This window comes from Micromonospora sp. NPDC049274 (assembly GCF_040678875.1).
GTDB lineage: Bacteria > Actinomycetota > Actinomycetes > Mycobacteriales > Micromonosporaceae > Micromonospora.
The window spans coordinates 1-55,425 of sequence record NZ_JBFAQS010000014.1 but is presented as its reverse complement, the minus strand read 5'-3'; the positions used below and the strand labels follow the sequence as shown (position 1 = coordinate 55,425).

Here is a 55,425-nt window from a genome sequence, read left to right as displayed (position 1 = left end):
GTCGCCTACGCCATCGGCAAGGCGCACCCGGTGAGCCTGTTCATCGAGACGTTCGGCACCGAGACCGTGCCGGTGGCCTCGATCGAGAAGGCCGTCGGCGAGGTGTTCGACCTGCGTCCGGCCGCGATCATCCGGGACCTCAACCTGCTCCGACCGATCTACCAGCAGACCGCCGCGTACGGCCACTTCGGCCGGGAGCTGCCGGACCTGAGCTGGGAGAGCACCGACCGGGCCGCCGACCTCAAGTCGGCCGCGGGAGCCTGACCGCCACCAGGCGTAGCGACCGGCGACCCGCGGACGGGTCGCCGGTCGCGCGCGTCTGCGTCGATGTCCCGCTGGCGCACCTGGACCGCCCGTTCGACTACCTGGTGCCGGCCGAGCTGGACGACGTGGCGGTGCCCGGCACCCGGGTGAAGGTGCGCTTCGCGGGGCAGCTCGTCGACGGGTGGTTGCTGTCGCGGGCCGACGACTCCGGACACACCGGCCGGCTCGCCTATCTGGAGAAGGTCGTCTCGCCCGAGCCGGTGCTGGCGCCCGAGATCGCCCGGCTGGCCCGGGCGGTCGCGGACCGGTACGCGGGCAACCTCGCCGACGTGCTCCGGCTCGCCGTGCCACCCCGGCACGCCCGGGTCGAGAAGGAACCCCGCACCACCGGCGAGTCCGTCCCACCGGACGCCGCCGACCTCGACGGGTCCACCGCCGACCCGTCGGCCGCCGGCGAGCCGGTCGACCCGCGCGGCTGGCGGGACTACCCGACCGGGCCGGCGCTGCTGCGGGCGCTCACCGACGGTCGGGCGCCCCGCGCGGTGTGGTCCGCGCTGCCGGGCGAGGACTGGGCCGCCCGCTACGCCGACGCGGTGGCCGCCACCGTCGCCGGTGGGCGCGGCGCCGTGGTCGTGGTGGCCGACGCCCGCGACCTCGACCGTCTCGACGTCGCGCTGACCGGCGTGCTGGGGCCTGGGCGGCACGTCACCCTCTCCGCCGCCCTGGGCCCGGCCCGGCGCTACCGGGCGTTCCTCGCCGCCCGGCGCGGGCAGGTGCCGGTGGTCATCGGTACCCGCGCCGCGATGTTCGCCCCGGTGGACCGGCTCGGCCTCGTCGCCGTCTGGGATGACGGAGACGACCTGCACTCCGAACCACGGGCGCCCTACCCGCACGCCCGTGACGTGCTGCTCACCCGGGCGCAGCTCGCCGAGGCCGGTGCGCTGATCGGCGGGTACGCCCGGACGGCCGAGGCGCAGCTGCTGCTGGAGACCGGCTGGGCCCGGGAGGTGGTCGCCGACCGGGCGACGGTACGGGCCCGGATACCGGCCATCGCGCCGACCGGTGACGATCCGCAGCTCGCCCGTGATCCCGGTGCGGCCACCGCCCGGCTGCCCAGCCTGGCCTGGACGGCCGCCCGCGACGCCCTGCGGGCGGACCTGCCGGTGCTCGTGCAGGTGCCCCGACGCGGCTACCTGCCCTCGGTCTCCTGCGCCGACTGCCGTACCCCGGCCCGCTGCGCGCACTGCGCCGGCCCGCTCGCGCTGCCGTCGGCCGGGGGCACCCCCGCCTGCCGGTGGTGCGCCCGGGTCGCCGCCGCGTACGCCTGCCCCGAATGCGGCGGACGGCGGCTGCGGGCCGCGGTCACCGGTGCCCGGCGTACCGCCGAGGAGCTGGGCCGGGCCTTTCCCGACGTGCCGGTGCGGACCTCGGGACGGGAGGAGGTGCTGACCGACGTGCCCGGCGGGGCCGCTCTGGTCGTCGCCACCCCCGGCGCCGAGCCGGCCGCCGAGGGCGGCTACGGCGCGGTGCTGCTGCTCGACTCCTGGGCCCTGCTGACCCGGGCCGACCTGCGGGCCGGCGAGGAGGCGCTGCGCCGGTGGCTGGCCGCCGCGGCGCTGGCCCGCCCGGCGCCAGCCGGCCGGGTGGTGGTGGTCGCCGACGGCGCGCTCGCGCCGGTGCAGGCGCTGCTGCGGTGGGATGCCGCCTGGTTCGCGGGCCGGGAGCTGGCCGAGCGCCGCGAGCTGGGCTTCCCGCCTGCGGTACGGATGGCAAGCGTCACCGGCCCGGCCGAGGCGGTGGCCGACCTGCTCGCCGCGGCCCGGCTGCCCGGCGACGCCGAGGTGCTCGGACCGGTGCCGGCCGACGAGGGGCGGGAGCGGATGCTGGTCCGGGTGCCCCGGGCACGGGCCGCCGCGCTCGCCGAGGCCCTGCACTCGGCCGCCGGGGTGCGCGCCGCCCGCAAGGCCGCCGACCCGGTTCGTCTCCAGGTCGATCCGCTGAGCCTGTTCTGACCGTTTTTCCGGTTGCGCAACCCGGCCTCGCGCCCCTGCCCGCACACCGCGTCCGGCAAAGCGGTCGCGCCGAGGTGGTAGCATCGCCCGTCATGCTCGGGCGTACGACGGCCCCAGGTCACGGCACCGCCGCGGAAGGGCGGGCCGGGAACGCGTCGGTCGGACGCGATGTCGATGATGTCAGGAAGCCGGTTATCAGGGGTGGACCAGTCGTGACCGTTCGACAATCGATCGTCTTCAACGGCGACCTCGGCAGCGGCAAGAGCACCGTGTCGGTGGAGATCGCCAAGCGGCTCGGGATGCGCCGGGTCAGCGTGGGTGACCTCTACCGGGAGATGGCGCAGCAGCGGCAGATGACAGCCCTGCAGCTCAATCTGCACGCCGAGCTGGACCAGGCCGTCGACGGTTACGTCGACCAGCTCCAGCGCGACATCGCCGCCTCCGGCGAGCACCTGATCATGGATTCGCGACTGGCCTGGCACTTCTTCACCGACGCGCTCAAGGTGCACATGATCACCGAGCCGGGTGAGGCGGCGCGCCGGGTGCTGGCCCGACCGTCCGGCCCGGCGGAGAGCTACGCGTCCCTCCAGGAGGCCAAGGCCAAGCTCCGCGAGCGCAGCGAGAGCGAGCGCAGCCGGTTCATCGTCCGCTACGGGGTGGACAAGGCGCGGTTGCGCAACTATGACCTGATCTGCGACACCACCCGGGCCTCCGCCGCCGAGGTGGTCGAGCACATCATCGCCGCGTACGAGGGCACGCTCGGCGCGGACGTGCTGCGCGACGGCCGGCCGTTGCTTCTGCTCGACCCGGCGCGCGTCTACCCGACCGAGGACATCGCGACCCTGCGCGGGCTGTGGGACAGCGAGTTCGTCGGTGACGTGGCCGAGGCCGGCGACGAGTCCCTGGAACCGCTCAAGATCGGCTTCACCGGCGAGTACTTCTTCGTCGTCGACGGTCACCGTCGGCTCAGCGCCGCCGTGCAGAACGGTTTCTCCCTGGTCCCCGCCGAGTTGGTCGCGGAGGTCGACGAGCCGGTGGTGGGCGGGATGAGCGCCGTGGACTACTTCGCCGCGCAGGTGCGCCCCGGTCTGGTCTACGACTGGGAGGCCGCCCACAAGATCCAGCTGCCGCTGCCCGAGCCGGCGCTGCTCGGCGGCGACGCCGTGCTCGCCGCGGACCGGGGCGTCGGCGCCTGAGCCCAACGCGGAGCCGGACCGGCACGCGGGATGCGCGCCGGCCCGGCCCCCGGGCCGTACGGTTGATCGCCGGTAGGCGTCAGCCCAGGACCACGCCGGAGGCGCCGACGCCGGCCATGCCGGAGAAGATGTCCTCGTAGTAGATCCGCCAGGCGCACACCCGGCCGGTGGGGACGTAGCCGGTACACGTCGTCGCGGTGTTGGTGTCGTCGATGGCGGTGTTGGTCCCGGTCGCCCAGACCTGGAGGGTGTTCGCCGCGTTCACGATCTCCACCGGGCCGCCGCTGTCACCCTGGCCGATGGCGTTGGTGTGGGTGGTGTTCTCGGCCTGGACCTGACCGCAGACCGTGCCGAAGTCGCGCACGTTGATGCACAGGTTGCGGGCCTTCACCTGGATCGAGCACCGGGTGCCGGAGTACGCGCCGGAGGTGCACACCCAGTTGCCGACCTGGCTGGCCTGTGCGCCGATCACCTGGTTGCTGAACTCGCTGACCACCGCGCCGGCCGCGTCGGTGCTGTTGTTGAAGACCCGGCCGCCTCCGCTGCCCGCGAGCAGCAGGGTGTCGGTGCCGGTGTTGCGGGTGCCGACGATGCCGATCGTCTGCCCGGTCGGGTCGGTGGCGAGGACGTTGAGGTTGGCGCAGTGCGCGGCGGAGAGCACCCGCGACACCCCGCCCTGGTAGACCCCGAAGCCTGTCGAGCAGCCACCGCCGTTGGCGGTGTTACGCCACGCGGCGCCACCCCACCACGGCGGCGAGTCGTCCCACCGGGTCGCGGGCGCGGCGGCGACACCGGTCTGCACCGTCACCGGTACGCCGGCGAGAGCCGTCGCGCCGAGCAAACCGCTCTGCGTACCGACGAGCAGGCCGGCGCCGTCGGCGCGCGGCCCCACCGTGGTGATCTTGTCGCCGGCCGTGGCGCGCAACCGGTTCGCCGCGACCATCAGCTCCCGCTGCGAGTACGCGGCGGGCAGCACCGTCGTCGCGACGGTGGCCCGGGCGTTGGCCACCAGGCGTGCCGGCGGCTCGCCCTTCCAGTAGACCTGGAGGTGGCGGGTGGTGGGATCGGCGACGATACCGGCGAAGCCGGAGTTCGCGCTGCTCTGCGCCGCGTTCGTGATCTGCGCGGCGGCGGTGTTCATCCTCTGCTGCAACCGGAGCAGCTCGGACCAGGAGGCGAAGCCGCCGGGCACCGGCGCGCTGTCGACGAACGATCCGGTGGTGGTGGCCTTGCCCCCCGGCGCGGCGGTGGCCGGTGCGGCACTCACGCCCGCGACGAGCAGCGTGAGGCCGCACGCGGTGACGGCGATGCGACGCAGCATCGCCGCGGACCGTCGGGCGGTCGGGTGTGGACGGATCATCTGGTACCCCTTCCCCAGGGTTTCGTGGTGCGGGCCGAACCCGCACCGAGACGGTGGCACGGGACGTCGGTTCAGCACGGCGATCCTGGACGGGACTGGACACCGTCGGACACCGCCGGACGCGGGAAAGGTCCGATGTGGAACTGTCAGACATCGGCCGCCTCCTATCTAGCCGTGTGTGACCGCAACTAACCTGCCCGTGTCGGCACCCGGGGCGGCCGGGTGACCGGTAGGGGGTGGGGGCCGCATGTCCGACCAACGGGTACCGTCCGATGTTCGTCGCGCACCGCAGGGGCCACCCGCGGAGTGCGACGTGGCCCGCGGTGGCGTCGAGGCGCAGACCCTGCCGGAGCTGGCCGGCCTGCTGCGCCAGCTGCGCCGCCGCGAGGCCCGGCAGCAGGGCGAGACCCGGCTGACGTACCGGCAGCTGGCGGCGAAGACCGGCTGGTCACGCGGCATCATCGGGGAGTACTTCGCCGGCAACATCCTGCCCCCGCCGGAGCGGTTCGACGCGCTCATCCGGCTGCTCGGGGCGACCCCCACCGAGCAGGGACTGCTGGCCACCGCGCGGGACCGGATCGAGGAGCGACGTCGACGCCCGACCCGCGACCACGCGGCCACCGGTCGGGCGGTCGCCGGAGCCGTACGGGCCAGGAGTGGCGGCGCCCGGGCCGCCACGGCCCCGACCCGCTTCCCCGTACCCCGCCAACTACCCCCGGCGTTGCCCGGATTCGTCGGACGTGCCGCCCAGCTCGCCCAGCTCGATGCCGCCTCCGCCGGCCCGGACGTCTCAGGCGCAGGCGGCCGGGCGCCGGCCACTGTGGTGACGCTGTCCGGCACGGCCGGGGTGGGCAAGACGACGCTCGCGGTGCACTGGGCGCACCGCGTCGCCGACCGGTTCCCGGACGGTCAGCTCTACGTCGACCTGCGCGGATTCGACGCCACCGGAACGGTGGTGACGGCCGTCGAGGCGGTCCGCGGCTTCCTGGAAGCCCTGGAGGTGCCGCCCGAACGGATCCCCACCCACCTGCCCGCGCAGGTGGGTCTCTATCGCAGCCTCCTCGCCGGTCGCCGGATGCTGGTGCTGCTGGACAACGCGCGCGATGCCGACCAGGTCCGGCCGCTGCTGGCCGGCAGTCCGACCTGCCTGGTCCTGGTCACCAGCCGTAACCGGCTGGCCGGTCTGGTCGCCACCGAGGGCGCCCGGCCGGTCGGCGTGGACCTGCTCAGCGCCGCCGAGGCCTGGCAGTTGTTGGCCCGGAGGCTCGGCGCGGACCGGCTGGCGGTCGAGCCGCAGGCCGTGGACGAGATGATCGAGCGGTGCGCGCGGCTGCCGCTGGCCCTGGCGGTTCTCGCCGCGCGGAGTGCGGCGAATCCGGCGTTCCCCCTGGCCACCCTCGCCGCCGAGCTGCGCGGGGCGCCGCGCCCACTGGACTCGTTCGACGCCGGCGACGCCGGCACCGACGTGCAGGCAGTCTTCTCCTGGTCGTACCGGAGCCTCACGCCCGCGGCGGCACGGCTGTTCCGGCTGGTCGGCTGCCATCCCGGTCCGGACATCGGGGTCGCCGCGGCGGCCAGCCTGGCCGGGCTGCCCCGGGAGCAGGTGCCCCGACTGTTGGCGGAGCTGGCCCACGCGCACCTCGTCACCGAGCACGTCCCCGGCCGGTTCGGCGCGCACGACCTGCTCCGGGCGTACGCCGCCGAGCAGGCCGAACGACTCGATCCGGCCGAGGTACGGCGGGCCGCGATCCGGCGTGGGCTGGACCACTACCTGCACACCGCGCACGCGGCCGCGCTGCTGCTGCAGCCGGGTCGGGATCCGGTGACCCTGGCGGCGGCCCCGCCGGGTGTGACGCCCGAGGAGATCACCGATCACGCGCAGGCGCTCGGCTGGTTCACCGTCGAGTACCCGGTGCTGCTGGCCGCGGTCGCGCACGCGAAACGTGCCGGGTTCGACAGCCATGCCTGGCAGCTCGCGTGGACGCTTGTGGACTTCCTGCAACGCCGGGGACGGTGGCCGGACCTGGCCGTCGCCCAGCGGACCGCCCTGGCCGGGGCGCGGCGGGCGGGGGACCGGCTCGGGCAGGCGAACGCCCACCGTGACCTCGCCCGGGTGCTGTCCCGACTGGGGCGGGTGGACGAGGCGGCGAGCAACTACCGGCAGGCCCTGGCGCTCTTCGGGGCGCTGGGTGACCACACCGGGCAGGCGCGTACCCACCGGGCGTTCGGCGCGATGCTCGACGGTCTCGGCCGGTACGCCGAGGCGCTGGACCATGTGCGGCGGGCTCTCGCCCTGTACCGGGACGCCGGCCATCTGGCCGGGGAGGCCAGCGCCCGTAACGCCGTGGGTTGGGCGCACGCGCAGCTCGGCCAGTACCGTCCGGCGCTCGCGCACTGCGAGCAGGCGTTGACGCTGCTGCGCCGGACCGGTGACCGGCACGGTGAGGCCAACACCTGGGACAGCCTCGGCTTCATCCACGCCCGGCTGGGCGACCACCGGGAGGCGATCCGCTGCTACGGGCGGGCGCTGCGCCTGTACCGGCGGATCAGCGACCGCTACGACGAGGCGGACACCCTCTCCCGTCTCGGCGAGAGCCGGCACGCGGCGGGGGACCCGGCCGGCGCGGCACGGACCTGGCGGCGAGCCCTGGGCATCCTCGATGACCTCGGTCACCCCGACGGCGAGCGGGTCCGCGCCCTGCTGGCCGGCGCGGCGGCCACCCGGAGCCGAGCCGAGTGACGCCGGGCACACCGGCGGTGGCCGATCGAGGTACGCCGGCCGGTGCGCCTCGAGGCACTCCGTAGACTGGTACGGCACCGCTCGCCCGCCCGATGAAGGAGCCGTCCCGCGTGACCGTCCAGCCCATCCGTCTGTTTGGGGATCCGGTGCTGCGCACGCCGGCCGATCCGGTGGTCGACTTCGACGCCGAGCTGCGTCGGCTCGTCGCCGACCTCACCGACACGATGCGTGAGCAGAACGGCGCCGGCCTGGCCGCGCCGCAGCTCGGTGTGAGCCTGCGGGTGTTCGCCTTCGACGTCGACGACGTGCTCGGGCACCTGGTCAACCCGGTGCTGGAGTTCCCCGACGAGGAGGAGCAGGACGGCCCCGAGGGCTGCCTGTCCATCCCCGGGCTCTATTTCGACACCAAGCGGCGGCAGAACGTCATCGCCAAGGGCTTCAGCTCGTTCGGCGACCCGATGCAGATCGTCGGCACCGGGCTGATGGCCCGCTGCGTGCAGCACGAGACCGACCACCTCGACGGTGTGCTCTTCCTCGACCGGCTCGACGCCGCCGGTCGCAAGGAGGCCATGAAGGCCATCCGCCAGGCCGACTGGTACGACGCGGCGGCCCCGCCCACGGTCAAGCTCAGCCCGCACATCAGCGACCCGTTCGGCCTGGGTCGGTGACCCGGATGCGTGTGATCTTCGCCGGTACGCCGGCGGTGGCCGTGCCCGCCCTGGCCGCCGTCGCGGCCTCCCGGCACGAGCTGGTCGCCGTGGTCACCCGACCCGACGCGCCCGCCGGGCGGGGGCGTGGCCTGTCCCGCTCCCCGGTCGGCGCGTGGGCCGACGAGCACGGCGTGGAGGTGCTCACGCCGGCCCGCCCCCGCGACCCGGAGTTCCTCGACCGGCTGCGCGAGCTCTCCCCGGACTGCGTGCCGGTGGTCGCCTACGGCGCGCTGGTGCCGCCGGCGGCGCTGGAGATCCCCCGGTACGGCTGGATCAACCTGCACTTCTCGCTGCTGCCCGCCTGGCGGGGCGCCGCGCCCGTGCAGCACGCGGTGCTGCACGGCGACGAGCTGACCGGGGCCAGCGTCTTCCACCTGGAGCAGGGCCTGGACACCGGGCCGGTGTTCGGCACCCTGACCGACGAGATCCGCCCCGGCGACACCTCCGGCGACCTGCTGGAGCGGCTCGCCGACTCCGGCGCCGGTCTGCTGGTGGCGGTGCTCGACGCGATCGCCGACGGCACCGCGCGGGCCGAGCCGCAGCCCGCCGACGGGGTGTCGCTGGCGCCGAAGCTGACAGTGGAGGACGCCCGGGTGCGCTGGGGTGACCCGGCCTTCGCCGTGGACCGGCGGATCCGCGCCTGCACCCCGGCCCCCGGCGCGTGGACGACCTTCCGGGACGAGCGGGTGAAGCTCGGCGCGGTCGCACCGGTGCCCGACGGCCCGGACCTGAAACCGGGGGAGCTGCTGGTGGAGAAGACGCGGGTGCTGGCGGGCACGGCCACCGTGCCGGTGCGTCTCGGCGAGGTCCGCGCCGCGGGCAAGCGCGCCATGGCGGCCACCGACTGGGCGCGCGGCGTCCGTGTCAGCGCCGGCGAGGCCCTCGCGTGACGGCCCCGGAGGGCACGCGTCCGTTCCGCGGCGGTTCGTCCGCCGGCCGTGGCGGCGACCGTCGGCCGGCCCGGCCGCCACTGGACCGGCCACGCCGCGCGGCGTACGAGGCGGTGGCCGCCGTGCACCGCGACGACGCCTTCGCCAACCTGGTGCTGCCCATCATCCTGCGCGAGGAGGGGCTGTACGGCCGCGACGCCGCCTTCGCCACCGAGCTGACCTACGGCACCCTGCGCCACCTCGGCACGCTGGATGCGATCCTCAGCGACGCGGCCGGGCGGGATGTGGCCCGCATCGACCCACCGGCGCGCGACGCGCTGCGGATCGGGGCCTACCAGCTGCTGCACACCCGGGTGCCCCCGCACGCGGCCGTGTCGTCGACCGTGGACCTGGTCCGCTCGGTCGCGCCGGGCGCCGCCGGGTTCGCCAACGCGGTGCTGCGCGAGGTGTCCACCCGCGACATCGACGGTTGGGTGGCCAAGCTCGCCCCGCCGATCGAGACCGACCCGGTCGGGCACCTGGCGCTGGCGTACAGCCACCCGCAGTGGATCGTTCGGGCCTTCTCCGAGGCGCTCGACGGCGACCTGGGCGAGACCGCCCGGCTCCTGATCGAGGACAATGAGCGGCCCCCGGTGCACCTGTGCGCCCGTCCCGGCCTCATCGATCCGATCGAGCTGGCCGACCAGGTCGGCGGCGCGCCCGGCGCCTTCTCGCCGTACGCCGTCTATCTGCCCGGCGGCGCGCCCGGTGACGTGCCGGCGGTGGTCGACGGTCGTGCCCACGTCCAGGACGAGGGCTCCCAACTCGTGGCCGCCGCGCTCGCCGACGCGCCGCTTGACGGCCCGGACGGGCGCTGGCTGGACCTGTGCGCCGGTCCGGGCGGCAAGGCCGGTCTGCTCGGCGCGCTGGCCGCGCAGCGCGGGGCCCGACTGACCGCCGTGGAAGTGGCCGAGCACCGGGCCCGGCTGGTGTCCCAGGCGACCCGGGGCCTGCCGGTGGCCGTGCTGGCCATGGATGGTCGTGAGGTCGGCGCGGACCCGAAGCTGCCGGAGGGCCACTTCGACCGGGTGCTGGTGGACGCCCCGTGCACCGGTCTGGGCTCGCTGCGTCGCCGGCCCGAGTCGCGCTGGCGTCGCCAGCCCTCCGACCTGCCGCCGTTGACCCGGCTACAGCGGGAGCTGCTGGGCGCGGCGCTGCGGGCGGTCCGGCCGGGCGGGCTGGTCGCCTACGTCACCTGCTCGCCGCACACGGTGGAGACGCACGTGACGGTCACCGAGGCGGCCCGCCGCAGCGGCGTGTCGGTGGACTTCGTCGACGCCCGACCGCTGCTGCCGGCCGGCATGCCCGGCCTGGGCGACGGCCCCACCGTGCAGCTCTGGCCGCACCGCCACGGCACCGACGCGATGTTCCTCGCCGTCCTGCGCAAGGGCTGACAGCAGTCCTCCGCAGGGGGTTGACGCGACACCGCACCCGGCCGAGGCGGCCGGGTGCGGTCGTGTCGGCCGGGATCAGGTGACGGGGAGGCCCTTGGTGCCGGCGTTGCGCATCGAACGGGTCAGGTTCCGGTCGCTGATCCACAGGAAGCACTGCACGCCACGGTTGCCGTTGCGCCACTCCTGCTCGTACGGCTGGTAGTAGATCGTCCCGGCGCGGAAGTCGAGCTGGGAGTTGTCCGGCACCTTGGCGTACCTGGCGGTCACCGACTGGCACGCCCGGTGGGTGCGCTTGGTGGTGCGGTTGAATTCCGCGTAGCTGATGTCCGGTGCCTGCCAGATCCCGACGAACTCGGCGTGGTGCTTGGCGGTGCAGGACACCGCCACCATCTCCTCGATCTTCTCCTTGTTCAGCTTCGGGTTGAAGCAGCGGTACGCCAGCGGCGCCGTGCCGGTCAGCGCGCCCCGCAGGCTGCCGGTGCGCAGGTCGACGGCGGTGTCGTCGATGCTGGTGATCTCGGTGACGTCGCAGCGGAACCAGCGGGCCCCGCCGGCCCAGGCGGCGGGCGAGGGCAGCACGACGGCCAGCCCGAGGCGCCCGGAGCGCCAGTCGGCGCCGACCGCCTTGTTGACCTCCGTCTGGCAGCCAGCCTGCGCGGCCCGCATGCCCTCCGAGCCGGGCGGCGGGGGTGTGCCGCGCTCCGCGCCGGGGCCGGTGAGCGTGCCGACGTGGAGGGTCTCCACCCGGTGCGACTCACCGCACTCCATGGGGTTGTAGCCGCTCAGGAAGCCGACCTGCTGGTAGGCGTGGTGGCAGACGCCTGCGGTGGGGACGAACTGCTGCGCCGCCACGGGCGCCGGCCAGTCGTCGATCAGGTCACTGTCGACTCCGGCGGGCGCGCCGCAGCCGGTGAGCGCCAGGGCCACCGCCGCGCCCCCGGCAATCGCCGTCAACCACCGTCGCATCTCCGACCTCCCGCCGCCGGTGACCTCCGGTCGACCCCCAGCCGGCCGGTACCGTCACGGCGCAGCAGCATACGGCACCGTGACTCAGATCGCGGGCAGTCCCTCGGGGCCGGCGCCGCGCATCGAACGGGTGAGTTTGCGGTCGTCGCTCCACAGGAAACAGCGCACCCCACGGTCACCCTCCTCCCACTCCCGCTGTGACGGTGGGTAGTAGATGGACCCGGCCCGGTACGGCATGTCGCTGTTGTTCGGCACGGCCGCGTACGCGGCGATCAACGTCATGCAGCGCCGGTGCGCCTGCTCGCCCGTACGGGTGAACTCGCCCCAGCTCATGTCCCGCTCCTCGTAGACCCCGACGAACTCGGCGCGGTGCGGCTCGGTGCACAGCACCGGGGCCATGTAGTTGAGGTTGTCGCCGATCAGCTTGGGGTCGAAACAGCCGTGGGTCAGCGGGGTGTCGCCGATCAACGCGCCGCGCAGGCTGCCGACGCGGTTCACCGGCCGGGTGTTGTCGATGCTGCCGGTCTCGCTGAGGTCGCAGCGGAACCAGCGGGCGCCGCCGGTCCAGGCCGAGCCGGAGGGCAGCGACAGCGTCAGAGTGAGCCGGGCCGTGTGCCAGTCGCCGCCGAGCACCTCCCGGGCCCGCTGGTCGCATTCGGAGCGGGCCGCGCGCAGCGCGGTCGAGCCGGGCCCGGGGCGGGCGCCGGCCCGCGCTGCCGCGCCGGTGAACGTGCCGACGTGGATCGCCTCGGCGAGGTGACTGCGGGCGCAGTCCACCGTCTCGTACGTGCTGGCCTGCACGATCGAGGTGATCCGGGGCAGGCAGGTGTCGGTGGCGGGTGTGAACGGCTTCGGAACCCGCAGCTGCGGCCAGTCGTCGGTGAGATCACCGTCCGCGCCTCGCGCCGGCCCACAGCCGGCCAGCAGCATCGTCGTGATGCCGACCAGCGCCAGCGCTGGAAGCCACCGTCGCATCGTCCGCCCTCCCGGGAGCTGGCGACCGGTCACCGCGCCCCGCGGCGCGACCCCGGCGGGCGTGCAGCCTACGGCACCGTCCCGCTTGGAGTGTCGTCGCGTTTGGGTCGATCGGCCAGCCACTGATGTCTGTTCGTCCGGAATCGGGGGCCCGGACCGGCTTATTCTGCACTACTGGTCACTGCTGGGTTACAGCGTGTCGGAGTTGGTGCTGTGCTGCGCTCGGCGGGTGGCCACGTTCGTACACTGGCCCCGTGACCGTACCGCCGCCGATCGTCGCGCCGAGCATCCTGGCCGCCGATTTCGCCCGCCTCGCCGAAGAGGTCCGTGCCGTCGAGGACGCCGCGGACTGGTTGCACGTGGACGTGATGGACAACCATTTCGTGCCCAACCTGACCATCGGTCTGCCCGTGGTGCAGAGCCTGCGCGCCGCCACCGCGATGCCGTTCGACGTGCACCTGATGATCACAGACCCGCGTCGGTGGGCCCCCGGGTACGCCGACGCCGGGGCGTACAACGTCACGTTCCACGCCGAGGCGGCCGACGACCCGGTGGCGCTCGCGAAGGACCTGCGCTCGGCCGGCGCGAAGGCCGGGCTGGCGATCGACCGGGACACGCCGATCGAGCCGTACCTGGAGCTGCTGCCCAGCTTCGACACCTTGCTGATCATGACGATCAAGGCGGGCTTCGGCGGGCAGCGGTTCATTCCGCAGATGCTGGACAAGGTCCGCGCCGCCCGCCGAAACGTCGACGCCGGCCACCTGGAGCTGCGCATCGAGGTGGACGGCGGAATCGCCGCCGACACGATCGAGCAGGCGGCCGCCGCCGGGGCCGACGCGTTCGTGGCCGGGACCGCCGTCTACGGCGCCGCCGACCCGGCGGAGGCGGTCCGGCGCCTACGGGCGCTGGCGGAGCGCGCGGCGCCCGGGGCCTGAGGTGGAGCCCGAGGGCGACCGCAAGGACATCATCCTCGTCGTCGACGACGACGAGGACATCGCCCGCTTCGTCGAGTTCAACCTGCGGCTGCACGGCTTCGAGGTGATTCACGCAAGTGACGGCCAGGAGGCCCTGGAGGTCATCGAGCGGCAGCGGCCGGACCTGGCCGTGGTCGACCTCATGATGCCCCGCGTCGACGGTCTGGAGCTGACCCGACGGCTGCGCGCCGACCCGATGACCTCCGCCCTGCCGGTGATCATGTTGACGGCGAAGGGGATGACCGTGGACAAGGTCCACGGCCTCAGCGCCGGCGCCGACGACTACCTGGTCAAGCCGTTCGACACCGCCGAGCTGGTGGCCCGGGTCTCCTCGACGCTGCGGCGCAACAAGGAGTTCCGGGAGGTCTCCCCGCTGACCGGGCTGCCCGGCAACAGTCGGATCCGTCGGGAGATCAGCGACCGGGTCCGGCAGGGGGTGGACTACGCGGTCGGCTACATCGACATCGACCGGTTCAAGAGCGTCAACGACCGGTACGGCTTCGTGCGGGGCGACGACTTCATCTCCGCGCTGGCCCGCAGCCTGCACCGGGCGGTGGTGGCGGTGGGTCTGCCGCCGGCCTTCCTCGGTCACGTCGGCGGCGACGACTTCGTCATCGTCTGCGCGCCGGACCAGGTCCGCCCGCTGACCTCCCGGGCGGTGGTCGACTTCGAGAAGGCCGCCGACACGCTCTACGACCCGACCGACCGCGAGCGCGGGTTCGTCGAGTTGAAGGACCGGCGCGGCACCATCCGCCGGGCCGCCCTGGTCACGCTGTCCATCGGTGTCTCCCTCTCCGACGCCGGCAAGCGGTTCACCGACCCTCTCGAGGCGATCGCGGTGGCCTCGGAGATGAAGACGGTCGCCAAGAGTCAACCGGGCTCGTACGTGGCGGTGGACCGGCGGCGCGGCGTCACCTGACGCGTGATCCCGCTGTGAAGTAGCTCGCCTCGGAGGTGTCGGAGCCTCAGAAGCGTGTAAGACTGCGAGGTACCCACCACGCGCTGGCGGGACTCGGTGAAATTCCGAACCGGCGGTGATCCACGGTCCAACCGTGGTCAGCCCGCGACCCGGACGGCTTCGGCCGGCCGGTGGACCTGGTGAAAATCCGGGGCCGACGGTTGGAGGCGGTTCGTCCGCCCCCAGACAGTCCGGATGGGAGACAGCGCGCGGGACGGACGGGTTCGAGCCGGCCGCTGGCGTCAGCGTGCCGTGCCGCCCATCCGGGTCGGCTGCGCCGTACCCGGAATCCGCCGCCGCCTGCCCGCGGCCCATGCCGCCTCCCTGACCGCCCGCGCGCGGACCGGCGAGTGAGAGGGCAGGACAGGGCGATGGCCAGCGTCTCCGTCGATGAGGCGATGCGGCGTGCGATCGAGCTGGCGGCGCGCGGGCTGGGCACCACCAGCCCCAACCCGGTGGTCGGGTGCGTGCTGCTCGACGCCGACGGCGAGGTCGTGGGGGAGGGTTTCCACGCGTACGCCGGCGGGCCGCACGCCGAGATCGTCGCGCTGGCCCAGGCCGGGCCGCGCGCCGAGGGCGGCACCGCAGTCGTCACTCTCGAACCCTGCGACCACACGGGTCGCACCGGCCCCTGCAGCACCGCGCTCGTCCAGGCCGGGGTGTCCCGCGTCGTCATCGCCGTCCCCGATCCGAACCCGGTGGCCTCCGGCGGCGCCGCCACGTTGCGCTCCGCCGGGGTCCAGGTGGATCTGGGGGTACGCGGCGACGAGGCCGAGGCCGGCAACGTCGCGTGGCTGACCTCGATGCGCCGGGGCTGGCCGTACGTCATCTGGAAGTACGCCGCCACTGTCGACGGCCGGTCCGCCGCCGCGGACGGCACCAGCATGTGGATCACCTCGGAGGCGGCCCGGATCGACGTGCACGCGCTGCGCGGCACCGTCGACGCGGTCGTCGCCGGGGTGGGCACCGTACTCGCCGACGATCCCCGGTTGACCGCCCGTAACCTGCGCGACGGCAGCCTGGCCATCCGGCAGCCGCTGCGGGTGGTGGTGGACAGCTCGGGGCGTACCCCGACTGACGCCCGGGTCCGCGACGGCGCCGCGCGGACCTGGATCGCGACCGCCGCGGAGGTGGGCGCGGACCCGGACGGCCGGGTGGACCTGCCGGCGCTGCTCGCGGCGCTGCACCAGCGCGGGGTCCGCGCGGTGCTGCTGGAGGGCGGCCCCCGGCTGGCCGGCGCGTTCCTGGCCGCCGGCCTGGTCGACAAGATCGTCGGGTACGTCGCGCCTCGGCTGCTCGGCGCCGGCCCCACGGCCCTGGTCGACGCGGGAGTGACGACCATCGCCGAGGCCATCGATCTGGAGTTCGTCGACGTTACGCAGGTCGGTCCGGATCTCCGGATCACCGCTTTGCCCCGCAAAAGGGAGGGCTGACATGTTCACCGGCATTGTTGAGGAGTTGGGGGAGATCGTCCGGGTCACGGCCACGGCGGGCGATTCGGCGCTTGTCGCCGTACGCGGCCCGTTGGTCACCTCGGACGCCCGCCACGGCGACTCCATCGCCGTCAACGGCGTCTGCCTGACCGTGGTGGACGCGGCCGACGGAGTCTTCACCGCCGACGTCATGGGCGAGACCCTGCGCCGCTCCGCGCTGGGCGCGCTGAGCCCCGGCGACCCGGTCAACCTGGAGCGGGCCGCCGCGCTGGGCAGCCGCCTCGGCGGTCACCTCGTGCAGGGCCACGTCGACGGCGTCGGCGAACTGATCTCCCGCGAACCGGCCGAGCAGTGGGAGACGGTGCGGTTCCGGCTGCCCGCCACCCTGGCCCGGTACGTGGTGGAGAAGGGCTCGATCACCATCGACGGCGTGTCGCTGACCGTGGCGGAGGTGGGCGCGGACGAGTTCGCCGTCGGGCTGATCCCGACCACCCTGAAGCTGACCACGCTCGGCGCGAAGGGCGTCGGCGACCCGGTCAACCTGGAGGTCGACGTGCTGGCCAAGTACGTCGAGCGGCTGCTCGGCGCCCGGCTCGCCGACGAGGCGTCCGGGGCGTCCCCGGCGTCCCCGAGCACGGGCGAGGTGGCCTGATGGGCCCCCTCGGCTGGCTGCTCGACGCACAGGTGCAGGTGTTCGGCTCGCCGGTGCTGGCCCGGGAGATCGTCGGCAACGTGTTCGGGCTGGTCTCGGCGCTGCTCGGGCTGCGCCGGCTGGTCTGGGCGTGGCCCGTCGGCATGATCGGCAACGTGCTGCTGTTCACCGTCTTCCTCGGCGGGGTGTTCGCCACCCCGCAGGCTCACGACCTGTACGGACAGGCCGGCCGGCAGGTGTTCTTCTTCGCGGTCAGCGTCTACGGCTGGTGGCGGTGGCGACGCAACAGCCGCGCCGACGCGGGCCACGCCGCGGTGCTGCCGCGCTGGGCCACCGGCCGGGAGCGGCTGACGCTGCTGCTGGCCGCAGTGGTCGGCACCGCCGCCGCGTACCCGGTGCTCAAGGCACTGGGCTCCTGGGGCCCGCTGCCGGACGCCTGGATCCTCACCGGCAGTCTGCTGGCCACCTATGGCATGGCCCGCGGCTGGGTCGAGTTCTGGCTGGTGTGGATCGCGGTGGACGCGGTCGGCGTGCCGCTGCTGCTGCGCGGCGGGTTCTACCCGTCGGCGGCCATGTACCTGGTCTACGGCGCCTTCTGCGCCTGGGGCTTCGCCGCCTGGTGGCGCACCTCGCGTGCCACCCGCCCGGCCGCCGCACTCCCGCCCACCTACACGGAGGCTGTCGCGTGACCAGTTTCGGGGATATCGACGAGGCGATCGCCGAGATCGCGGCCGGGCGGCCGGTCGTCGTGGTCGACGACGCCGACCGGGAGAACGAGGGCGACCTGATCTTCGCGGCCGAGCTGGCCACGCCGGAGCTGCTCGCGTTCATGGTGCGCTACACGTCCGGGTACGTCTGCGTGCCGCTGACCGAGAGCGAGGCCGACCGGCTCGACCTGCCGCCGATGCACCACACCAACCAGGACCGGCGGGGCACCGCGTACACGGTGACCGTGGACGCCCGGGAGGGGATCAGCACCGGCATCTCCGCGGCCGACCGCGCGCACACCATCCGTCTGCTCGCGGCAGCCGCCACCGACCCGACCGACCTGGCCCGGCCCGGGCATGTGGTGCCGCTGCGCGCCCGCGAGGGCGGAGTCCTGCGCCGACCCGGGCACACCGAGGCGGCGATCGACCTGACCCGGCTCGCCGGGCTGCGCCCAGCGGGCGTGCTCTGCGAGCTGATCAACGACGACGGCACCATGATGCGGCTGCCGGAACTGGAGAAGTTCGCCGCCGAGCACGGCCTCACGCTGATCACCATCGCCGATCTGATCGCCCACCGGCGGCGTACGGAGAAGCAGGTCGAGTTGGTCGCCGACGCCCGGATGCCGACGCGGCACGGGGTGTTCCGGGCGCTCGGCTACCGCGCCGAGCACGACCCGGCCGAGCACGTCGCCATGGTGCTCGGTGACCTCGGTGACGGTCAGGACGTCCTGGTCCGGGTCCACTCCGAGTGCCTGACCGGTGACGTGTTCGGCTCGCTGCGCTGCGACTGCGGGCCACAGCTGGACGCCGCGCTGGCCCGGGTCGCCCGCGAGGGCCGGGGGGTGGTGCTCTACGTCCGCGGGCACGAGGGACGCGGCATCGGCCTGCTGCACAAGCTTCAGGCGTACCAGTTGCAGGACCAGGGTCGCGACACTGTGGACGCCAACCTCGACCTGGGTCTGCCGGCCGACGCCCGCGACTACGGCACCGGCGCGCAGATCCTCTACGACCTCGGAGTGCGCTCGATGCGGCTGCTGACAAACAACCCGGCCAAGCGGGCCGGGTTGGAGGGCTACGGGCTCACCATCACCGGCCGCGAGAGCCTGCCGGCCGGCGCGCACCCGGAGAATCTGCGCTACCTGCGCACCAAGCGGGACCGGATGGGTCACCTGCTGGGCGAGTTGGACGAGGTGTCCGAGGCGCCGCTGGGGCGTCCGGTCGCCGACGACGAGATCGGAGCATGACAATGGCGGGTTTCGGCGAGCCGGGAGTCGAGGCGGTCGACGCCGCGGGGCTGACCGTCGGGGTGGTGGCCGCGCGCTGGCACGGCGACCTGACAGACCACATGCTGGAGCGCGCGGTCGCCGCCGCCGAGGCGTGCGGTGCGCGGTCCGTGGTGGCGCGCGTCGCCGGCTCCGTCGAGCTGCCGGTCGTCGCCCAGGCCCTCGCGCGCCGCTGCGACGTGGTGGTCGCGCTCGGCGTGGTCGTGCGGGGCGCCACCGCCCACTTCGACTACGTGTGCCGGTCGGTCACCGACGGGCTGACCCGGGTGGCGCTGGACGAGGGCAAGCCGGTGGCGCACGGGGTGCTCACCGTGGAGACCATCGAGCAGGCCCGGGACCGGGCCGGGCTGCCCGGCTCGGCGGAGGACAAGGGCTGGGCGGCGACAGTGGCGGCGCTCGACGCGGCGCTTGCCGTCCGGACCGTGGCCGCCGGCAACGCGCAGCGGGTCGGCTTCGGCGGCTGACGCCGCCGCCGGCCGCTCCGCTGAGGTGCCGGCCGGCTTGGGCGTCCGCCGGCTTGGGTGTCGGCCGGCCTCAGAGTCTGCCGGCCTCGATGATCCGACGCAGGAACTGACGGGTTCTCGCCTGCGTCGGCTCGCCGAGCACCTGCTCCGGTGGGCCGCTCTCGACGACGCGCCCCGCGTCGAGGAAGCACACCTCGTCGGCGACCTCCCGGGCGAAACCCATCTCGTGGGTGGCCAGCACCATGGTCATCCCGTCGGCCTTCAGGTCCCGGATCATCGTCAGCACCTCGCCGACGAGCTCCGGGTCCAGGGCCGAGGTGACCTCGTCGAGCAGCATCAGCCGGGGCGAGTTCGCCAGCGCCCGGACGATCGCCACCCGCTGCTGCTGCCCGCCGGAGAGCCCGTCCGGGAAGGCGTGCGCCTTCGCCCCCAGCCCCACCCGGTCGAGCAGGTCGCGGGCCTGCGCCTCGGCCTCGGCGCGGGCCCGCCGGTGCACCCGCCGGGGCGCGAGGGTGATGTTGTCCAACACGCTCAGGTGCGGAAACAGGTTGTACGCCTGGAAGACCATGCCGATCCGCCGGCGCACCCGGTCGGCGTCGACCCGGGGGTCGGAGATGTCCTCCCCGTCCAGCTCGATGGTGCCGTCGTCCACCTCCTCCAGCAGGTTCACGCAGCGCAGCAGCGTGGATTTGCCCGACCCGGACGCCCCGATCAGGGCCACCACCCGGTGCTCGTCGACAGTCAGGTCGAGCCGGTCCAGCACGACCTGGCCGGCGAACTCCTTGCGCAGATCCCGGCAGCGCAGCAGAGCCATGTGGTCAGCCTCCCGACTGGCGCCGGGCCGAGCGCAGCGTCACCCAGTCGGTGACGGCGATCAGCGGAATCGCGAGCAGCACGAACAGCGCCCCGGCCACGACGTACGGGGTGTAGTTGAACGACTGGGCGGTGGCGATCTGGGCGGCGCGGACCGCGTCGATCGGCCCGGCGAGCGAGACCAGCCCGACGTCCTTCTGCAGGGCCACCACGTCGTTGAGCAGCGGCGGCGCCACCCGGCGGACGGCCTGCGGCAACACCACGTGCCGCATCGTCTGCCGGTAGGTCAGGCCCAGCGAGCGGGCCGCGGCGAGCTGGCTTGAGTGCACCGACTCGATGCCGGCCCGGAACACCTCGGCCAGATAGCCACCGTAGGTGAGCACCAGCGCGAGCCCGCCGAGCACCAGCACCGACGGCATGCCCTGCAGGCGCAGCCCCGGCACGCCGAGGGTGAGCAGGTAGAGCACGATGATCAGTGGCAGGCCCCGGAAGGTGTACGTGTAGCCGGCGGCCAGCGCCCGCACCGGAAAGAAGACCGGGCCGCGCAGTGTCCGCAGCACGGCGATCGCCAGCCCGAGCAGCAGCGCCCCGGCCGCGCAGCAGACCAGCAGCCGGACGTTGAGCCAGAGCCCGTCCAGCACCGCCGGCAGCGCGTCGGCGCCGATCCGTGGGTCCAGGAACGACTGCCGGACCCGGTCCCAGCCCGGCGCGCCGGTCACGGCGACGACCAGCAGCGTGCCGAGCGCCGCCGTGGAGAAGGCCGCGATCAGCACGCTGTGGACGCTCTGCCGACGCCGGTACGCCGACCGACGTAGCTGCGCCGCGGAGGGGGTGTGCTCCTGCGGCGTCACCGCAGCTCGGCCGCCCCCGCCACCTGCGTGAGCCACTTCCGCTCCAACTCGGTCAACGTGCCGGCCTCGCTGAGCTGACCGACCGCGCCGCTCACGCAGCGGGTCAGCGGTGAGTTCTTGTCCAGCAGCAGCCCGAACGCCTCGGGCACGCCCACCTGCGGGACCTGACCGACGATCACCGCGTCGGTGATCTCCGCGCCGGTGATGTAGAAGGCGGTCGGCAGGTCCACCACGAGCCCGTCGATCTGCCCGTTCTGCAGGGCCTTCTTGGCGTCGTCGTTGCTGTTGTAGACCTGTGGCTTCGCCGTGGGCTTGAGGACGTCCGTGATCGCCTGGTAGCTGGTCGTGCCGACCTGGGCGCCGAGCTTCGCGCCGCGCAGGTCCGCCAGAGACGTCTTGCCGGCGATCTTCGAGGACTTCAGCGCGATGACGGTCTGGCGCACCAGGTAGTACGGGGCGGAGAAGTCCACCGCCTGCTTGCGCTCCTCGGTGACGGAGAACTGGTTGATGTCGAAGTCGAAGTTCTTCGGACCGGGCGCGATCGCGGTGTCGAACTTGACCCGGGTCCAGGTGACGTCGCTCCGGGCGTAGCCCAGCTTCTCGGCCACCGCGTACGCGACGGCGGCCTCGAAGCCCTCGCCGCTGTCCGGCTTGTCCTTGCGGAACCACGGCTCGTAGGCCGGCTGGTCGGTGGCGATGGTGAGCTTGCCCGGCGTACGGGTGGGCAGGCTGTCCTTGGCGCAGGGCGGCGGGGCGGTGACGGTGGGGGTCGGTGACTCCTTCTGGGGCGCGCAACCGGTGGCGGCGACGACGACACCGGCGAGGGTGAGCGCGAGGAGACGTGAGCGGCTGGCCATGGCGGACAGCGTAAAGCTCCATGGGCATCGATCGAAGATTTTCCCACCATGTTGGTAGGGAATTGTCCGCCTGCTGGGTCGGGGTGGACCCGGACTCGGGGCGTCGGCCCGGCGGCTGGAAGAATCGTTCCCCGTGAAGACGTTCGAGGAGTTGTTCGCCGAGCTGCAGGCCAAGGCCGCTGCCGGCACCCCGGGCTCGGGCACCGTCGCCGCGCTGGAGAAGGGCGTGCACTTCATCGGCAAGAAGGTCGTCGAGGAGGCGGCCGAGTCGTGGATGGCAGCCGAGCACGAGGGGCCGCAGCGCACCGCCGAGGAGATCTCCCAGCTGCTCTACCAGGTCCAGGTGCTGATGCTCGCCAGTGGTCTCGAACTGAAGGACGTCTACCGACATCTGTGAGTGCGCCCCGTCGTTGATCAGACCCGATCGAAGGAGCACTCAGTCATGTTGCGTGTCGCCATCCCCAACAAGGGCACCCTGGCCGAGCCGGCCGCCCAGATGCTGCGCGAGGCGGGCTACCGCCAGCGCACCGACCCCAAGGATCTCGTCTGCCGCGACGAGGCCAACGACGTCGAATTCTTCTACCTGCGTCCCAAGGACATCGCCACCTACGTCGGGTCCGGTGATCTCGACCTCGGCATCACCGGTCGGGACCTGCTGATCGACTCGGCCGCACCCGCCGAGGAGGTCGTCGACCTCGCCTTCGGTCGGGCGACCTTCCGCTTCGCCGCCCGCCCCGACGACATCGCCTCCGTGCAGGAGTTGGGCGGGCACCGGATCGCCACGGCGTATCCGGGGCTGGTCGAGCGGCACCTCGACGAGGCGGGCGTCAAGGCCGAGGTGATCCGCCTCGACGGTGCCGTGGAGAACGCCGTACGCCTCGGCGTCGCCGACGTGATCGCGGACGTGGTGGAGACGGGAGCGACCCTGCGTCAGGCGGGCCTGGTGGTGTTCGGCGAGCCACTGCTGCGCTCGTCGGCGGTGCTGGTCCGCCGCGCCGCCGCGCCGCCGCACGCGCAGGCCGAGCAGTTGCTGCGCCGCCTGCACGGCGTGCTGGTGGCCCGTCGCTACGTGATGCTCGCCTACGACGTGCCGGCCGGTCTGCTGGACCGGGCCAGCGGGCTGACCCCCGGCATCGAGTCGCCCACCGTGTCGCCGCTGCACCGCGAGGGCTGGGTGGCCGTGCAGGCCATGGTGCTCCGCGACGACGTGCACCGGATCATGGACGAGCTGTACGACCTGGGCGCCCGCGCCATCCTGGTCACCAACATCCACGCCTGCCGCCTCTGATCCCTGAATCAACTCGGGTTCGCTGAAACGGGGGTGTCCGCGCGCCAGGGGCACCCCCGTTTCGCCGAGCTCGGGTGGATCATCCGCGCGGTGCCGGCATCGGCGGCGGGTGGTGGCTCGGCGGGTGGTGCGGCTGCCGGCCGGGTGCGGATGGCAGACTGGTGGGGTGAGTGAAACCGAGCTGGTCCGCCTCAAGCCCCGCCGGATCCGGGTGGTGTGCTGGTCGGCGGCGGTCGTGCTGGTGGTGGTGTTCGCCCTGGTCGCCACCTCGCTGAGCGGGTCGACCGGCGACGGATACGGCAGCTTCCAGCGCGGCGACCAGATCGCCATGATCGGCCTGGGCATCTTCGGGGCGCTGGGTTTCCTGCTGTTCACCCGCCCGCGCGTGGAGGCGGACGCGCGCGGCGTCCGCGTCCGCAACGTCATCAGCTCGTACGAGCTGCCCTGGGAGGTCGTCCGGGGTGTCCGCTTCGACCGGGGCGCGCCGTGGGCCAGCCTGGAGCTGCACGACGACGACCTGCTGCCGATGGTCGCCCTGCAGGCCGCCGACAAGGAGTTGGCCGTCGACGGGGTCCGCGCCCTGCGCCGGCTGCACGAAGCCCACCTGGCCCGCCTCGCCGAACGCGCCGTCGACCGCTGACCCGCCGCGCCACCGGCGCCCCTGACCCGCGCCACCGCGCCTGACCGCCGCGCCACCGACCAAGATCGGCACAACTTCCCCGAAGTTGCTGCCTCCGGCGGTGCTGGGGCAGCAACTTCGGGGAAACTGCGCGGATCTTGAGGCGCCGCCGCGCAGTCGCCGCCTCGGCGGGCCGTGCCGCACCTCGGCGGGCCGTGCCGCACCTCGGCGGTGGCCGGCGGGCTGCTGACCTGGGGTGGTGTCCGGTTTGGGGGCGGCGGGGGCAGGGGTGTACTGTTGTGCCGTCGACCAGGCTGTCTCCGCATGCGAGCAGACAGCCTCGAAAGCGGAGCGCCTGCTCCCACCCGAGTCGCCGCCACGGTGGCCGGGTCCGGTCACCGGTTCCGGGCACGCCCCGGTTCCGGACGTGTGATCCTGTGATCACGCCGACCGGTCGAGCGGGCCCTGGCATGCGCCGGGGCCTTCTGCTTTCCGGGTCGGTTCCCACCCGGGAGCCGCAGGGGTCGGTACCTGAGCAGAAACGACTCGAGGAGGCCCCATCAGCGTCGAACCACGCGTGAACGAGCAGATCCGGGCACGTGAGGTCCGACTGGTCGGCCCCGAGGGTGAGCAGGTGGGCATCGTCCCGCTGGAGCGCGCCCTTCAGCTGGCCGCGGACGTCGATCTGGACCTGGTCGAGGTTGCGCCGATGGCGCGCCCGCCGGTGTGCAAGCTCATGGACTTCGGCAAGTTCAAGTACGAGAGCGCACTCAAGGCGCGCGAAGCGCGGCGTAATCAGCAGCAGACCGTCATCAAGGAAATGAAGCTCCGTCCGAAGATCGACCCGCACGACTACGAGACCAAGAAGGGTCACGTGGTGCGGTTCCTCAAGGCGGGCGACAAGGTCAAGGTGACGATCATGTTCCGCGGTCGCGAGCAGAGCCGCCCGGAGCTGGGTTACCGGCTCCTGCGCCGGCTCGAATCCGAGATCACGGACCTGGGATACGTCGAGGCCGCTCCGAAGCAGGACGGTCGAAACATGATCATGGTTCTCGCTCCGCATCGGGCCGTCAAGGCCTCCGCGGTCGCCGCTACGGCGTCCCGCGGTGCACCTCGGGACCGGGGGGCGGACGAGTCCGCGCCGGTCACCGATGAGACCGCGGCGGCCGGCGAGACCGCAGCAGCCGTTGACGGTGGCACCGCCGCCGACACCAGCGGCGAGTAACAGGGGAGAGACGTTCCACATGCCGAAGATGAAGAGCCACACGGGTATGGGTAAGCGGGTCAAGGTGACCGGCAAGGGCAAGATCGTTGCCCAGCAGGCCGGCCTCCGCCACAACCTGGAGAAGAAGCCCTCCACCCAGACCCGCCGGCTGACCGGCACGGTCGTGCTGGCCAAGGCCGACGTCAAGCGCATCAAGAAGCTGCTCGGCCGCTGACGCGCGCCACCTTTACGTAAGAAGGAGTTGAGATGGCACGCGTCAAGCGGGCTGTAAACGCCCAGAAGAAGCGTCGTACCCTGCTGGAGACCGCGAGTGGTTACCGTGGTCAGCGCTCCCGCCTGTACCGCAAGGCCAAGGAGCAGGTGCTGCACTCGATGCAGTACGCCTACCGGGACCGTCGTGACCGCAAGGGCGACTTCCGGCAGCTGTGGATCCAGCGGATCAACGCGGGCGCCCGGGCCAACGGGATGACCTACAACCGTCTGATCCAGGGCCTGCGTCTGGCCGGCATCGAGGTGGACCGTAAGATCCTGGCCGACATGGCTGTCAACGACGCCGCCTCTTTCGCGGCGATCGTCGAGCTGGCCCGGGCCGCGGTCGCGGCCGAGGGCACCGGCGGCGCGGCGGCACAGGCCGCCTGATCCCCCCGCACCAGAGCGAGGCGTCTCCCGTGTCGGCACCGCCGTCCGGGGGGCGCCTCGATCGTGCCGGAGGAACACCCACCATGGCCTTCACCCCGCGTACCCCCAGGATTGTCGCCGCCCGCCGGTTGCAGCGCCGCCGTGACCGCGACGCGGCCGGCCGGTTCCTGGCCGAGGGGCCGCAGGCGGTCCGCGAGGCCCTCGCGCGGCCGGGGGTGGTCACCGAGCTGTTCGGTACGCCCGCCGCCCTCGACCGGCACCCGGAGCTGCCCGCCGCGGCGGCCCGCGCCGACGTGCCGGTCTCCGAGGTGACCGACGACGCCCTCGCCGCGTTGGCCGAGACCGTCGCCCCGCAGGGGCTGGTCGCCGTCTGCCGGCATCTGGACGTGTCGCTGGAGCAGGCCCTCGCGGGCGGGCCCCGGCTGGTGGCGGTGCTCACCGAGATCCGCGACCCGGGCAACGCCGGCACGGTGCTACGCACCGCCGACGCGGCCGGGGCGGGCGCGGTGATCTTCGCGGGGGACGCCGTCGACCCGTACAACGGCAAGTGTGTCCGGGCCTCGGCCGGCAGTCTCTTCCACGTCGACGTGGTGCGCGCCGCCGACCCGGTCGCCGTGGTCGACGCGCTGCGGGCCGCCGGGCTGTCGATCTTCGCCACGACGGGGTACGGCGACGACGACCTGGACGACCTGACCGACTACGGCCGGCTCGTCGCGCCCACCGCGTGGCTGTTCGGCTCCGAGGCGCACGGCCTTCCCGAGGAGTTGACCGCCGCCGCCGACGCCCGGGTGCGGGTGCCCCTGTACGGGCGCGCGGAGAGCCTCAACCTGGCTGCCGCCGCGGCCGTGTGCCTGTACGCTTCAGCGAGAGCACAGCGCTGAGGGTGATCGTGCCCGGCGCGACTGACAGCAGGGGAGAGCATCCGCCCATGAACGCGACACGGCGTTCGTTTAGCCAGCCCGCCGGTGTCGGCGGGCGGCGGGCCTGACCTGCTCCCTGCACAACTCCTACCGGCGGGCTGCGGCACAGCCGCGCGTCCGTAGACTCGCTTAGCCGCCCCGGTGAGGGCTGGCGCCGCCGTGAGGGAGTGCCCGTACGCCATGAGCTACCGAAACGATCCGTACGACCCGAAGCAGGTCGCCCTGCTCGACCCCGCCGCCCTGGACGAGGCTGTCGCGGACGCCACGAAGGCGTTCACGGCCGCCGCCGACCCGGACGCGTTGACCGCGCTACGCCCCGCGCACCTCGGTGACCGCTCCCCGGTCTCCCTCGCGCGCCGGGAGATCGGCGCGTTGCCGCCGGCCGCCAAGTCCGACGCCGGTAAGCGGGTCAACGAGGCCCGGCGGGCGATCGAGACCGCGTACGCCGACCGCGCCGAGGTGCTGGAGCGCGAGCAGGCCGAGCGGGTGCTGGTCGAGGAGCGGGTGGACGTCACCCTGCCCTACGACAGGCGTCCACGTGGCGCCCGGCACCCGCTGAGCACCCTGATGGAGTCGATCAGCGACCTCTTCGTCGGGATGGGCTACGAGGTGGCCGAGGGACCCGAGGTCGACCTGGAGTGGGTCAACTTCGACGCGTTGAACATCCCCGCCGACCATCCGGCGCGCGGGTTGATGGACACCTTCCACATCGCACCGGAGGGCTCCGGCCTGGTGCTGCGTACGCACACCTCGACGGTGCAGACCCGCACGATGCTCAGCCGCAAGCCGCCGATCTACGTGATCGTGCCGGGCCGCGTCTACCGCACCGACGAGATCGACGCCACCCACAGCCCGGTGTTCCACCAGGCCGAGGGTCTGGTGGTCGACAAGGGCATCACGATGGCGCACCTGCGGGGCACGCTGGACCACTTCGCCCGGGCGATGTTCGGCCCGGAGGCGAAGACCCGGTGGCGGCCGCACTACTTCCCGTTCACCGAGCCGTCGGCCGAGTTCGACGTGTGGTTCCCGGAGCACCGTGACGGCCCACAGTGGGTCGAGTGGGGTGGCTGCGGCATGGTCAACCCCCGGGTGCTGCGCGCCTGCGGCGTCGACCCGGAGGTCTACTCCGGATTCGCCTTCGGCATGGGCATCGACCGGACCCTGATGGTCCGGCACGGGGTCAGCGACATCCGCCATCTCTTCGAGGGCGACGTGCGGTTCAGCCGCGCGCTCTCCACCGGGGCGTAGGCGATGCGGGTACGAGACACGGGAACGGTGGTCTGACGTCATGCGAGTTTCTGTCAGTTGGCTGCGGGAGTACGTCGACCTCCCCGCCGACCTGCCTACCGGTGACCTGGAGCAGGCCCTGGTCGACCTCGGCATCGAGGTCGAATCCATTGTGGACCTGCGCGAAAGTGTCACCGGTCAGCTCGTCGTCGGTGAGGTGCGCGAGATCGAGGAGCTCACCGGCTTCAAGAAGCCGATCCGGTTCTGCCGGGTCGACGTGGGTGCCGCCAACGGCACCGGCGAGCCGCAGGAGATCGTCTGCGGGGCGCGCAACTTCGCCGTCGGCGACCGGGTGGTGGTGATCCTGCCCGGCGGTGTGCTCCCCGGTGGCTTCGCGATCGGCGCCCGCAAGACGTACGGGCACAACTCGGCGGGCATGATCTGCTCGGCGAAGGAGCTGGGCCTGAGCGACGATCACTCCGGCATCATCGTGCTGGGGTCGGACGTGACGGCGAAGCCCGGCGACGACGCGCGCCCGGTGGTCGGCCTCGACGACGTCGTGCTCGATCTGGAGATCACCCCGGACCGGGGGTACGCGCTGAGCCTGCGCGGCCTGGCCCGGGAGCTGTCGCACGCGTTCGACGTGCCGCTGCGCGACGCGGGGATGGCGGCCGCCCCGGGCGGCACGGCGACTCCGCCGTACCCGGTGGAGGTCCGCGACACGGTCGGCTGCGACAGGTTCACCGCGCGCCTGGTCCGCGGCGTCGACCCGACCGCGCCCACGCCGTCGTGGATGGCCCAGCGGCTGGTGACCGCCGGCATCCGCAGCATCTCGCTGCCTGTCGACATCACCAACTACGTGATGCTGGAGCTGGGCCAGCCGATGCACGCCTTCGACGCCGACCGGATCGCCGGGCCGCTCGTGGTCCGCCGCGCCGAGGCGGGGGAGAAGCTGACCACCCTGGACGGCGTCAACCGGGTGCTCACCGCCGACGACATGGTCATCTGCGATGACACTGGCCCGATCTCGCTCGCCGCGGTGATGGGCGGCGAGACCAGTGAGGTCGTCGCCGACACCACCACAGTGCTCTTCGAGGCGGCCCACTGGGACCCGGCGATGGTCGGGCGTACGGCACGCCGGCACAAGCTGTTCAGCGAGGCCGCGAAGCGCTGGGAGCGGGGCGTGGACCCGGCCGTGGCACTTGTCGCGCTGGAGCGTGCCGTGCGGCTGCTCACCGAGCACGGCGGCGGCACCCCGAGCGCGGAGATCCTGGACATCGACCACGTCCGGCCGCGTACCCCGATCAGTCTTCCGGCGGACCTGCCGACCCGGCGGGTCGGCGTCGAGTACCCGCCGGCGCGGGTCGTCGCCCTGCTGGAGCGGGTCGGCTGCACCGTCGCGCAGGGCGCGGACCGGCTGTCCGAGGACCCGGGCGCGGTCGGCGTGGCCAGCGGCGCGGGGGTGGTGCTGAGCGTCACCCCGCCGACCTGGCGGCCCGACCTGACCGACCCGGCCGACCTGGTCGAGGAGGTCGTCCGCCTCGACGGGTACGACAAGGTGCCGTCGGTGCTGCCGACCGCGCCGCCCGGTCGCGGTCTGACCCCGCGGCAGCGTCGGCGTCGGGCCGTCGCCGGATCGCTTGCCGAGCGGGGGTACGTGGAGGTGCTCGCGCACCCCTTCGTGTCGCCGGAGCTGGCCGACCAGCTCGGCCTGCCGGCCGACGATCCGCGCCGCCCCGCGGTGCGGCTGGCCAATCCGCTGTCCGAGGAGGAGCCGCTGCTGCGCACCACGCTGCTCGGCCCGCTGCTCGGCATCCTCAAGCGCAACCTGGGCCGTGGTCACCGCGACCTCGCCCTCTACGAGATCGGAGCGGTCTTCCACCCGCGTCTCGGCGCCGGCAGCCCGCCTGCCATGGGCGTGGACCGCCGCCCGACCGACGCGGAGTTCGCCGCCGCCGACGCCGTGGTGCCGGCGCAGCCGGTGCACGTCGCGGCGGTGCTCGCCGGCGACCTGGATCCCGCCGGCTGGTGGGGCGCGGGTCGACCGGCCGGCTGGGCGGACGCCATCGAGTCGGCCCGTGACGTGCTGGCAGCCGCCGGGATCCCCGACGAGCGGGTCGAGGTGCGTGCCGCCGAGTACGCGCCCTGGCACCCGGGCCGCTGCGCCGAACTGCGGGTCGACGGCGCGGTCGTCGGACACGCCGGTGAGCTGCACCCGGTGGTGGTCGCGTCTCTGGAGCTGCCCCGGCGCACCAGCGCGATGGAGCTGGACCTCGACGCGCTGCCGTCGACTCCGGTGACGCCCGCGCCGGCGGTGTCCGGCTTCCCGCCGGCGCTTATCGACGTGGCGTTGGTGCTGGACGACTCGGTGCCGGCAGAGCAGGTGCGCCGGGCGCTGGAGGCGGGCGCCGGCGAGCTGCTGGAGGATGTGCGGCTGTTCGACGTGTACGCGGGCGCGCAGCTCGGTGCCGGTCGCCGGTCGCTGGCGTACAAGCTGACCTTCCGGGCCCCGGATCGGACGCTGACCGTCGAGGAGGCGGTCGCGGCGCGGGACGCGGCGGTCGCCGTCGCGGCGGAGCGCCTCGGCGCGACCCTGCGCGGCGCCTGAGGGAGCAGACGGCCCCTTCCTGCGCAACGACAGGAAGGGGTCCGTCAGCCGTCGGTGGGTTCCAGATTGCCCAGCCTCCGCAGGCTCGTCAGATCGCGGACGGTGATCCGGCGGTAGTCGGTGTCGACAAGTCTCTCGGCGCGTAGCTCCCGCAGCGCCTTCTGGATGGAGGTCTCCGAAGCGCCGCAGATGGTGGCCAGGTCGGGCTGGGTGAGTCGTACGTCGATGATGATGCCGCCGACTCCCTGCCGACCGTGGGTGCGGCAGAGTTCTGCGATCACTCGGGCGACGCGGAGTTTCACAGGGTACGAGGTGAAGTCGATCCGTCGTCGATTGGACCAACGTAACCGGTCGGACACCATCGCGGCGAGCTCGAGAGCAGCGTCGGGATGTTCCTTGAGGAATCGCTTGAACCGATCCGGCTGAATCACGCTGTACCTCGCCGGTCCGCAGGTCGTGACGGTGGCGGAACGGGGTTCGTCGTTCAGCGCGGACATCTCGCCGACGAGATCGCCCCCGACCCGTAGTGACAGCAGGGCGGACCGGCCGTCCGGCAGGGACGCCGTCACCTTGGTCAGACCATCCTCCAGCAGCACGAGGTGAGCTTCCTGTATGCCCTCGTGAATCACGATCTGCCCCGCGGGCACACTGCGACGGACCCCGAGCCCCAACAGCTCCGTCCGAACCGGCGGCGCGAGCCGTTGCAGGAACGTTCCATAGGGCCACTCACCACCGGGCAGCTCGTGTGGTCGTCGCATCTGCGGTCTCCGCCTCCTTCTCCAAGGACAGCCGCCGAAGCGTAGCCGTTCCTGTGCGGAGCGCAATCCCCCTGCCTTAATCACGACGTCGATCAGGGCGCGAACGACCGTCAGTGCCAGCACCGCCAGCGGCGACCATCCGAGGGCGAGCAGCAGCTCGAACAGATCCGTCCTCATGCGACAAGGACACCGCTCGGTGGTGTGACGGACTCCCGAACAGGACGGGATGACCGCTTCTCGACAATCCGAGATGATGCCGTACTTCTACGGGATCCCGATCAGTCCCCGGCGGTTCGATGGCTCCTGCGGCGCTTGCCCGTTGGGCGAGCCGGGTGACGAAGGGCGGGAGTCTTATGCAACACCCCGAGCGGCGACTGTTGATATCTGTGGATATGGAGCGGTACAGCCGGCGCAGCAACCTGCAACAGTATGAGGCGCAACGCCATTTTCGAGAACTGCTGCACGAGGCCGCTGGTGCTGTCGGCCTGGACCGCGTGGCATGGATCACTCAGCAGGCGGGCGACGGCGAGCTGGCGATCGTGCCCCGCGAGGTGTCCGAGTCTCGTGTCATCGGGAGGTTCGTACCCGAGCTGAACCGGCGGCTGCGCAGCCACAACAGCAGCAGACTCCCCGTTGCCCGAATCCGCCTCCGGGTGGCCGTGCACCAGGGGCTGGTGCATCTGGACGGTGCGAACGGCTTCCCCGGCAACGCCGTCGTCTTCGTCTGTCGCCTGTGTGAGGCCGATCCCGTCAAGAAGGCCCTCGCCGCCTTTCCCGAGGCGGGGGTGGCGCTTGTCGTCTCGACCGAGATCTTCCGGGACGTGGTCAGCGAGTATCCGGAGGAGATGCGCCCGGAGCGTTTCGTGCGGATCGAGGTGGCCCATCCGGACAAGGAATTCCGCGAGCACGCCTGGCTGTGCGTGGTGGACGAGGACCTCGGCGGCACCGCGGTCCGGGGGGCCGTGCCCCCCGTTGGGGATGGCCCTGCCCAGGCTGGGGAGAAGCCGACAGACAACGCTCAGGTCAAGCCAGCCAACGACGCAACAGGCCACGGCGGGATTCGTACCGGTGACATCCGTGTCAAGGGGCAGAACGCGGTCGGCCAGGGTGCGACGGCGATCGGCTCAGTCGGCCGCGACGCGAACGTCGGCCCGAGACGAGGCAATCCCCGATGATCGTTCGATATCCCCCTGTCTCCGCCGGCACCGAGCGGGATCTGGACGACCTCCCGTACGACGTGTCGGACGAGCCCTCTGTCGACGACCCGCTCGGCGACGCCGGTGCTGGTGTGCTCGCCGGATCGCGGGACGCGTCGCCGGCCACGGGTTCCTTGGACGGCGAGGACGAGCCGGGTTCGACGCAGGAAGAGCCCGAGGAGCCACCGGAGGAGGAGGCGGACGAACCTGAAGACCTCCTCGACCCCACGGACGTGCTGCGCCGACTGGCTGGCCTGCTGGGTGGATCGAGCAGCATCGGAGTCGGCGATGTTCGGGTTCATGGGCAGAACGCCACCGGTCACGGCGCCGTCGCCATCGGGACCGTCAATGTCATCGCCGCCCGATCCGACGGCGCTGGGCGCGTCTGGTTCGAAACACTTGTCGAGGCGAGCGTCCGCGAGACTGCCAGCGGGTACGCGTCCACGCCCAGTGACAGGGGACTCGATCACCATCTCCACCATCACCACCTGGTCTGCCTCTCCGGGCCGGTGGGGAGTGGACGGTTCACTTCGGCGACTCTGGCGGTGGCCCGCAGACACGGCTTCGACCGGGTCGGTGTGCTCGGCGTCGAGCACTTGTCGGATCTGCTCGGCGCGCAGGTGTCGTTGCCCGCGGGGCACGGCTACGTGGTCGAACTGAGCGAGGCGGTCCTCCGGGCGGTCGACGGATTCACGCTCGTGGCGCTGGCCGCCAGGGCCGCGACCTCGGGCACGACTGTGGTCCTGGTCGGCGACTTCTCCCAGCGGAAGCACGACTACGTCGGCCACGTCGTGGACCACCGCCCGGCACCGGCGGCCGAGGTGTTTCGGGCGCAACTTCGCCATCAGCTCCGCGGGCAGTGTGTCGGCTGGTGCACGGACGCCTGCGACGGCCGCTGCCTGGAGCGGTATGTGGATCTGGACTGTCTCGGGCATCCACTGTTGTCGGCCTACCTCGCCGGAGAGCCCCGACCCACCGAGGTCCTGGAGGTCGTCGCGACGATCACGCGCACCGTTCCCAAGGCCGGCGCCCTGGCCGAGCGGCTGGAGCAGTTTCTGCCGCTCCAACTTCGGGAGCGCGCCGTCGAGATCTTCGACGTGCGACGCGGCGGCGAGGATCTGGGCGGGTTCACCGACGAGGAGATACGCGCGTTCCGCCTCTCCTGCGCCGTGCTGGCCGGACAGCCGGTGGCCGAGATACACGAGGCAGCTCAACGTCTGGCCCGACGGGACCTCCTCGACGCGATGCCGATCGGTGCGCCCCTGCGTGGGTCGGCGATCGACGCGCTGTTGGGGCCGACACTGAGCCAAGCCGCCGCACGGGTGCCCGATGCGCGCGCGCCGGGTGGGTGCCGGATCGACTTCCCGACGGGTACGGAGTCGATCCGGTCGGCACTGCTGGATGTCGCGTGGACTGACTGGTGGTCGCCCGGGCAACTCCTCGACTGGCTCGCCGATTTGATCCGAGGGAACGTTCCGCCGGTTCGGCAGGCCGCTGCCGGGGCCATCGGATGGTCGGCGACGCGCGATGTGCGGGCGGCCCTCGACGCGGTGGGGGCGTTGGCCCGGGAACGGCGGGCCGGGGTCCGACAAGCGGCAGCGATCGTGCTGGTCGCCATGGCCATGCAGCCGACGTTGCGTCATCGGGTCCGCGCCGAGCTGGATCAGTGGGCCGCCGGTCCAGCAGCGCATCTCCAGGACACCGTGGCGCGCGCGTACAGCCTCGGGTTGGCCCGACTCTGGCCGGACGCGGCGTTGGCCCAGTTGCGCCAGGTGGCGCAGGGCCGGATGCAGCGGCGGAACAACTCCGTCGTCCGAGGGCTGGTCGAGGTGTACCAAGACGGACATGCTGCGAGCGTCGTGCCGGCGCTCGTGGGCTGGACGGCGTCCGCCGACCCCGAGGTGCGACTCCACGCCGCGCGGGCCCTGCGGGTGCTCGCGGACCGTTGGGCGGAACCGCCGAATGAGCACTGGCCGGAGCTGCTGCACCTGGTCGATCAGGGAACGATCCGTCTGGCCGACCTGGCCGCCCTCTGGGCGGTCGCCCTCAGCCTGCCGTGGACGGCGTACCGCTCATGGCGGACTCTCGGGTTCTGGCTGGACCGGGCGGACCAGCAACCGACCGTCTCCGGCCACTGCCGGGACCTCGTGCGCCACGTGATCGCTGGACAGCCCGCACTGCGTCATCGCCTCGACCACCAGCTGCACCACGTGTGGCGTCCCGTGATGCCCCAGAACGACCTGCTCGACGACGTACAACGACTGATCGATGAGGAGACGCCATGACCATGGACTCCGCCGGTGGCCCCGGCACGAGACCGCCCCTGCCCCGTCAGGTGGAACGCCGTCGTTGGTGGCACGCTCTCTTCCCGCCTGCCGAGCTCCCGCTACCCCCCGCCCCGCCTCCACCGGTCGTTCCGGCCACGGTGACGTTCCGTCAGGACGTCCCGGCGCCGATCCTGGTGCCGGCCAAGGGGGACGCGTTCGACTTCCGTCTGCACGTCGTCTACAACTGGACCGCGCAGAACATGATCTACGAGGAGCTTCGGCTCCGCGCCGAGCGCTACCTGGCTTGGGCCGGCGGGATCGTCCGGGAACGCGCGATGGACCTGGCACGTGAGCACGAACCCCACCGCTCGCATGACCTGGAGCGTGCGCTGAACAACCGTCTCGGTGGCCAGCGCTGGCCGCGCGAGGGTGCCGCGCACTTCGGTGTGCTCATTCGCGTCAGCCCGGACGAGCGTGTACGGGAGCGACTCAGGCCGTACTGGGAGGATCGGATCCGACTCGAGTGTGATCATGAGTTGCAGAAGATCAGGGCGACCCAGGCGGACGAGTTGACGCGTCGGTGGTGTGCGGTGCTGGAGAACCTCGAGGACGATCCGGTCACTTCGCACGCGGCGCGTCTGACCGGTGAGCAGTTCGCCGAGGTGTTCCGTCGGTACGTGGAGGAACGTCGGGAGACCGTTCCCGATCTCGTGAAGCTCTTGCGCGAGGCGGTCCGGGGGCACGGCGATCTCGGTATGGGGCCGAGCGAGTACACGGAGGCGTGGGACGCGGCCCTCAGGACGTACGAGCGACAGCATGGCTTGTCGGATCGGATGAACTGATGCTTGGTGTCCTCCGTCGCACCTGTGCGACGGAGGACGCCCACTGCGGATTTACGGTTTCATCTACATGCAGTGGTCTGCATGAACTTGCAGTATTTTACCGCCCTTGTTAATCTTCGCTGCATAGTCATGCGGAGGTGAGTATGGGGATCCGAGTCGCGGTCGCCGGAGCGAGCGGGTACGCCGGAGGTGAGTTGCTGCGCCTGGTCGCCGGGCACCCGGAGTTCGATCTGGTCGCCGCCACCGCGCACCGCCAGGCCGGGCACCGCGTCGACGTGGTGCACCCGCAGCTCACCGGGCTCGACCTGGTGCTCGGCGAGACCGATCCGTCCACCCTCGCCGACGCCGACCTGGTCTTCCTGGCGCTGCCGCACGGCGAGTCGGCTGCCCTCGCGGCCCAGCTCCCGCCCGAGGTACGCATCGTCGACCTGGGCGCCGACCACCGGCTCGCCGACCCGTACGCCTGGGCGCAGTACTACGGCGGCACGCACGCCGGCCAGTGGACCTACGGGCTGCCCGAGCTGCCCGGCCAGCGGGAGCTGATCGCCGGGTCGACCCGGGTCGCCAACACCGGCTGCTACGCCGCCGCGATCACCCTGGCGCTCGCGCCGCTGATCGCCGACGGCGCGGCCAGCCCTGCCGACGTGGTGGTGGTCGCCGCCTCCGGCACGTCCGGCGCGGGCCGGGCGGCGAAGCCTCACCTACTGGCCAGCGAGGTGCTGGGGGACCTGTCGCCGTACCGGGTCGGCACCCACCAGCACGTACCCGAGATCAAGCAGGCCACCGGCGCCACCGGCCTGTCGTTCACGCCCGTCCTGGCGCCGATGCCGCGCGGCATCCTGGCCACGGTCACGGCGGTGCCGGCGCGCGGCGTCGACCCCCAGGAGGTGCTGGCGCGGGCGTACGCGGACGCGCCGTTCGTGCACGTGCTGGCGGAGGGGCGCTGGCCGCACACCGCGGCGACGCTGGGTTCCAACTCGTGCCATCTGCAAGCCACCGTCGATGTCGACTCGGGTCGGTTGATCGTGCTCAGCGCCCTGGACAACCTGGGCAAGGGCGCGGCCGGTCAGGCCGTGCAGAACGCCAACCTGATGCTCGGCCTGCCGGAGACGACGGGCCTGTCCGTCTGGGGAGTCACACCATGAGCGTCACCACCCCTCGGGGGTTCCGGGCGGCCGGGGTCGCCGCCGGTTTGAAGGCCAGCGGTGGCGCGGACGTCGCGCTGGTGGTCAACGACGGCCCGGACGCCGGTGTCGCCGGTGTCTTCACCACCAACCGCGTCAAGGCCGCGCCGGTGCGCTGGACCCAGCAGGTCGTGCAGGGCGGTGTGGTCCGCGCCGTGGTGCTCAACTCCGGTGGCGCGAACGCCTGCACCGGCCCGGCCGGCTTCCAGGACACCCACGCAACGGCCGAGCACACGGCCGCCGCGCTGAGCGCGGTCAGTCCGCGGCTGCTCCTCGGCGCCGGGGAGGTGGCGGTCTGCTCCACCGGCCTGATCGGTGAGCGGTTGCCGATGCCGAAGCTGCTGCCCGGGGTCCGCGCGGCGATCCGGGGGCTGTCGCGCGACGGTGGCCCGGCCGCCGCCGAGGCGATCATGACCACCGACACGCGGGCGAAGACGACTGTGGCGCGGGGCAGCGGCTGGACTGTCGGTGGGATGGCCAAGGGCGCCGGGATGCTCGCGCCGGGGATGGCCACCATGCTCTGCGTGCTCACCACCGACGCGGTGGCCGGGCCGGCGGCGCTGGACGAAGCGTTGCGAGCGGCCACCCGGGTCACCTTCGACCGGGTCGACTCCGACGGCTGCATGTCCACGAACGACACGGTGCTGCTGCTGTCCAGCGGCGCGAGCGGCATCGAGCCGTCCCCCGCCGAATTGGCCGCGGCGCTGACCACGGCCTGCCACGACCTGGCCCAGCAGTTGGTTGCCGACGCGGAGGGCGCCACCAAACAGGTCGCCATCGACGTGGTCGGCGCCGCCGACGAGGACGACGCGGTCGAGGTGGGCCGTTCGGTGGCCCGCAACAACCTGGTCAAGACCGCGCTGTTCGGCAACGATCCGAACTGGGGCCGGATCCTCGCAGCCGTCGGCACGACCGCCGCCGCCTTCGAGCCGGACGAGGTGGACGTCGCCGTCAACGGGGTGTGGGTGTGCCGGGGTGGCGCGGCCGCCGAGGACCGCTCGAAGGTCGACCTCACCGGCCGGGACGTGACGATCCGGATCGACCTGCACGCCGGCGACGAGATGGCGACGATCTGGACCAACGACCTGTCGCACGCGTACGTGCACGAGAACTCGGCGTACTCAACATGAGTCTCAGTGGCGATCTCACCCGCGCGCAGGCCAAGGCGGAGACGTTGATCGAGGCGCTGCCCTGGTTGGCGCGTTTCTCCGGTTCGACAGTGGTGGTCAAGTACGGCGGCAACGCCATGACCGAGCCGGCGCTGCAACGGGCGTTCGCGGCCGACATGGTGTTCCTGCGCTACGCCGGTCTGAAGCCCGTCGTGGTGCACGGCGGCGGCCCGCAGATCTCCGCCATGCTGGGCCGGCTCGGCATCGCCAGCGAGTTCCGGGGCGGCCTGCGGGTGACGACCGCCGAGGCGATGGACGTGGTCCGGATGGTGCTGGTCGGGCAGGTGGGCCGGGAGCTGGTCGGGCTGATCAACTCGCACGGCCCGTTCGCCGTGGGGCTCTCCGGCGAGGACGCCCGGCTGTTCACCGCGGTGCGCCGCCCGGCGTACGTGGACGGGCTGCCTGTCGACGTCGGCCAGGTCGGCGACGTCGAGTCGGTGGACACCTCGGCGGTGACCGACCTCATCGACGCCGGCCGGATCCCGGTGATCTCGACGGTCGCGCCGGACGTCGACGGGGTGCTGCACAACCTCAACGCGGACACCGCCGCCGCCGCGCTCGCGGTCGCGTTGCGGGCCCGCAAGCTGGTCGTGCTCACCGACGTGGCCGGCCTGTACGCGGACTGGCCGGACACCACCAGCCTGATCTCCGAGATCACCGCGGACGACCTGGCCAAGCTGCTGCCCAGTCTCGAGTCGGGGATGGTGCCCAAGATGGAGGCGTGCCTGCGCGCGGTGCGTGGGGGAGTGCCCGCGGCGCACGTCGTCGACGGTCGGGTGGCGCACTCGACGTTGCTGGAGGTCTTCACCTCCGAAGGGTTCGGAACGATGGTAGTGCTTCAGGACGGGATGGTCGGGGCATGAGCAGCCTGGTGCAGCGGTGGAAGCAGTCCATGATGGACAACTACGGCACCCCGCCGCTGGGGCTGGTCTCCGGCGCGGGCGCCGTGGTGGTCGACGACGCGGGCCGCGAATATCTGGACCTGGTCGGCGGGATCGCGGTGAACGCCCTCGGCCACGCCCACCCGGCGGTGGTGGCGGCGGTGTCCAAGCAGGTGGCCACGCTCGGGCACGTCTCCAACCTCTACGTCGCCGAGCCGCCGGTCGCCCTCGCGGAGCTGCTGCTGGCCCTCGCCGGCCGGCACGGCCGGGTCTTCTTCGCCAACTCCGGTGCGGAGGCGAACGAGGCGGCGTTCAAGCTGTCCCGGCGCACCGGGCGCACCCACGTGGTGGCCACCAACGGCGCGTTCCACGGCCGCACCATGGGCGCTCTCGCCCTCACCGGCCAGCCGGCCAAGGCCGACCCGTTCCGGCCGCTGCCCGGCGAGGTGACACACGTCGACTTCGGCGACGTCGTCGCCCTCGAGGCGGCGGTCACCGACGCCACCGCCATGGTGATCCTGGAGCCCATCCAGGGCGAGAACGGCGTCGTGGTCCCGCCGGCTGGCTACCTGGCGGCGGCGCGGCGGATCACCTCCCGGCACGGGGCGTTGCTGGTGCTCGACGAGGTGCAGACCGGTATCGGCCGCACCGGGCACTGGTTCGCCCACCAGGCCGAGGGCGTGGAGCCCGATGTGGTGACGCTGGCCAAGGGGTTGGGTGGTGGGCTGCCGCTCGGCGCGACGCTGGCCTTCGGTCGGGCCGCCGACCTGCTCACCCCCGGCTCGCACGGCACCACCTTCGGCGGCAACCCGGTGAGCTGCGCCGCAGCGCTCGCCGTGGTGGCCACCATCGCCAACGAGGGGCTGCTCGACCACGTCAAGCGCGTCGGCGAACGGCTGCGCCGGGGCGTCGAGGCGCTGGGCCATCCGCTGATCGACGGCGTACGCGGGGCGGGGCTGCTGCTCGGCGTGACGCTCAACGCTCCTGTGGCGCCGGTCCTCGCCGGGGCGCTGCGGGATGCCGGCTTCCTGGTCAACGCGGTGCAGCCGGGTGTGGTCCGGCTGGTCCCACCCCTGATCCTCACCGCAGCCCAGGTCGACGCCTTCCTCGCCGCCCTCCCCGCCGCCCTGGACGCGACGGTCCCGGCGGCCGCCGGGACCGACGCAGATCTTGGTGCGAAGGCGCCCCTCCAGGGGCCGGAATCCTCCAAGATCTCGACGCCCACCACGACCACGCCGACCACCACGACCACGGGGACGACCGCATGACTCGGCACTTCCTGCGCGACGACGACCTTTCGCCGGCCGAGCAGTCCACGGTCCTCGACCTGGCCGCGCACCTGAAGGCGGACCGCTTCGGTCACCGGCCGCTGGCCGGCCCCCGTTCGGTGGCGGTGCTGTTCGACAAGCAGAGTCTGCGCACCAGGATCTCGTTCGACGTGGGGATCGCCGAGTTGGGCGGGCACCCGCTGGTCGTGGACACGCAGGTCACCCACTTCGGCCGGGGGGAGTCCCTGGCGGACGCGGGACGTGTGCTGTCCCGCTACGTCGCGGCGATCGTGCTGCGTACCCACGGGGACGAGCGGATCGCCGAGGTGGCGGAGGGCGCCACCGTGCCGGTGGTCAACGCGCTCACCGACGGCTTCCACCCGTGCCAACTGCTGGCCGACCTGCTGACCGTGCGGGAGCGGTGCGGCGGCACGGCCGGCCGCATCCTGACGTACGTGGGCGACGGCGCGAACAACATGGCGCAGTCGTATCTGCTGGCCGGGGCGCTGGCCGGCATGCACGTGCGGATCGCCGGGCCGGCGGGGTTCGCGCCCGATCCGGCCGTCCTGGACCGGGCGACCCGGATCGCCGCCGACACCGGCGGGTCGGTGCGGGTGCTGACCGACCCGACCGAGGCGGTACGCGACGCCGACGTGCTGGCCACCGACACCTGGACGTCGATGGGGCAGGAGTCCGACGGGCTGGACCGGATCACCCCGTTCCTGCCGTACCAGGTCAACAAGGAGTTGCTCGGTCAGGCCGCGCCGGACGCGATCGTGCTGCACTGCCTGCCGGCGCACCGTGGTGAGGAGATCACCGACGAGGTGCTCGACGGGCCACAGAGCGCGGTCTTCGACCAGGCGGAGAATCGACTGCACGCGCAGAAGGCGTTGCTGGCGTTCCTGCTGGACGCGACGGGCGACGCCGCGACCGGAGACCGACGATGACCGGGCCGCTGACCCGAGCCGCCCGGCACGCCCGGATCGTGGAGCTGATCCGGGACCGGCCCGTACGATCGCAGACCGAGTTGGCCGACCTGCTCGCCGCCGACGGCGTCGTCGTCACCCAGGCCACCCTCTCGAGGGACCTGGAGGAGCTGGGCGCGGTCAAGGTGCGCGGCGGCGACGGGCCGGCCGTCTACCTGATCCCGGAGGACGGCCAGCGGCCGCTGCGCGACGCCGAAGCCGCGCCGGCCCGGCTGGTGCGGCTGCTGCGTGAACTGCTCAACGGGGTCGACTCCAGCGGCAACATCGCCGTGCTGCGTACCCCGCCGGGCGCGGCCCAGTACCTGGCCAGCGCGTTGGACCGGGCGGGCCTGCCGGAGATCGTCGGCACCATCGCCGGCGACGACACCATCCTCGTCGTGGCCCGCGAGGCCGTCGGCGGGGCCGCACTCGGTGACAAGCTCGCCGGCTGGGCCCGCCGGGACGACACCGTCGAAGGGAACACCACGTCATGACCGAGCGGGTCGTCCTCGCGTACTCCGGGGGGTTGGACACCTCCGTGGCGATCCCCTACCTGGCCGAGCAGACCGGCGCCGAGGTGATCGCGGTGGCGGTCGACGTCGGGCAGGGCGGGGAGGACCTCGACGCCATCCGGCAGCGCGCGCTGGACTGCGGCGCGGCGGAGTCCGAGGTCATCGACGCGCGCGACGAGTTCGCCGCCGACTACTGCGTGCCGGCCATCCGGGCGAACGCCCTCTACATGGACCGCTACCCGCTGGTGTCGGCGCTGTCCCGGCCGCTGATCGTCAAGCACCTGGTGGCGGCCGCGCGTACGCACGGCGGGACGATCGTGTCGCACGGCTGCACCGGCAAGGGCAACGACCAGGTCCGGTTCGAGGTGGGCCTGAACGCGCTCGCTCCCGACCTGAAGATCATCGCCCCGGCCCGCGATTTCGCCTGGACCCGGGACAAGGCGATCGCGTTCGCCGAGGAGAAGGGGCTGCCGATCGACGTGTCGGCGAAGTCCCCGTACTCGATCGACCAGAACCTGTGGGGTCGCGCCGTGGAGACGGGCTTCCTGGAGGACATCTGGAACGCACCGATCGAGGACCTCTACTCGTACACCGACGACCCGGCGGAGCCCCGCGACGCGGACGAGGTGGTGATCACCTTCGACGGCGGCGTGCCGGTCGCGATCGACGGCGAGACCGTCACCCCGTACCAGGCGATCCTGGAGCTCAACCGGCGTGCCGGCGCCCAGGGCGTCGGCCGGCTCGACATGGTCGAGGACCGCCTGGTCGGCATCAAGAGCCGCGAGGTGTACGAGGCGCCCGGCGCGATCGCGCTGATCACCGCCCACCAGGAGCTGGAGGCGGTGACAGTCGAGCGGGACCTGGCCCGGTTCAAGAAGAGCGTGGACCAGCGCTGGGGCGAGCTGGTCTACGACGGCCTGTGGTTCTCGCCGCTGAAGGACTCGCTGGACGCGTTCATCGACGACGCGCAGCGGCACGTGAGCGGCGAGGTGCGGTTGACCCTGCACGGCGGCCGGGCGACCGTCACCGGCCGGCGCTCCGAGGAGAGCCTGTACGACTTCGGGCTGGCGACCTACGACACCGGGGACACCTTCGACCAGACCCTCGCGAAGGGCTTCGTGCGGCTGTGGGGTCTGCCGAGCGGGCTCGCCGCCGCGCGGGACGCCCGGCTGGGAGGCTGACGACCATGGGGACCACAATGGGCGGGGTGGACGACAAGAGCCTCACCGAGAACAGCGCTGGCACCAACCGGACGAGCCTGTGGGGTGGCCGGTTCGCCGGCGGCCCCGCGGAGGCGCTCGCCCGACTGTCGGTGAGCGTGCAGTTCGACTGGCGCCTGGCCCCGTACGACATCGCTGGTTCCCGGGCGCACGCCCGGGTCCTCGCCGGCGCCGGTCTGCTCGACCCGGAGGAGCTGGGTCGGATCCTGGCCGCCCTGGACGACCTGGAGGCGGCCTGTGCCTCGGGGGCGTTCCGGCCCACCGTCGACGACGAGGACGTGCACACGGCGCTGGAGCGGGGTCTCCTGGAGCGCCTGGGCAGCCTCGGCGGCAAGCTGCGCGCCGGCCGGTCCCGCAACGACCAGGTCGCCACCGACCTGCGGCTCTACCTGCGTGACCACGCGCGGGGTGTGGCCAGCCGACTCGTCGAGCTCGCCGAGGCGCTGGTCGAGCAGGCCGAGCGGCACATCGACACCGCCGCGCCCGGCATGACCCACCTCCAGCACGCCCAGCCGGTCACCTTCGGGCACTGGCTGCTCGCCCACGTGCAGCCGCTGCTGCGCGACCTGGAGCGGCTGCGCGACTGGGACCACCGGGCGGCGATCAGCCCGCTCGGCGCGGGCGCGCTCGCCGGTTCCGGGCTTCCGCTGGATCCGGTGGCCGTGGCCAAGGAGCTGGGCTTCCGGACGTCGTTCGCCAACTCGATGGACGCGGTCGCCGACCGGGACTTCGTGGCCGAGTTCCTCTTCACCACCGCGCTGATCGGGGTGCACCTGTCCCGACTCGGCGAGGAGGTGGTGCTCTGGACCTCGCACGAGTTCGGTTGGGTGGAGTTGGACGACGCCTTCGCGACGGGGTCGTCGATCATGCCGCAGAAGAAGAACGCGGACATCGCCGAGCTGGCCCGGGGCAAGTCCGGCCGTCTGGTCGGCGGCCTGATGACGGTGCTGACCATGCTCAAGGGCCTGCCGATGACGTACGACCGGGACATGCAGGAGGACAAGGAGCCCGCGTTCGACGCGGTCGACACCCTGGAGCTGCTGCTGCCGGCCCTGGCGGGGATGATTTCCACGATGACGGTCCGGGTGGACCGCCTCGTCGCCGCCGCCCCGGTCGGATTCTCCCTGGCCACCGAGGTCGCCGACTGGCTGGTCCGGCGCAACGTGCCGTTCCGCGACGCGCACGAGATCACCGGTCGGCTGGTGGCGCTCTGCGCGGTTCGGGAGTGTGAGCTGGAGGACGTCTCCGACGCCGATCTGGCCGCGGTAAGCGAGCACCTCGACCCCTCGGTGCGCGACGTGCTGTCGGTGCGCTCGGCCCTCGCGGCCCGAATTACCCCCGGCTCGACGGGCCCCGGCCCGGTCGCCGACCAGCTCGCCGCCGCGGCGGACCAGCTGGCCGGTTGGCGGGACTGGGCCACCGAGCGGGTCGTACCCCGCTGAGGCCACCGTGGCGTCGGCGCGAGCCGCCGGCGCCACGGTGGTTCAGACCGTCGGGCGCTCCCGCTTGGGGAGCTTCGCCACGACCATGTCGTACGACGCGTCGACCGCCTCGGTCAGCTCCTCGCCGTCGATCCCGCCGTTGAGGCGCAGCGTGTTCCACCCGGACCGGCCGATGTAGGCCATCACCCGGGCGTCGTCGGGGTGGCGGCGCAGCCACTCGTCGGCGATCTCCCGGGTCTGGCCGCACTTGATGCCGACCGTGGGCTTTCCGTCCCCGTTGCCGAGGAACGCGAAGATCCGGCTGCCCACCTTCACCACCTCGTCGCCCTCCCACGGCCGGTCCAGCCAGGCTCCCGGCTTGGCCAGGCAGTACGCCAGCATCTCCGCGCGCTCCATGGGTGCCTCCTCGTCGTGGGCACAGTCTGCCCGCCCGGCCGCCGATCCGCCGGTGCGCGGCCGATCCGCTCCGCCGGTGCCCGGCCATCCGATCCGCCGGTGCCCGGCCGATCCGCTCCGCCGGTGCCCGGCCGATCCGCTCCGCCGGGGTCGCCTGCCGGGTCGCGGCGGGCCAGCCCGGCTCGCACGGTCGTGCGTGATCCTGGATCCCGTGGCCTTGACCGCGGTGCTGCCCCTACTTCCCTGTTTCCGCACGATCTTGCGGGTCGGGCGCTGGCTCGGCCGAGCGAGCGGCGACCCGCTCGTAGCGCTGCCGCGCGGCCTGTGCGCTGCCCAGACCCAGCCCGTACGCGATGGACTGCCAGGTCAGCCCCCGGTCGCGGGCCAGCGTGAGCAGCCCGGCCTCCAGGGCGTCGAGCTCGGCGCGGACGTGCGGCAGCAGGGTCAGCGCGGCGGTGAGGTCGGCGGCGTCCACCGGCTCCTCGGCGGGCTCCCGCTCGGCCCCGCCGGCGGCGAGGGCGGTGACCAGAGCCACCGCCTCCCACGGGTCCAGCACGTACGGGTGGGCCCAGCGGCCCCGCCGGGCGTCGGAGCCGGCGTGCCGCTCACTGATCCGTTGCAGCGCCTCGTGGGTGCGGTGGGCGCGAGCGCGGGCCGGGTCGGGGGCGGTGAACAGCTCCTCGGTCGTCATACCCCGAGCACACCCCATCAACGCAAAGTTGTCAACAATTCGTTCAAGCGGAGTTGCCGATCGCTCGTATCCGACGTTTCCTGAAGCAGTGGACTATTCGTGGTTGCACGCCCCCGCCGCCCAGGTGCCCGAGACGGCGCAGACGCTCCTCGGCTGGGAGATCACGGCCGGCGGCGTCCGGGTCAGGCTGACCGAGGTCGAGGCGTACGCGGGCACCGGGGAGGATCCGGCCTCGCACGCGCACCGGGGCCCGACCCCGCGTACCACAGTCATGTACGGGCCGGCCGGGCACGCCTACACGTATTTCGTGTTCGGCGTGCACTGGTGTCTCAACATCGTGTGCGGCGACGAGGGGGAGGCGGCAGCCGTCCTGCTGCGCGCGGGTGAGGTCATCGAGGGCGTGGACGTCGCCCGCAAACGCAGGGGAGACGTGCCCGACCGTGACCTCGCTCGCGGCCCCGCCCGACTGGTCGTCGCGCTCGGTATCGGCGCGACGGCCAACGGCACGTCCATGCTCGACGGGAACGGCCCGCTGCTGTTGACGCCGCCGACGCGTCCGGTCGCGAAGTCGGCCATCTCCGCAGGACCGCGCGTCGGGGTGGCCGCCGCACACGACGTCCCGTGGCGCTTCTGGATAACCGGCGATCCCACGGTCAGCGCATACCGCCGACACGTGCCGCGTCGCCGCCCTCCTCGAAAGGCCGAAGGGTGACCGGCTAATCGATCAAGTGTTGGAATTCCGCTGGCGTCAACCCTGCTTGGCGGAGGATCGAAGCCAGAGTGCCGCGCTTGATGGTGGCGTGCTGAGGGACCACCACCACGTTTCCGGCAGAGTTCCGGTAGACCGCGTGGCTTCCCTTGATCCGTACTTGATCGAAGCCGGCCTTTCTGAGCCCCGCCAGCACCTTACGCAGCGGAAGATCCGCCAGGGCTGGGCTCATGCCGCCCTTCCCACCTGGAAGGACGTCACCAGGGGGGTGGCTTCGATGGTGGGTTGGGAGACCTCTTCGAGGTAGACCTCGACCGCCTCGCGCAGATTGGTCAGCGCTTCGTCGAGCGTCTCGCCCTGGCTAGCCACCTCCAGCTCCAGGCACCGCGCGACGTACCAGTCGTCTTCCTCGTGCACCGCCGCAGTGAACGTCCGAACCATCGAGGCCCTCCTTGGGAAGGTAACGCCGTCATCCTACGAGTCCGATGGTGTCGAGAGGGGTGCCACACGTCGTCGCCGGCGCACACGGCGTGTGGCCCGCGAGCCTGTCGGGGGGTGTGGCCATAATCACCCCACCTGCCCACCGACGGTTCGGAGGACGTCCATGGCAACGCTGCTCGCGATCGGCACCGCGAAGGGGTTGTTCCTCGCCACCAGCGCCGACGACCGGCGTACCTGGGAGGTCAGCGGCCCGCACCACCCGCAGACCAGCGTGTACGCGGTCGCGCTCGACACCCGCCGTGCCACCCCGCTGCTGCTCGCCGGGGTGACCAGCTCACACTTCGGCCCCAGCGTCGCGACAAGCGACGACCTGGGCGCCTCCTGGGACGAGCCCGACCACGCGCCGGTGGCGTTCCCGTCCGACACCGGCGCGAGCCTGGGGCGGGTCTGGCAACTCATGCCGGCCGGCGCCGACGAGCCGGACGTGGTCTGGGCCGGCACCGAGCCGTCGGCGCTGTTCCGCTCCAGCGACGGTGGCCGCAGCTTCGAGCTGGTTCGCGCCCTCTGGGACCATCCGCACCGCCCGCACTGGCAGGCCGGGTTCGGCGGCCAGGCCGTGCACACCGTGCTGCCCCACCCGCGCGACCCGGCCCGGGTGCTGGTCGCCATGTCCACGGGCGGGGTCTACCGCTCGCAGGACGCCGGGGCGAGTTGGGCACCGGGCAACGTGGGCATCCGCGCCGCCGGCCTGGCCGACGAGTGGCCGGAGTTCGGCCAGTGCGTGCACAAGGTCGCGCGGGACGCCGGCAACCCCGAGCGGCTGTACGCGCAGAACCACTTCGGCGTCTACCGCTCCGACGACGACGGCCGCACCTGGTCGTCGATCGCCGACGGGTTGCCCAGCGACTTCGGCTTCCCGATGGTGTCGCACCCCGCTCGACCCGGGATGGTGTGGACGTTCCCGCTGGTGGCCGACGTCGAACGGTTCCCCGCCGACCACCGCTGCCGGGTGTTCCGCTCCGCCGACGCCGGTGGCAAGTGGGAGCCGCTGTCGGTGGGCCTGCCCGAGGGTCCGTTCTATCCGGCGGTGCTGCGCGACGCGATGTGCGCCGACGACGCCACTCCGGGCGGCGTCTACTTCGGCACCCGCTCCGGCGAGGTCTACGCCAGCCGGGACGAGGGCGACTCCTGGTCGCAGGTGGCCGCGCACCTGCCCGACGTGCTGTGCGTGCGGGCGGCGGTGGTCTGAGTGGTCACCGTGCTGCTGCCCGGCCCGCTGCGCGGCGAGGCCGGTGGCGCGAGTCGGCTCAGTGTCGCCGCGGCCGGCACGCTCGGGGCGGTCCTCGACGAGCTGGCCGCCGATCACCCCCGGCTGGCTCGGCGGATCCGCGACGAGCGTGGCGAGCTGCGCCGCTACGTCAACGTCTACGTCGACGGGGAGGACTGCCGGCACTCCGGCGGGCTGGCCACACCTGTCGGGGAGGACGCCCAGGTGCAGGTGCTGCCCTCGGTCGCCGGGGGCTGATTCCCGGGAGTGACCGGAGCCACTGCCAGATAGGTCGCCGGCGGAATAGTTGACTCGTCAAATAAGTTGTGAGCTGCGTCCGGGTACCACGACGGCACCCGGTTGACACGCGAGGAGCTGGTCATGCAGTTCGGAGTCTTCACCGTCGGTGACGTCACGGTCGATCCGACCACCGGTCGGGAGCCGACCGAGCATGAGCGGATCAAGGCGATGGTCGCCATCGCCCTGAAGGCCGAAGAGGTCGGGCTCGACGTCTTCGCCGCAGGTGAGCACCACAACCCGCCGTTCGTCCCGTCGTCCCCGACCACCATGCTCGGTCACATCGCGGCCCGCACCGAACGGCTGCTGCTGTCCACCGCGACCACGCTGATCACCACCAACGACCCGGTGAAGATCGCCGAGGACTACGCGATGCTCCAGCACCTGTCCGACGGCCGGGTGGACCTGATGATGGGTCGCGGCAACACCGGCCCGGTCTACCCGTGGTTCGGCAAGGACATCCGCGCCGGCATTCCCCTCGCGATCGAGAACTACGACCTGCTGCACCGGCTGTGGCGCGAGGACGTGGTCGACTGGAAGGGCAAGTACCGCACCCCGTTGCAGTCGTTCACCTCGACGCCGCGCCCGCTCGACGGTGTGCCGCCGTTCGTCTGGCACGGCTCGATCCGCAGCCCCGAGATCGCCGAGCAGGCCGCGTACTACGGCGACGGCTTCTTCGCCAACCACATCTTCTGGCCCAAGGAGCACACCCAGCGGATGGTCGGGCTCTACCGCCAGCGGTACGCGCACTACGGCCACGGCTCCGCCGACCAGGCCATCGTCGGCCTCGGCGGCCAGGTGTTCATGCGGCGCAACTCGCAGGACGCGGTCCGGGAGTTCCGGCCGTACTTCGACAACGCCCCGGTCTACGGGCACGGGCCGTCGCTGGAGGAGTTCACCCGGGAGACCCCGTTGACCGTGGGCAGCCCGCAGCAGGTCATCGACCGCACGCTCGGCTTCCGTGAGTACGTCGGCGACTACCAGCGGCAGCTGTTCCTGATGGACCACGCCGGGCTCCCGCTCAAGACGGTGCTGGAGCAGCTCGACCTGCTCGGCGAGGAGGTCGTGCCGGTGCTGCGCAAGGAGTTCGACTCGCTGCGTCCCGCGCACGTGCCGGACGCGCCGACGCACGCCTTCCTGGTAGCCGCCGCGGGTGGCGGCAAGGACAGCACCGTGCACGCCGTCGACGACGTGACGGGCAAGGCGCCGGAGGGGGCGACCCGATGACCCGCCGTACGATCGCCGTGGTCTCGGCGGGGCTGAGCCAGCCCTCGTCCACCCGGCTGCTCGCCGACCAGCTCGCCGGGGCGACCCGCGACGAGCTGGTCCGGCGCGGCGCCGAGGCGGAGCTGCGGGTCGTCGACCTGCGCGAGTACGCCCACGACGTGGTCAACAACATGCTCACCGGTTTCCCGCCGGCCGCGCTGCGCGAGGCCATCGACGCGGTGACCGGGGCGGACGGCATCATCGCCGTGACGCCGATCTTCAACGCGTCGTACAACGGGCTGTTCAAGTCCTTCTTCGACGTGCTGGAGGCCGAGTCGCTCGTCGACCGGCCGGTGCTCATCGGGGCCACCGGCGGCACGGCCCGGCACTCCCTCGCCCTGGAGCACGCCCTCCGCCCGATGTTCAGCTACCTGCGGGCGGTGGTGGTCCCCACCTCGGTCTTCGCCGCCCCGGAGGACTGGTCCGGCGGCACCGTCGACGGCGCCCTGCGCGGCCGCATCCGTCGCGCCGCCGGCGAGTTGGCCGACCAGGTCGAGCGCCGGCTGCCCGCCAGCGGCCCCGCCGACCCGTTCGCCCTCACCACCGACTTCCTGCAGATGCTCGGCGGGGGCGACGACGCTCCGGTCACCTCGGCGGGTCGTACGGGTGCGCGACAAGCACCGGGCAGTGCGCGTGCTGAATCGCAGCCTGGCTGACCGAGCCGAGCAGCAGACCGGTGAATCCGTGCCGGCCCCGGGTGCCCACGACAAGCAGCGACGCCGTGCCGCTCGCCTCGATGAGCCCCCGGGCCGCGCCGGTCGCCCGGATCGGATGCTCCCGCACCGCCAGATCGGGATGCTCGGCCCGGACGAGAGCGGACGCCTCGGCCAACAGCCGCACCGACTGGGCCTGGTACGCGGCCTGCGCCTCCTCGATCTCGTCCGGCAGCGGCCGGTCCCCGTCCAGCGGGCCGACGTGCACGAGCACCAGCGCGACGTCCCGCAGCGCCGCCTCGGCGGCGCCGTAGGCCACCGCCACCCGCGACGACTCGGACCCGTCCACGCCGACCAGCACCGGGGTGTCCAGCTCGATCGGCTGCTCGTCCGGTCGAACCACAAGCACCGGGCAGTGCGCGTGCGCGGCCACCTGCGCGCCGACCGATCCGAGCAGCAGACCGGCGAACCCACCCAACCCGCGGCTGCCAACCACGACGAGATCCGCCCGTCGGGACTCCTCGACCATCGTCGCGCCGGGCCCGCCGGCGACCTGACGGGCCTCCACGGCGAGGCCGGGCCACCGGGCGGCCAGGTCGGCCGCCGTCCGTTCCAGCACCTTCCGCGCCTCCTCCGACGGCCCCGGAACCCCGAGGTCGTACGGGTTGAGGGGCACGCCGTAGCCGAGCGCGTGCAGGTAACCGTGTACCAGGAGCAGCGGCCGGGACCGGAGCAGGGCGGCGCGGGCCGCGTGTTCCGCGGCGACGAGGCTGGACGGCGATCCGTCGACACCCACCACGACAGGTCGGTTCATCGGCCCTCCCAGGGTCGGTCGACTCATTGTCGGCGCCGAGAGGCCGCGGCGGCGGCGAACGCGCCGGTCGGTGCGCGAGCCGGAGGCCCCGACCTGTCACCGGCGAGACGTACCCTCGCCGGATGACCTCCGAAGTGCGACTGCGCCCGGTCCGCGAGGACGACCTCGTCGAGTTCTTCCTGCACCAGCAGGATGCCGAGGCCAACCGGATGGCCGCGTTCGTCGCCAAGGACCCGTCCGATCACCGCGAGTTCGCCCGGCACTGGGCGCGGGTGCTCACCGACCCGGCCAACCGGGTCCGCACCGTCGAGGCCGACGGCGAGGTGGTCGGTTACGTCAGCGCCTTCCCGGTCGACGACCAGACCGAGGTCAGCTACTGGATCGACCCGGCCCGCTGGGGGCGGGGCCACGCCACCGCGGCCCTCGCCGCCCTGCTGCGCGAGCTGCCCAGGCCGGTGCACGCCCGCGCCGCCAAGGACAACGCCGCCTCCCTCGCGGTGCTGCGCAAGTGCGGGTTCGTCGTGGTCGGTGAGGACTCGGGGTACGCCAACGGGCGCGGCGCCGAGGTCGAGGAGTGGCTGCTGGAGCTGCCCGCCGATGTCCCTGAGCTGGGCGGGCACTAGTCTCGCGGGGTGAACTGGTTGGATCTGGTCGGCTGGGCCGGCTCCGCGGTGCTGGTCTGGTCGCTGCTGCAGTCGCGCGTCCTACGGCTGCGCGCGATCAACCTCGTCGGCTGCCTCGTCCTGATCGGCTACAACGCCGCGCTCGAGGTCTGGCCCATGGTCGGGCTCAACATCGTGCTCGCGGTGATCAACATCTGGTACCTGCGCGGCATGCTGGCCACCCGGCACGACGAGCAGACCTACCAGGTGGTCGAGGTCGGCGTCGACGACCAGTTCCTGGCGCACACCCTGCGGGTGCACGCGCCGGACATCGCCCGGTTCAACCCCGACTTCCGCTGGGCGTCGGACACCGCCGAGCGCTCCGCCTTCCTCGTGGTCACGGCCGACGAGGTGGTCGGCGTGGTGCTGTCGCACGCCGAGGCCCGCGGGATCGCCCAGATCGACCTGGACTACGTCACCCCGAAATTCCGGGACTTCACCCCCGGCGAGTTCGTCTACCGGCGTAGCCGCCTCTTCACCGAACGCGGCTTCCACCGCGTCGTGAGCCCACCCGGCATGGTCGCCCCCTACTACCATCGGCTCGGCTTCCGCCCCCAGGGCGACTCGTACGTCCTCGACCTGCCCGCGTCACCGGCAAACGATCCGGCGTAGCGTCGCCCGAGCAGGATTCGGCCGAGGCCGCACGGGGCACAGAAGCGCGTACGCCGGGCGGGCTCGCCGACCGGCGGGCGCCGTGCGTACGGGCCGGTGCCACCACCACGAGGGAGCGAACCGGGCGTGCAGAGCTACGGGAGCCAACTGGCCCTGGTCGGGATCCTGGTCGTCATCAACGCGCTCTTCGCCGGCAGTGAGATGGCGCTGGTGTCACTGCGGGACAGCCAGATCCAGCGGTTGGAACGCACCAGCCGGGCCGGACGGGTGCTGGCCCGCCTCGCCAAGGACCCGAACCGCTTCCTCGCCACCATCCAGATCGGCATCACCCTCGCGGGCTTCCTGGCCTCCGCCGCCGCGGCGGTCTCCCTGGCCAAGCCCCTCGTGCCGCTGCTCGGGATGTTCGGCAACGCCGCCGAGACGGTGGCCATCGTGGTGGTCACCCTCGCGCTGACCTTCGTCACCCTGGTGTTCGGCGAGCTGGCCCCCAAGCGGATCGCCATGCAGTCCGCCGAGCGGTGGGCGCTGCTGGTGGCCCGCCCGCTCGATCTGCTCGCCAGTCTCACCCGCCCCGCCGTCTGGGCCCTCGGCGCCACCAGCGACCTGGTCGTACGCCTGGTCGGGCTCAACCCGAAGCACCAACCGGAGGAGATCGGCCCGGACGAGCTGCGCGACATCGTCGCCGGCAACCACGGCTTCACCAAGGAACAGCGCACGATCATCGCGGGCGCCGTGGAGATCGCCGACCGGCGGTTGCGGGCTGTGCTCGTACCCCGGTTGCAGGTTTTCACTCTCGACAGCGGGACCACCGCGGAGGCCGCGCGGCTCGTGCTGGCCGCCACCGGGCACTCCCGGGCGCCCGTGGTGCGCCACGGCGGCCTGGACGACACCGCGGGTGTGATCCACCTGCGTGACCTGGTCGGCGTGCCCGACGACCGGCCGGTCGACGAGATCGCCCGCCCGCCGATGCTGCTGCCCGACTCGCTGCCGGTGGTGGACGCGCTGCGCCAGTTCAAGGCCGAGCGCCAGCACATCGCTCTTGTCGTCGACGAGCGCGGCGCGGTCGACGGCATCGTGACGCTTGAGGACATCCTGGAGGAGATCGTCGGGGAGATCTACGACGAGACCGACCGGGACGGCTACACGGTGCGCCGCGAGCCGGACGGCGCGATGGTGCTGCCCGGCACCTTCCCGGTGCACGACCTTCCGGACATCGGCGTCGAGCTGCCCTCGCGCCCGGCCGGCGACTACACCACAGTCGCGGGGCTGGTCCTGGCCCGCCTCGGGCACATCCCCACCGTCGCCGGGGAGGACGTCACCCTGGACGGCTGGGTGCTGACGGTGGCCGACATCGACCACCGGGCCATCACCGAGGTACGCCTGAGTCAGCTCCCCACGGACGACGACGCCGACGACAGCGGTGACGGCGCCGGCGAGTCCATCCAGCCGGTGTTGGACGAGGCGCGCAGCTGACCGCTCCCGGCTCAGTCCCGGGAGAGGTTCTGCAGCCGGACCTGACCGCGGGCGACCAGCCGCTGATCGGCGTCGGTGATCTCCACCTGCCAGAGCTGCTGGCTGCGACCCCGGTGCACGGGCGTGCCGACCGCGGTCAGCTCACCGTCCCGAACGGCCCGGAGGAAGTCGGTCTGGTTCGACACCCCGACGACAGTGCCCCGGTCGGCCAGCCAGAGCGACCCTCCGACGCTGGCCGCGGTCTCCACCACCGAGCAGTAGACCCCGCCGTGCTGGATGCCGAACGGCTGGTGCAGCTCCGGTCGGACCTGCCAGCGGATGACCACCCGGTCGGCGGACGTCTCTTCGAACTCCAGGCCGAGCAGGGCGACGAAACCACCCGTCACATCCGGCATCTCCACGGCAGAAACCCTCCTCGATCAGCGGGTCGCCAGCCTAACCGGGGCGGGTTGCGTCAAACCCGGTACGGGTCGGTGCCGGCGATGGGGGAGAATCGGTGACCGTGACCGACAGCAGCCTCCCGCCGCCCGCGCGGGACTCCCTGACCGACGACCTGCTCTGGCGTGGCCTGATCCAGGACTCGACAGGCCTCGACGAGCTGCGCGAGCTGCTCGACAGCGGGAAGGCCACCACCTATTACGTGGGCTTCGACCCGACCGCCCCGAGCCTGCACGTCGGCAACCTCATGCAGGTCCTCATGGCCCGCCGTCTGCAACTCGCCGGCCACCGCCCGTTGCTGCTGGTGGGCGGGGCGACCGGGCAGATCGGTGACCCGAAGGAGAGCGCCGAGCGGACGCTCAACCCGCCCGAGGTGATCGCCGGCTGGGTCGAGCGTATCCGCGAGCAGCTCGCGCCCTTCGTGTCGTACTCCGGTGAGAACGCGGCGCAGCTGGTCAACAACCTCGACTGGACCGGCGAGATGTCGATCGTCGAGTTCCTCCGCGACGTCGGCAAGCACTTCCCGGTCAACAAGATGCTGGCCCGGGAGGTGGTGCGCGCCCGGCTGGAGACGGGCATCAGCTTCACCGAGTTCAGTTACCAGCTGTTGCAGGGCAACGACTTCTTCGAGCTGCACCGCCGGCACGGCTGCCAGCTCCAGTTCGGCGGGTCCGACCAGTGGGGCAACATCACCGCCGGCGTGGACTACGTCCGGCGGCGCGGTGCGGGGCCGGTGCAGGCGTTCACCACCCCGCTGGTCACGAAGGCCGACGGCACGAAGTTCGGCAAGAGCGAGGGGGGTGCCGTCTGGCTCGACCCCACGATGACCAGCCCGTACGCCTTCTACCAGTTCTGGCTCAACGTCGACGATCGAGAAGTCGACCGCTACCTGCGGTACTTCAGCTTCCGCTCCCGGGACGAGCTGGAGGAGCTGGCGAAGGCCACGGCCGAGCGACCTGCGGCCCGGCTGGCCCAGCGGGCGCTGGCCGAGGAGTTGACCACGCTGGTGCACGGCGCCGAGGAGACCCGGCAGGCGATCGCCGCCAGCCAGGCGCTGTTCGGGCGTGGTTCGCTCCACGAGCTGGCGCCGGAGACCCTGCGCGCGGCACTTACCGAGGCCGGGCTGGTGCGTATCCCGGGCGAGCTGCCGGACGTGGCGGGCCTCCTGCGGGACTCCGGGCTGGTGACGGGCCTCAAGGAGGCGCGGCGCGTGATCGCCGAGGGTGGCGCGTACGTGAACAACGACCGGGTGACCGAGGTCGACGCCACGGTGTCGAAGGACGACCTGCTGCACGGTCGGTACCTGGTGCTGCGTCGGGGAAAGCGCTCGTTCGCGGGCGTTGAGCTGGACGAATAGGCGGTTGTCGACGATGTGACGGGGGACGCGTCCGGCGAATTTGACGATCATCGGGCCGGACGCGTAACTTTCTCTCTGCCAGCGCGGAACGGACGAAACAGGCGAAAGCCTGAAGCGGCCGGAGCGCGGCGACGACCTCGGGGTCGGGCGGGTTCGCCGGCCGGATCCCGCGACCGGGTGGTGCCCACGGAAACGCCGCGAGGCGGATTTGGTGCGGCGAAACCGACCGGGTAAGGTAGTCAGTCGGTAGGGAAACGGGCGAGCAAGCGGGAAACCGTTGCGGCCGGCCTGCCGCAACCGTGACGAGAGCGGCGCGAGCCGGTCGAGACATGGTGCCCGCAACACGGAAGAAAGCACGACGAACCGCGAAACACCGGTTTGACACGGCAGAAACCAGCGGGTAACGTAGTAAAAGTGCCTGGCGCTGGAAAGCGCTGAGCACGCAGAACGAAAAGCCCCGAAACGGGGTTCCACTGATGTGGGGCTTCTGATCGGTGTGTGGTTGTTCTTTGAGAACTCAACAGGGTGCTTGTAAAGCCAGTGCCAATTATGATTTATACCCCGGACTGGTCGGGCCTTCG

At 72.4% G+C, this 55,425-nt stretch carries 56 protein-coding genes and 1 riboswitch (1 of these 57 only partly in view); of the genes, 43 read left to right on the top strand and 13 right to left on the bottom strand.

What is annotated here, in order from left to right:
- The 3 genes from metK to AB0K10_RS24010 form a co-directional block, all read left to right on the top strand.
- Positions 1 to 264, top strand: the final stretch of a protein-coding gene (gene metK, locus AB0K10_RS24020) for a methionine adenosyltransferase (RefSeq protein WP_363686891.1). 930 nt of this gene lie to the left of the window's left edge; only the last 264 of its 1,194 coding nucleotides appear in the window; its start codon lies beyond the left edge, outside the window; the stop codon is at positions 262 to 264.
- 71 nt (positions 265 to 335) lie between these two features.
- Positions 336 to 2,276 (top strand): primosomal protein N', encoded by a 1,941-nt coding sequence (locus tag AB0K10_RS24015; RefSeq protein WP_363687109.1) that lies wholly within the window; start codon positions 336 to 338, stop codon positions 2,274 to 2,276.
- Between the two features lie 212 nt (positions 2,277 to 2,488).
- Entirely contained in the window at positions 2,489 to 3,472 is a 984-nt protein-coding gene (locus tag AB0K10_RS24010; protein WP_363686889.1) for an AAA family ATPase, read from the top strand.
- A 79-nt stretch (positions 3,473 to 3,551) separates the two neighbouring features.
- Here the strand turns inward: AB0K10_RS24010 and AB0K10_RS24005 are convergent, their stop codons facing one another.
- Complete coding sequence (locus tag AB0K10_RS24005; protein ID WP_363686887.1) at positions 3,552 to 4,832, bottom strand: hypothetical protein; 1,281 nt, start codon at positions 4,830 to 4,832, stop codon at positions 3,552 to 3,554.
- Between the two features lie 313 nt (positions 4,833 to 5,145).
- On the opposite strand from AB0K10_RS24005, the gene AB0K10_RS24000 reads away from it, so the two are divergent.
- The 4 genes from AB0K10_RS24000 (at position 5,146) to AB0K10_RS23985 (ending at position 10,605) form a co-directional block, all read left to right on the top strand.
- Positions 5,146 to 7,572 (top strand): tetratricopeptide repeat protein, encoded by a 2,427-nt coding sequence (locus AB0K10_RS24000; protein ID WP_363686885.1) that lies wholly within the window; start codon positions 5,146 to 5,148, stop codon positions 7,570 to 7,572.
- Between the two features lie 110 nt (positions 7,573 to 7,682).
- Entirely contained in the window at positions 7,683 to 8,240 is a 558-nt protein-coding gene (def, locus tag AB0K10_RS23995) for a peptide deformylase (protein ID WP_269679862.1), read from the top strand.
- Positions 8,241 to 8,245: 5 nt separating this feature from the next.
- Positions 8,246 to 9,172, top strand: coding sequence for a methionyl-tRNA formyltransferase (gene fmt, locus AB0K10_RS23990; RefSeq protein ID WP_363686883.1), 927 nt, complete (start codon positions 8,246 to 8,248; stop codon positions 9,170 to 9,172).
- Positions 9,169 to 10,605, top strand: coding sequence for a transcription antitermination factor NusB (locus AB0K10_RS23985; RefSeq protein ID WP_363686881.1), 1,437 nt, complete (start codon positions 9,169 to 9,171; stop codon positions 10,603 to 10,605). Before fmt ends, AB0K10_RS23985 begins: the two co-directional genes overlap by 4 nt.
- A 75-nt stretch (positions 10,606 to 10,680) precedes the next feature.
- On the opposite strand, the gene AB0K10_RS23980 is transcribed toward AB0K10_RS23985, so the two are convergent.
- Together AB0K10_RS23980 and AB0K10_RS23975 are read right to left on the bottom strand one after the other, a co-directional pair.
- Positions 10,681 to 11,571: a septum formation family protein gene (locus AB0K10_RS23980; protein ID WP_363686879.1), complete on the bottom strand. Its 891-nt coding sequence runs from the start codon at positions 11,569 to 11,571 to the stop codon at positions 10,681 to 10,683.
- An 84-nt stretch (positions 11,572 to 11,655) separates the two neighbouring features.
- Positions 11,656 to 12,546 (bottom strand): septum formation family protein, encoded by an 891-nt coding sequence (locus AB0K10_RS23975; RefSeq protein ID WP_363686877.1) that lies wholly within the window; start codon positions 12,544 to 12,546, stop codon positions 11,656 to 11,658.
- Positions 12,547 to 12,800: 254 nt separating this feature from the next.
- On the opposite strand from AB0K10_RS23975, the gene rpe reads away from it, so the two are divergent.
- The 7 genes from rpe to ribH all read left to right on the top strand — a co-directional run bounded on the left by rpe (position 12,801) and on the right by ribH (position 19,017).
- Positions 12,801 to 13,481, top strand: coding sequence for a ribulose-phosphate 3-epimerase (gene rpe / locus AB0K10_RS23970; RefSeq protein WP_363686875.1), 681 nt, complete (start codon positions 12,801 to 12,803; stop codon positions 13,479 to 13,481).
- A gap of 1 nt (position 13,482) precedes the next feature.
- Positions 13,483 to 14,439, top strand: a complete 957-nt coding sequence (locus AB0K10_RS23965; RefSeq protein WP_363686873.1) for a response regulator — start codon at positions 13,483 to 13,485, stop codon at positions 14,437 to 14,439.
- A gap of 78 nt (positions 14,440 to 14,517) precedes the next feature.
- A riboswitch (FMN riboswitch) is annotated at positions 14,518 to 14,689 on the top strand.
- 160 nt (positions 14,690 to 14,849) lie between these two features.
- The gene (gene ribD, locus AB0K10_RS23960; protein WP_363686871.1) at positions 14,850 to 15,911 is read left to right on the top strand and encodes a bifunctional diaminohydroxyphosphoribosylaminopyrimidine deaminase/5-amino-6-(5-phosphoribosylamino)uracil reductase RibD; all 1,062 of its coding nucleotides are present in this window, start codon (positions 14,850 to 14,852) and stop codon (positions 15,909 to 15,911) included.
- Position 15,912: 1 nt separating this feature from the next.
- Positions 15,913 to 16,563, top strand: a complete 651-nt coding sequence (locus tag AB0K10_RS23955; RefSeq protein WP_363686869.1) for a riboflavin synthase — start codon at positions 15,913 to 15,915, stop codon at positions 16,561 to 16,563.
- Entirely contained in the window at positions 16,563 to 17,252 is a 690-nt protein-coding gene (gene pnuC / locus AB0K10_RS23950; RefSeq protein ID WP_363686867.1) for a nicotinamide riboside transporter PnuC, read from the top strand. The genes AB0K10_RS23955 and pnuC overlap by 1 nt, the downstream gene beginning before the upstream one ends.
- Entirely contained in the window at positions 17,249 to 18,514 is a 1,266-nt protein-coding gene (locus AB0K10_RS23945) for a bifunctional 3,4-dihydroxy-2-butanone-4-phosphate synthase/GTP cyclohydrolase II (protein WP_363686865.1), read from the top strand. The genes pnuC and AB0K10_RS23945 overlap by 4 nt, the downstream gene beginning before the upstream one ends.
- Positions 18,515 to 18,516: 2 nt before the next feature.
- Positions 18,517 to 19,017, top strand: coding sequence for a 6,7-dimethyl-8-ribityllumazine synthase (gene ribH / locus AB0K10_RS23940; RefSeq protein ID WP_234589790.1), 501 nt, complete (start codon positions 18,517 to 18,519; stop codon positions 19,015 to 19,017).
- 70 nt (positions 19,018 to 19,087) lie between these two features.
- Here the strand turns inward: ribH and AB0K10_RS23935 are convergent, their stop codons facing one another.
- The 3 genes from AB0K10_RS23935 to AB0K10_RS23925 are packed head-to-tail and all read right to left on the bottom strand — an operon-like array spanning position 19,088 to position 21,538.
- On the bottom strand, positions 19,088 to 19,831 hold the full coding sequence (locus AB0K10_RS23935; protein WP_363686863.1) for an amino acid ABC transporter ATP-binding protein: 744 nt from the start codon (positions 19,829 to 19,831) through the stop codon (positions 19,088 to 19,090).
- Positions 19,832 to 19,835: 4 nt separating this feature from the next.
- The gene (locus tag AB0K10_RS23930) at positions 19,836 to 20,681 is read right to left on the bottom strand and encodes an ABC transporter permease subunit (protein ID WP_363686861.1); all 846 of its coding nucleotides are present in this window, start codon (positions 20,679 to 20,681) and stop codon (positions 19,836 to 19,838) included.
- Positions 20,678 to 21,538, bottom strand: a complete 861-nt coding sequence (locus AB0K10_RS23925) for a transporter substrate-binding domain-containing protein (RefSeq protein ID WP_363686860.1) — start codon at positions 21,536 to 21,538, stop codon at positions 20,678 to 20,680. Before AB0K10_RS23925 ends, AB0K10_RS23930 begins: the two co-directional genes overlap by 4 nt.
- Before the next feature lie 133 nt (positions 21,539 to 21,671).
- Between AB0K10_RS23925 and AB0K10_RS23920 the strand changes: the two genes are divergently transcribed.
- The 9 genes from AB0K10_RS23920 to pheT all read left to right on the top strand — a co-directional run bounded on the left by AB0K10_RS23920 (position 21,672) and on the right by pheT (position 30,064).
- The gene (locus tag AB0K10_RS23920; RefSeq protein WP_007458408.1) at positions 21,672 to 21,935 is read left to right on the top strand and encodes a phosphoribosyl-ATP diphosphatase; all 264 of its coding nucleotides are present in this window, start codon (positions 21,672 to 21,674) and stop codon (positions 21,933 to 21,935) included.
- Positions 21,936 to 21,980: 45 nt separating this feature from the next.
- A complete protein-coding gene (gene hisG, locus AB0K10_RS23915; RefSeq protein ID WP_344351548.1) occupies positions 21,981 to 22,826 on the top strand; it encodes an ATP phosphoribosyltransferase in 846 nt (281 codons plus the stop codon).
- A gap of 166 nt (positions 22,827 to 22,992) precedes the next feature.
- Entirely contained in the window at positions 22,993 to 23,466 is a 474-nt protein-coding gene (locus AB0K10_RS23910) for a PH domain-containing protein (RefSeq protein ID WP_363686857.1), read from the top strand.
- Positions 23,467 to 24,022: 556 nt separating this feature from the next.
- A complete protein-coding gene (gene infC, locus AB0K10_RS23905; protein WP_363686855.1) occupies positions 24,023 to 24,670 on the top strand; it encodes a translation initiation factor IF-3 in 648 nt (215 codons plus the stop codon).
- Positions 24,671 to 24,689: 19 nt separating this feature from the next.
- Positions 24,690 to 24,884: a 50S ribosomal protein L35 gene (rpmI, locus tag AB0K10_RS23900; protein WP_007458415.1), complete on the top strand. Its 195-nt coding sequence runs from the start codon at positions 24,690 to 24,692 to the stop codon at positions 24,882 to 24,884.
- Positions 24,885 to 24,916: 32 nt separating this feature from the next.
- Complete coding sequence (rplT, locus tag AB0K10_RS23895; RefSeq protein WP_091087503.1) at positions 24,917 to 25,309, top strand: 50S ribosomal protein L20; 393 nt, start codon at positions 24,917 to 24,919, stop codon at positions 25,307 to 25,309.
- A gap of 29 nt (positions 25,310 to 25,338) precedes the next feature.
- The gene (locus AB0K10_RS23890) at positions 25,339 to 26,190 is read left to right on the top strand and encodes an RNA methyltransferase (RefSeq protein ID WP_363686853.1); all 852 of its coding nucleotides are present in this window, start codon (positions 25,339 to 25,341) and stop codon (positions 26,188 to 26,190) included.
- Between the two features lie 219 nt (positions 26,191 to 26,409).
- Positions 26,410 to 27,477, top strand: a complete 1,068-nt coding sequence (gene pheS / locus AB0K10_RS23885; protein ID WP_363686851.1) for a phenylalanine--tRNA ligase subunit alpha — start codon at positions 26,410 to 26,412, stop codon at positions 27,475 to 27,477.
- 40 nt (positions 27,478 to 27,517) lie between these two features.
- Positions 27,518 to 30,064 (top strand): phenylalanine--tRNA ligase subunit beta, encoded by a 2,547-nt coding sequence (pheT, locus tag AB0K10_RS23880; RefSeq protein ID WP_363686849.1) that lies wholly within the window; start codon positions 27,518 to 27,520, stop codon positions 30,062 to 30,064.
- A 44-nt stretch (positions 30,065 to 30,108) separates the two neighbouring features.
- On the opposite strand, the gene AB0K10_RS23875 is transcribed toward pheT, so the two are convergent.
- The gene (locus tag AB0K10_RS23875) at positions 30,109 to 30,999 is read right to left on the bottom strand and encodes a Crp/Fnr family transcriptional regulator (protein WP_363686847.1); all 891 of its coding nucleotides are present in this window, start codon (positions 30,997 to 30,999) and stop codon (positions 30,109 to 30,111) included.
- A 176-nt stretch (positions 31,000 to 31,175) separates the two neighbouring features.
- On the opposite strand from AB0K10_RS23875, the gene AB0K10_RS23870 reads away from it, so the two are divergent.
- The 11 genes from AB0K10_RS23870 (at position 31,176) to argH (ending at position 43,768) form a co-directional block, all read left to right on the top strand.
- Entirely contained in the window at positions 31,176 to 31,997 is an 822-nt protein-coding gene (locus tag AB0K10_RS23870; protein ID WP_363686845.1) for a hypothetical protein, read from the top strand.
- Positions 31,994 to 34,303: a hypothetical protein gene (locus AB0K10_RS23865; RefSeq protein WP_363686843.1), complete on the top strand. Its 2,310-nt coding sequence runs from the start codon at positions 31,994 to 31,996 to the stop codon at positions 34,301 to 34,303. Before AB0K10_RS23870 ends, AB0K10_RS23865 begins: the two co-directional genes overlap by 4 nt.
- A complete protein-coding gene (locus tag AB0K10_RS23860) occupies positions 34,300 to 35,127 on the top strand; it encodes a hypothetical protein (protein WP_363686841.1) in 828 nt (275 codons plus the stop codon). Before AB0K10_RS23865 ends, AB0K10_RS23860 begins: the two co-directional genes overlap by 4 nt.
- A 143-nt stretch (positions 35,128 to 35,270) precedes the next feature.
- The gene (argC, locus tag AB0K10_RS23855; protein WP_363686839.1) at positions 35,271 to 36,272 is read left to right on the top strand and encodes an N-acetyl-gamma-glutamyl-phosphate reductase; all 1,002 of its coding nucleotides are present in this window, start codon (positions 35,271 to 35,273) and stop codon (positions 36,270 to 36,272) included.
- Positions 36,269 to 37,441, top strand: coding sequence for a bifunctional glutamate N-acetyltransferase/amino-acid acetyltransferase ArgJ (gene argJ, locus AB0K10_RS23850; RefSeq protein WP_363686837.1), 1,173 nt, complete (start codon positions 36,269 to 36,271; stop codon positions 37,439 to 37,441). The genes argC and argJ overlap by 4 nt, the downstream gene beginning before the upstream one ends.
- A complete protein-coding gene (gene argB, locus AB0K10_RS23845) occupies positions 37,438 to 38,343 on the top strand; it encodes an acetylglutamate kinase (protein WP_363686835.1) in 906 nt (301 codons plus the stop codon). The genes argJ and argB overlap by 4 nt, the downstream gene beginning before the upstream one ends.
- The gene (locus AB0K10_RS23840; RefSeq protein WP_363686834.1) at positions 38,340 to 39,629 is read left to right on the top strand and encodes an acetylornithine transaminase; all 1,290 of its coding nucleotides are present in this window, start codon (positions 38,340 to 38,342) and stop codon (positions 39,627 to 39,629) included. The genes argB and AB0K10_RS23840 overlap by 4 nt, the downstream gene beginning before the upstream one ends.
- A complete protein-coding gene (argF, locus tag AB0K10_RS23835) occupies positions 39,626 to 40,576 on the top strand; it encodes an ornithine carbamoyltransferase (RefSeq protein ID WP_363686832.1) in 951 nt (316 codons plus the stop codon). The genes AB0K10_RS23840 and argF overlap by 4 nt, the downstream gene beginning before the upstream one ends.
- Positions 40,573 to 41,088, top strand: coding sequence for an arginine repressor (locus tag AB0K10_RS23830; RefSeq protein WP_363686830.1), 516 nt, complete (start codon positions 40,573 to 40,575; stop codon positions 41,086 to 41,088). The genes argF and AB0K10_RS23830 overlap by 4 nt, the downstream gene beginning before the upstream one ends.
- Positions 41,085 to 42,287, top strand: coding sequence for an argininosuccinate synthase (locus tag AB0K10_RS23825; protein ID WP_363686828.1), 1,203 nt, complete (start codon positions 41,085 to 41,087; stop codon positions 42,285 to 42,287). Before AB0K10_RS23830 ends, AB0K10_RS23825 begins: the two co-directional genes overlap by 4 nt.
- A gap of 17 nt (positions 42,288 to 42,304) precedes the next feature.
- The gene (gene argH, locus AB0K10_RS23820) at positions 42,305 to 43,768 is read left to right on the top strand and encodes an argininosuccinate lyase (RefSeq protein WP_363687107.1); all 1,464 of its coding nucleotides are present in this window, start codon (positions 42,305 to 42,307) and stop codon (positions 43,766 to 43,768) included.
- 42 nt (positions 43,769 to 43,810) lie between these two features.
- Here argH and AB0K10_RS23815 read toward each other — a convergent pair whose 3' ends face one another.
- A complete protein-coding gene (locus AB0K10_RS23815; protein WP_363686826.1) occupies positions 43,811 to 44,164 on the bottom strand; it encodes an MmcQ/YjbR family DNA-binding protein in 354 nt (117 codons plus the stop codon).
- A gap of 235 nt (positions 44,165 to 44,399) precedes the next feature.
- The gene (locus AB0K10_RS23810; protein WP_363686824.1) at positions 44,400 to 44,855 is read right to left on the bottom strand and encodes a DNA-binding protein; all 456 of its coding nucleotides are present in this window, start codon (positions 44,853 to 44,855) and stop codon (positions 44,400 to 44,402) included.
- A gap of 88 nt (positions 44,856 to 44,943) precedes the next feature.
- On the opposite strand from AB0K10_RS23810, the gene AB0K10_RS23805 reads away from it, so the two are divergent.
- Complete coding sequence (locus AB0K10_RS23805) at positions 44,944 to 45,567, top strand: DNA-3-methyladenine glycosylase (RefSeq protein ID WP_363686822.1); 624 nt, start codon at positions 44,944 to 44,946, stop codon at positions 45,565 to 45,567.
- 4 nt (positions 45,568 to 45,571) lie between these two features.
- On the opposite strand, the gene AB0K10_RS23800 is transcribed toward AB0K10_RS23805, so the two are convergent.
- Together AB0K10_RS23800 and AB0K10_RS23795 are read right to left on the bottom strand one after the other, a co-directional pair.
- Positions 45,572 to 45,796 (bottom strand): type II toxin-antitoxin system HicA family toxin, encoded by a 225-nt coding sequence (locus tag AB0K10_RS23800; RefSeq protein ID WP_363686820.1) that lies wholly within the window; start codon positions 45,794 to 45,796, stop codon positions 45,572 to 45,574.
- Entirely contained in the window at positions 45,793 to 46,005 is a 213-nt protein-coding gene (locus tag AB0K10_RS23795; RefSeq protein ID WP_363686818.1) for a type II toxin-antitoxin system HicB family antitoxin, read from the bottom strand. Before AB0K10_RS23795 ends, AB0K10_RS23800 begins: the two co-directional genes overlap by 4 nt.
- A gap of 163 nt (positions 46,006 to 46,168) precedes the next feature.
- Between AB0K10_RS23795 and AB0K10_RS23790 the strand changes: the two genes are divergently transcribed.
- The 4 genes from AB0K10_RS23790 (at position 46,169) to AB0K10_RS23775 (ending at position 49,491) form a co-directional block, all read left to right on the top strand.
- The gene (locus tag AB0K10_RS23790) at positions 46,169 to 47,254 is read left to right on the top strand and encodes an exo-alpha-sialidase (RefSeq protein ID WP_363686816.1); all 1,086 of its coding nucleotides are present in this window, start codon (positions 46,169 to 46,171) and stop codon (positions 47,252 to 47,254) included.
- Positions 47,255 to 47,530, top strand: coding sequence for a ubiquitin-like small modifier protein 1 (locus AB0K10_RS23785; RefSeq protein ID WP_363686814.1), 276 nt, complete (start codon positions 47,255 to 47,257; stop codon positions 47,528 to 47,530).
- A 123-nt stretch (positions 47,531 to 47,653) separates the two neighbouring features.
- On the top strand, positions 47,654 to 48,796 hold the full coding sequence (locus tag AB0K10_RS23780; protein ID WP_363686812.1) for an LLM class flavin-dependent oxidoreductase: 1,143 nt from the start codon (positions 47,654 to 47,656) through the stop codon (positions 48,794 to 48,796).
- A complete protein-coding gene (locus AB0K10_RS23775; RefSeq protein ID WP_363686810.1) occupies positions 48,793 to 49,491 on the top strand; it encodes an FMN reductase in 699 nt (232 codons plus the stop codon). The genes AB0K10_RS23780 and AB0K10_RS23775 overlap by 4 nt, the downstream gene beginning before the upstream one ends.
- Here the strand turns inward: AB0K10_RS23775 and AB0K10_RS23770 are convergent.
- Positions 49,421 to 50,302: a universal stress protein gene (locus AB0K10_RS23770; RefSeq protein ID WP_363686808.1), complete on the bottom strand. Its 882-nt coding sequence runs from the start codon at positions 50,300 to 50,302 to the stop codon at positions 49,421 to 49,423. The two genes, AB0K10_RS23775 and AB0K10_RS23770, sit on opposite strands and share 71 nt — an antisense overlap.
- 122 nt (positions 50,303 to 50,424) lie before the next feature.
- Here AB0K10_RS23770 and AB0K10_RS23765 point away from each other — a divergent pair, with 122 nt between their 5' ends.
- The 3 genes from AB0K10_RS23765 (at position 50,425) to AB0K10_RS23755 (ending at position 53,049) form a co-directional block, all read left to right on the top strand.
- Complete coding sequence (locus AB0K10_RS23765; protein ID WP_363686806.1) at positions 50,425 to 50,925, top strand: GNAT family N-acetyltransferase; 501 nt, start codon at positions 50,425 to 50,427, stop codon at positions 50,923 to 50,925.
- Positions 50,926 to 50,934: 9 nt separating this feature from the next.
- The gene (locus AB0K10_RS23760; RefSeq protein ID WP_363686804.1) at positions 50,935 to 51,576 is read left to right on the top strand and encodes a hypothetical protein; all 642 of its coding nucleotides are present in this window, start codon (positions 50,935 to 50,937) and stop codon (positions 51,574 to 51,576) included.
- 126 nt (positions 51,577 to 51,702) lie between these two features.
- On the top strand, positions 51,703 to 53,049 hold the full coding sequence (locus tag AB0K10_RS23755; protein WP_363686802.1) for a hemolysin family protein: 1,347 nt from the start codon (positions 51,703 to 51,705) through the stop codon (positions 53,047 to 53,049).
- 11 nt (positions 53,050 to 53,060) lie between these two features.
- Here AB0K10_RS23755 and AB0K10_RS23750 read toward each other — a convergent pair whose 3' ends face one another.
- On the bottom strand, positions 53,061 to 53,444 hold the full coding sequence (locus AB0K10_RS23750; protein WP_363687105.1) for a PaaI family thioesterase: 384 nt from the start codon (positions 53,442 to 53,444) through the stop codon (positions 53,061 to 53,063).
- 107 nt (positions 53,445 to 53,551) lie between these two features.
- Here AB0K10_RS23750 and tyrS point away from each other — a divergent pair, with 107 nt between their 5' ends.
- A complete protein-coding gene (tyrS, locus tag AB0K10_RS23745; RefSeq protein ID WP_363687103.1) occupies positions 53,552 to 54,844 on the top strand; it encodes a tyrosine--tRNA ligase in 1,293 nt (430 codons plus the stop codon).
- Positions 54,845 to 55,425: the final 581 nt, after the last annotated feature.

What these genes read in the sequence shown, in the direction of transcription:
- AB0K10_RS24005 (WP_363686887.1), bottom strand. Translation starts at nt 4,832, where the DNA reads ATGATCCGTCCACACCCGACCGCCCGACGGTCCGCGGCGATGCTGCGT.
- fmt (WP_363686883.1), top strand. Translation starts at nt 8,246, where the DNA reads ATGCGTGTGATCTTCGCCGGTACGCCGGCGGTGGCCGTGCCCGCCCTG.
- AB0K10_RS23980 (WP_363686879.1), bottom strand. Translation starts at nt 11,571, where the DNA reads ATGCGACGGTGGTTGACGGCGATTGCCGGGGGCGCGGCGGTGGCCCTG.
- AB0K10_RS23975 (WP_363686877.1), bottom strand. Translation starts at nt 12,546, where the DNA reads ATGCGACGGTGGCTTCCAGCGCTGGCGCTGGTCGGCATCACGACGATG.
- ribD (WP_363686871.1), top strand. Translation starts at nt 14,850, where the DNA reads ATGGCCAGCGTCTCCGTCGATGAGGCGATGCGGCGTGCGATCGAGCTG.
- AB0K10_RS23955 (WP_363686869.1), top strand. Translation starts at nt 15,913, where the DNA reads ATGTTCACCGGCATTGTTGAGGAGTTGGGGGAGATCGTCCGGGTCACG.
- pnuC (WP_363686867.1), top strand. Translation starts at nt 16,563, where the DNA reads ATGGGCCCCCTCGGCTGGCTGCTCGACGCACAGGTGCAGGTGTTCGGC.
- ribH (WP_234589790.1), top strand. Translation starts at nt 18,517, where the DNA reads ATGGCGGGTTTCGGCGAGCCGGGAGTCGAGGCGGTCGACGCCGCGGGG.
- AB0K10_RS23935 (WP_363686863.1), bottom strand. Translation starts at nt 19,831, where the DNA reads ATGGCTCTGCTGCGCTGCCGGGATCTGCGCAAGGAGTTCGCCGGCCAG.
- AB0K10_RS23925 (WP_363686860.1), bottom strand. Translation starts at nt 21,538, where the DNA reads ATGGCCAGCCGCTCACGTCTCCTCGCGCTCACCCTCGCCGGTGTCGTC.
- hisG (WP_344351548.1), top strand. Translation starts at nt 21,981, where the DNA reads ATGTTGCGTGTCGCCATCCCCAACAAGGGCACCCTGGCCGAGCCGGCC.
- rpmI (WP_007458415.1), top strand. Translation starts at nt 24,690, where the DNA reads ATGCCGAAGATGAAGAGCCACACGGGTATGGGTAAGCGGGTCAAGGTG.
- rplT (WP_091087503.1), top strand. Translation starts at nt 24,917, where the DNA reads ATGGCACGCGTCAAGCGGGCTGTAAACGCCCAGAAGAAGCGTCGTACC.
- pheS (WP_363686851.1), top strand. Translation starts at nt 26,410, where the DNA reads ATGAGCTACCGAAACGATCCGTACGACCCGAAGCAGGTCGCCCTGCTC.
- pheT (WP_363686849.1), top strand. Translation starts at nt 27,518, where the DNA reads ATGCGAGTTTCTGTCAGTTGGCTGCGGGAGTACGTCGACCTCCCCGCC.
- AB0K10_RS23875 (WP_363686847.1), bottom strand. Translation starts at nt 30,999, where the DNA reads ATGAGGACGGATCTGTTCGAGCTGCTGCTCGCCCTCGGATGGTCGCCG.
- AB0K10_RS23870 (WP_363686845.1), top strand. Translation starts at nt 31,176, where the DNA reads ATGCAACACCCCGAGCGGCGACTGTTGATATCTGTGGATATGGAGCGG.
- AB0K10_RS23865 (WP_363686843.1), top strand. Translation starts at nt 31,994, where the DNA reads ATGATCGTTCGATATCCCCCTGTCTCCGCCGGCACCGAGCGGGATCTG.
- AB0K10_RS23860 (WP_363686841.1), top strand. Translation starts at nt 34,300, where the DNA reads ATGACCATGGACTCCGCCGGTGGCCCCGGCACGAGACCGCCCCTGCCC.
- argC (WP_363686839.1), top strand. Translation starts at nt 35,271, where the DNA reads ATGGGGATCCGAGTCGCGGTCGCCGGAGCGAGCGGGTACGCCGGAGGT.
- argJ (WP_363686837.1), top strand. Translation starts at nt 36,269, where the DNA reads ATGAGCGTCACCACCCCTCGGGGGTTCCGGGCGGCCGGGGTCGCCGCC.
- argB (WP_363686835.1), top strand. Translation starts at nt 37,438, where the DNA reads ATGAGTCTCAGTGGCGATCTCACCCGCGCGCAGGCCAAGGCGGAGACG.
- AB0K10_RS23840 (WP_363686834.1), top strand. Translation starts at nt 38,340, where the DNA reads ATGAGCAGCCTGGTGCAGCGGTGGAAGCAGTCCATGATGGACAACTAC.
- argF (WP_363686832.1), top strand. Translation starts at nt 39,626, where the DNA reads ATGACTCGGCACTTCCTGCGCGACGACGACCTTTCGCCGGCCGAGCAG.
- AB0K10_RS23830 (WP_363686830.1), top strand. Translation starts at nt 40,573, where the DNA reads ATGACCGGGCCGCTGACCCGAGCCGCCCGGCACGCCCGGATCGTGGAG.
- AB0K10_RS23825 (WP_363686828.1), top strand. Translation starts at nt 41,085, where the DNA reads ATGACCGAGCGGGTCGTCCTCGCGTACTCCGGGGGGTTGGACACCTCC.
- argH (WP_363687107.1), top strand. Translation starts at nt 42,305, where the DNA reads ATGGGCGGGGTGGACGACAAGAGCCTCACCGAGAACAGCGCTGGCACC.
- AB0K10_RS23815 (WP_363686826.1), bottom strand. Translation starts at nt 44,164, where the DNA reads ATGGAGCGCGCGGAGATGCTGGCGTACTGCCTGGCCAAGCCGGGAGCC.
- AB0K10_RS23810 (WP_363686824.1), bottom strand. Translation starts at nt 44,855, where the DNA reads ATGACGACCGAGGAGCTGTTCACCGCCCCCGACCCGGCCCGCGCTCGC.
- AB0K10_RS23800 (WP_363686820.1), bottom strand. Translation starts at nt 45,796, where the DNA reads ATGAGCCCAGCCCTGGCGGATCTTCCGCTGCGTAAGGTGCTGGCGGGG.
- AB0K10_RS23795 (WP_363686818.1), bottom strand. Translation starts at nt 46,005, where the DNA reads ATGGTTCGGACGTTCACTGCGGCGGTGCACGAGGAAGACGACTGGTAC.
- AB0K10_RS23790 (WP_363686816.1), top strand. Translation starts at nt 46,169, where the DNA reads ATGGCAACGCTGCTCGCGATCGGCACCGCGAAGGGGTTGTTCCTCGCC.
- AB0K10_RS23780 (WP_363686812.1), top strand. Translation starts at nt 47,654, where the DNA reads ATGCAGTTCGGAGTCTTCACCGTCGGTGACGTCACGGTCGATCCGACC.
- AB0K10_RS23775 (WP_363686810.1), top strand. Translation starts at nt 48,793, where the DNA reads ATGACCCGCCGTACGATCGCCGTGGTCTCGGCGGGGCTGAGCCAGCCC.
- AB0K10_RS23770 (WP_363686808.1), bottom strand. Translation starts at nt 50,302, where the DNA reads ATGAACCGACCTGTCGTGGTGGGTGTCGACGGATCGCCGTCCAGCCTC.
- AB0K10_RS23765 (WP_363686806.1), top strand. Translation starts at nt 50,425, where the DNA reads ATGACCTCCGAAGTGCGACTGCGCCCGGTCCGCGAGGACGACCTCGTC.
- AB0K10_RS23750 (WP_363687105.1), bottom strand. Translation starts at nt 53,444, where the DNA reads ATGCCGGATGTGACGGGTGGTTTCGTCGCCCTGCTCGGCCTGGAGTTC.